The following is a 47,027-nucleotide window of genomic DNA, read 5'->3' as shown; positions in this document are numbered from 1 at the left end:
AAGGAATTCCTCCCGATCGTGTACGCGTTCGTGGAGGGTCCGGAAGGGGAGATCAACCGGGGCGGGCGTAGTGACGCGCCCCAGTCCGAGCAACGGCGCTACTTCACCCCGGGTGACTGGCGACTCGTGGTGCAGGGCGTCGAGTTCAGCGATACCAGCGCCAGCCCTGGCGGTACCCTCGTCGACGGGCCGCGCACCCTGGCGGCGGGCAAGTCCTACCGCATCGACTGGAACGCCGCGGTGATCGGCCCCTCCTTCACCGGCACGAACGGGCCGGGACACCCATGGGTGTCACAGAACAAGGACTACGCACTCGACGTCACGGTGCCGGTGTTCGGCGACGCGGCCGGGCACAGCGGCAGCGCGGACTACATCTACGGACTGGACCGGGGCACCACCTCGGCCTATCTGGACGGTCAACTGCTCGGCACCCAGAACTCGCCGGGACGCGGGGTGTTCCAGTCCTCGGCACACTTCGGCACCTTCCGGATTACCACGGAGGTGACCAGGGACCAGCCCTGGTGGCCCGTCTCCACCAAGTTCAGTGGTGAATGGACGGTCGCGCCGGCCCGGTATGCGGACGAGCCGCTGGGCATGCTCGCGGTCGGGTTCGCCCCACCGGCGGACCTGCGCAACCTCGTGCCGGGCGGCAAGGAGATCACCTTCCCCGTGACGGTGACCCGCCAGGACGCGCAGCCGAACGTCACCGCGTTGTCGGTGGAGATCTCCTACGACGACGGCGTCACCTGGCAACCGGTCGAGCTGACCCCGGACGGTCCACAGTGGACGGCCAAGGTCCGCCACCCGGCGAGCGGGTTCGCCTCGTTGCGGGCCAAGGCCACCGACGACAAGGGCAACGCGGTGAGCCAGACCATCACCCGCGCCTACCAGATCGGCTGAGCGGTGGGGACCCCCCACGGTCCCGGCAAAGTCGTGTGGTGGCTGTTCGGGCCGGTGTGTGGGCAGGCATGGCCCTCGTTGATCGTGTGATTGTTGAGGTCCCATGATCACGTGAGAGAGCCATGCCTGCCGTTGTATCTTCGCCGATCCTTGCTGCGCTGCGCCAACGGGCCCACTCTGACGACACGGCGGGTGTGGTGGCAGGCAGGTCGGAACAGTTGGTTGACCTGCGAGAACATCTCGCCACTGTGCCGCACTCCCCGTGCTCGACGCGGAGTGCGGCACACCTTCGTATCGATCGTGGCCGCGGCCGCGGTACTCGCCGGTGCCCGATCATTCACCGCGATCGGTGAATGGGCCGCCGATGCCCCGCAGCATGTCCTGGAGATGCTGCGGGGCATCGGCAGGATCGCCACCATGGTCGCTACCGGGCCCCGGACGAAGCCACGCTGCGGCGTGTCCTGCAAGCAGTCGATGGTGATCTGCTGGACACCGCGATCGGTGCCTGGCTCACCGGCCACACCGGTGCGGTGACGGTGATCGCGGTGGACGGCAAAACTTTACGCGGTACCTGCGACGAGACAGGCCAAGGTGGGGTACATCTGCTGGCCGCTATGACTCACGACAGCGGAATTGTTGTGTCGCAACGAGAAGTTGGTGAGAAGACCAACGAAATTACCTGTTTTCAGCCCTTGCTGGACACCGTCGACCTGACTGGCGCAGTGGTCACCGCAGATGCTATGCACACCCAGCGTGCACACGCATCCTACCTGGTGACCGAACACGGTGCCGACTACGTACTCATCGTGAAAGCGAACCAGCCGAACCTGTTCACCCAGCTCGATGCCCTGACCTGGGAACAGTTTCCGTTACACACCAATGAAAACATAAGCCATGGCAGGGTCGAAAGCCGCACGATCCGAGTGCAACCGGCACCGGAGAACATCGACTTCCCTCATGTCGCGCAGGTGTTCCTGATCGAACGCTACGTCACCGATGTCAGCAGTGGCAAGAAAAGTGCCATCGCGGTCCTCGGGATCACCAGCCGCGACACCACCCAAGCCGATGCCCCACAGATCGCCACCTGGGCACGCGACCACTGGAGCATCGAAAACAAACTGCACTACGTCCGCGACGTCACCTACGACGAAGACGCCTCCCGCACACGCACCGGCAACGGCCCCCGCATCACGGCTAGCATCCGCAACCTCGCCATCAGCACCCTGCGCCTGGCAGGAAAAACCAACATCGCCGCCGCACTCCGCCACAACGGACCCGACTTCACCCGACCACTTCAACTCCTTCAAATCCACCCCTGACCAGCATCAACAACTTTGCCGAGGCCGTGCCGGCAACCCGTGGACACCTCCCCGCGTCACGGCAACGTGATCAACTGGCGCTACCCCGTGAATGGACACGCACGAAAGGCCAAGGCTATACTCTTCGGTATGTGAGCATCTGCGAACTGTCGGAAGGTGTCAGTGCGTTCGCACCGCTGACTGCGGTGCTGCCGGGACGTACGAATTGTTGCGCGCCGGGGCGGACACCTTCTAGGTCCGACGCTTTCTTACGCTCAATGGAGAAGGATGAAGTCGATGAGAGCGGTCGTTCGCTTCGGATTCTTGGTCGCCACGCTGGCGATGGGGCTGTCCGGTTGCTCGACCCCTGACAGCCCGACGTCGGACCCGCCCGTGGACTCCTCACATCCGGAGGAAAACCGACCCAGTAGTGTGGCCCAGACCGCACCGGAAGGGCAATTCCCATCGGGCGCCCGCGTCGACTACCAGCTCGGCGGCGCTTATTCTCCGCCTGCCGGTGTTACGCTTGTGGTTCGTGACAGCACCGCCGCATCCGCTCCCGGCATGTACAACGTCTGTTATGTCAACGGTTTTCAGACTCAGCCCGCAGACCGCGGCCTGTGGCTCAAGGAGCGCCGTGACCTCATCCTCGTCGATGAAAACGGTAGCCCACGTATCGATCCGAACTGGCCGGACGAGCTGATGATCGACACCTCCACCGTGCCGAAACGCGTTCGCCTGCTTGAAATCATGGGAAACTCGGTGCGCCGGTGTGCCGAGTCGGGATTCCAGGCGGTGGAGATCGACAATCTCGACTCCTATACTCGTTCGGGTGGGACGTTGACCATCGAGAGCAATCTCGCGTTCGCCAAGCAGTTGGCCGATCTCGCGCATGGGCTCTCGATGGCCATGGGGCAGAAAAACGCGGCGGAACTCGGTGCTCGGGGTAAGCAGGAGGCCGGATTCAACTTCGCCGTCTCAGAGGAATGCCTGCGCTTCAAAGAGTGCGCGTCCTACATTGCGGTATACGAGCAGCGGGTCATCGACATCGAGTACACCGATGATCTGGGCGGCAGTGTCGAGGAGGTCTGCGCCGATCCGAGCCGCCTTGTATCGACCGTGATCCGCGACCGCAATCTCGTCGGACAAGGTGCCGCAGGGTACTTCTACCACCGGTGCGGATCTTGAATGCCGTTAACCCGGCTTGAGGGCTACTCCTAGCCGGGGTGTTTCATGGGGTGTGATGTAGGTCTTGCCCTGAAATGCGCGAAAGTACCTGTCCTGTAAGGGAAGCTACGGATTCCTTCTGTCGCAAGAAGCATGATCACCCAAGGGCTGCATCCATGATCAACTGGGGTCATCCCCACACCAGCACGGGGTTAAACGACAAGCTTAGAGCGTGTCTTACGTGGTGATTGCTTTCCCATGGGCGATGATTTTGGCTGTGGTTGATCGTTTGTCGTTGCGGTTGGTGCCGGATGAGTTGTGGGCGCTGGCGGAGCCGTTGATCCCGACGTTCGAGCCGCGTCCACAGGGCGGTGGGACAGCTCCGCTGGATGCTCGTGCGGTGTTCACGTCGATCGTGGACGTGCTGACCAGCGGGTGTGCGTGGCGGGATCTGCCGCCGTCGTTCGGGGTGCCGTTCCAGACCGCACACCGCCGCTTCGGCCAGTGGACCGACGCTGGGCTGTGGCGACGGCTGCATCACGCACTACTGGACGAACTCGGCAGCCAGGGCCTGCTCGACTGGAGCCGCGCGATCGTGGACGGAGCCTGCGTGCGGCCAAAAAAAGGGGGCCGTTGACCGGACCCAGCCCGGTAGACCGGGCAAGCCAGGCTCGAAGATCCATGTCCTGTCCGACCGTGCCGGGCCGCCACTCTCGGTCGCCGTCTCCGCCGCGAACACCAACGACTCTTACGCGCTCAAGCCGTTGGTGATGGCGATCCCCGCAATCAAGTCCCGCCGTGGCCCGCGGCGACGTAAGCCCGCCAAGCTGCACGGCCGACAAGGCCTACGACCAGGCCGACCTCCGGCGCTGGGTCCACGACCGCGGCATCAAGGTCCGCATCGCCCGCAAAGGCATCGATTCCCATGACAAACTCGGCAAACACCGCTGGGTGATCGAGCGAACCATGGCCTGGTTCACCGGATACCGCCGCCTCACCCTGCGCTAAGAACGCAAAGCCGAACACTTCCTATATCGACCTCGTGTGTCTTGGTGTCCACGAGCTCCAGCGTTCATGTCGTGCATATGACTGCTGATAGGTACGGCGTCGCACCTGAGCATGTGATGGGTAGATGAACGTGCAGTTTGGAGTAGGTAGTCTGCGCAGCCTGGACGCACTGTACTTTTGTGGCATGAAGTTACCAGCGGCTCGGTGGTGGAGTGGGGCGGCCACTCTTGGTGAAGAGAAACTGAAGAAGATGATATTTGCTCTGCCATTTCGAAGGCATGTCTATCGCCTTTCGGTTTGGGATAAAATCTATGAAGAAGATGTTGACAGGCTTCGCGATTATGGACTGTCGAGATTTGAGGTCGATGAAGTTCTGAGGCGAAAGTTCATTGACATGCTGCACCTGATTCCAGGTGTGCTCCTGGTGTCAAGTGTGCTCACCTGGTTGCTGGTGGCAATGTCGGATGTCCAATGTATTCCCGGCAGTTGCAATATAACCTCGCGACATCTGCAAGGGATAGGTGTAGCTATAGGCGTCATTATCCTCGGCCTCGTAGTGTTCCACTTGTCGGACCGAAAAGAGGTTGCCCCTTATCGTCTCATGCGGCATCTCGTGAAATGCTTCAGTCATCTCGAGGCTACGCAGCGGGAGCCAGAGTCTCATGGCATCATTTCCCAGGTGGAACGAGTTCGTGACCTTACGCGAGCTCGGTATACGGCTCGAAGTACGTTGCGCCAGAAATCAAGGCTAATTACATTGTGGTGGGCCCGCGTTAACGGGCAAAGAGACGTCAAAACGTGGGACAGGGGCGTGCTGCTGGAGCGCCATCTGGCGTGGGTTCTGGAGGACTTTGATGATGAGGAGCGGCGAAAACATGGTCTGCGGACCATGGTTATATCGATACGACATTCCGTCGGAGAGTCGATGCATTGTCCGCCTGATTTGCCGGAGGTTCCAAGTGGAGTTCTACCTGAAATGCCTTTGACTTGGACTCGAAGAAGCAAATTTAAGGTAGCGATTCAGAATTCTCTCTGGGCTACCTTGATCGGACTGGTCGCAGCTTTGGTGAGCCTTGCCTTGAAATTCCTCTGACATCAGAGTTATGGCAGTCGAGTTGGCTGCAATTCCGGTCGTCCTCCGTAAAACAACCGAGGCGGAATCCTCCTTCTTGTAGGGTCTCACCGCGCGTGACATGTTGATCTACTGCGACCTGCAATTTTGTTGGTTGTCTCACTGCGGCTTCATCAAGATCAGTCTCAGCTTCGTGGCATTCCTTCGGGTGGCACTGCTGGATCGCGTTGATGCTCCGTTAGCCGAGTCGATGTGTGAGTCGATCTCGCTGTTCGAGTCGACAGCCGCAGGCGGTTGTCGACCAGTTAGGATGGCGCCCGGGGTGGGGGAGCTCCGGTCCTTCGACCGGCGGGCGTGCACGATCTCCACCGCGCCGTGTTCGGCTGGACCGTCACCACCGTGCCTGCCGACGACGGCGAGTACACCGTCTTCACGCCGGTGCACGCCGGTGCACGGCGGTGACGACTCCTCGTTCGGCTGCGTGGCCGGCCTGCCCACCGCCGACCTCGCCGGTGTAGGCCGCATCGCGTGGCCTGAGGATCCGGTTCGGGGCGCGCTGTGAGCCGCTCACCAGCTCGGCCGACTGATCACCTCACCAGGTCGGCATCATCGCCTCGGGGTAGCGGGAACCGGCCGCGCCCTTGGGCAGGACCTGCTGCACTCGCGCCAGGTCGTCCGCCGTCAGCACCACGTGCGCTGCCGCCACGTTCTCGGCCAACCGGCCCGGGCTGCGCGTGCCCGGGATCGGCACGACGTCGTCGCCCTGCGCCAGCAGCCACGCCAGCGCAAGCTGCGTCACCGTCGCGTCCTTCTCCCGTGCCAGCGCGGTCAGCGCCTCGACCGCGGCGACGTTGCGCTCGTAGTTGCCCGACTGCCACCGGTCGTCCCAGCTGCGCATGTCGTCCGCCGGGTACTCGGCCGCCGGCTTCACTGCGGACGTGAGGAACCCGCGGCCCAGCGGCGAGTACGGAACGAACCCGATGCCCAGCTCCCGCACCACCGGCAGCACCTCGACCTCGACCGCGCGCTCGAACACCGAGTACTCGGTCTGCAGCACCGACACCGGGTGCACGGCGTGCGCGCGCCGCAGCACGTCCGGGCCCGCCTCGCTCAGCCCGAAGAAGCGGACCTTGCCCTCGGCGACCAGCTCGCCGACCATGCCTGCCACGTCCTCGATCGGCACGTCCGGGTCCACCCGGTGCTGGTAGAGGACGTCGACGTGGTCGGTACCCAGGTACCGGAGGCTGTTCTCGGTGACCTCGCGGATGTGCTCGGGCCTGCTGTCGAGCTTCGCACCCACGTTCGCCGGGTCGGTCAGGTCGAAGCCGAACTTCGTGGCGAGCATGACCTCGTTCCGGAACTCGGCCACCGCCCGCCCCAGCAGCCGCTCGTTGCTGCCAGTGCCCATGCCGTATAGCTCAGCGGTGTCGAACAGGGTGACGCCCAACTCGTGGGCGCGGCGGATAGTGGCGATACCGCCCGCCTCGTCGCCCGCGCCGTACGCCATCGTCATGCCCATCGTGCCGAGGCCGATCGCGCCGACCTCCAGGCCCTGCGTGCCGAGCACGCGCGTGGGCAGGTTCTGCAGCTGCTGTGTCATACCCTCGACGCTAGAGCGCACCCGGCGCGCCGGCATGAGCGGTGAACCGCATAGGATTGCCTGATCCTCTCACCCATCCTGTTCGGAGCAGCCCCGTGCTCGACCAGCTTGCGGCGGCCGTGGGCCGTCACCGCAACGGCCTGTGGTCCGGCACCACCGCCGTGCCCCGGCTCACCGTGGTCGCCCTCGACGAGGTGGTCAACCCTCTCGACATGCGCTACGAGCCGATGGTGTGCTTCATCGCCGAGGGCTCCAAGCGCACCATCACGGGGGAGCACAGCCGGTCGGCCCGCCGCGGCGACATGTTCCTCAACTCGCTCGACCTGCCGGTCACCGCCGTGTTCGAGGAGGTGCCGTACCGCTCGGCCGTGCTGCACCTGGACGGCCCCGCCTTGGCCGACCTGCTGCTCGAACTCGACGGCGAGGCCCCGGCCACCCCGGCCGCGGGCCAGGTCTCCGCCACGATGACCCCGGAACTGGTCGACGCCGTCACCCGCTGGGTGCGGCTGCTCGACACCCCCGACGACATCCGGCCGCTGGCCGCCCGCGTGGAGGCCGAGATCATCTACCGCCTGCTCGGCAGCACACTTGGCCCGACCCTGCGCCAGTTTGCGGCCACCGGCTCGGCCTTGACCAGGGTGCGCGCCGCAGCCGACTGGATCGCCGCCCACTTCACCGAGCCCATCACCGTGGAGCAGGTAGCGGCGGTCGCACACATGAGCCCGGCCACCCTGCATCGGCATTTCAAGGCCGCCACCGGCATGAGCCCGCTGCGGTTCCAGAAGCACCTGCGACTCCAGGAGGCGCGGCGCCTGCTGGTGGCAGGCGACACCACGGCCGCGCACACCGCCGATGCCGTCGGCTACGCCAGCGCCACCCAGTTCACCCGGGAATACCGCCGCGCCTACGGCCTGCCGCCGGTGCGCGACGCCGCCCGCCTGCGCGGCAGGCTCACCGACAGCCGCTCTTAGTGGTCCTTTCCGCGAAACGGTTCGTGGCCTTGGGCGACCGGGTGGGCGGTCGTGCTCGACGTTTAGGAGCACCAGCGGCGGCGGCGATCTTGCCGATCATCCAGGGGCAGAGGCTGACGTTGCGCAGTGCCTTGAAGGTGGCCTTGAGCAACGAGTTTTCCCGTTCGCCCACGGGGCCGCGAGGCGGCAGCGCGAGGACACCGGCGAAAATCCACACGCTGCACAGGTCAACGTAGGGCGAGTGCGAGTGGTCGCGCCGGACACGTTCGATGGCGTGTGAGGCGTGCAGGTGGATCACCGCGCACGCGGCGAGCCAGCCCGCGGTCACCCACTGTCCGGATGCCGGCGAGGTGCGCGCGGCGAGTATCGACACGATCGCCGCCGCGGCGGCGACACCGATGACGAAGGCCTGGGCCGGTTTCGGCAGGGACCACAGCAACGTCGCCAGCCGGCGGTCCCCGGCCACGATCACCGCTCCCGCGGCGACGTGGCGCCACGATCTGCGCCACCGCGACGTCGTCAGGTCGTTGGCCGCCGGAGCCGGTGGTGGGTACGGGCCGAGCGCGGTCCGGATCAGGATCCCGGACGCGGCGAAGGTGGCCGCGTCGATCGCCAGCGCGGTGTGGGCGCGGACGTCGGTGACGATGAGCGCCCCGACGGCGAAGCCCAGGACGAGGCACAGCTGGTTCGTGACCTGTTGCACGGTTTGGCCTGCTTCGTACCGGGTGCCGAGCGTCTCCGGCAGCACCGCGCCCTGCGCTGCGGAGAACGGTGCTTCCGCCAGTTGCACCAGCACCAGCAACCCCGCCAGCAGCGGTAGCGGAACCGCCGGTATCGCCATCAGCGTGACCAGCGCCGCTCGCAGTAGGTCGCACACCGCCATGACCCGGCGGCGTGGAAAACGATCGGCAAGCCACGACAGCGCGGCGCCCGATACCAGCGCCGGGAGCATCGACAACGCGTACGTCGCGGCACTCAACGCAGGGGACCCCGTCCGCTGGAACACCAGGATCGACAACGCGACCCGCGCGAGCTGGTCACCTATCGCCGACGCCAGGGCCGCGACCCACAACGCCCGGAACTCGGACACGGCGAACGCGCCCAACGTCCCGCTCAGCTGCCGGTCAGCCGTCCCTGCCCCAAGGCTGTCACTCAACGCACCTTCCGAAACGCCGAGCGTAGCGTCCTGGTGGTGATCCTGTTGCCATATCACGGGTTTTCGACGCCTGATCGGCAGAGCATCGCCGGAGTGGCCGACCTTCGATGGCAGGGAAAACTGGTGGAAACTACCCGGCTGGGTGAACCGCCTGGAGCACTTTTGGTGACCCCGTATCGAATGGGGTCACGCCCTGCTCCAGTTTTGCTCCACCTACTGAACGGTAACTGAAGCGCAATCCACTGTGGACGGTTTTTCGGTGCACCGAAAAAGACCCGCTGGCCTGGGATAAGTCCCAAACCAACGGGTCTGTCGTGTTGTGGAGGCTGGGGGACGGTACTACAACACAAAGGACCAGGTCAGCGAGCTGGAGTCGCTGCTCGGGAAGCTGCCCGACCCGGCCGCGCCGGTCCCACAGCGACCCAAGCGGCACATACCAGGCCGAGCCAGACAGCTCAACGCCGACCAGGTGAAGGAGCTGATCGCGGGCTACCAGGCCGGAGCAACGGTCTACGAGTTGGGCGATCGGTTCGGTATCGACCGGCGAACGGTCAGCGAGATCCTGCACCGCAACGAGGTGTTGATGCGTCGTCGTGGTCTCTCTACCGAGCAGGTCGATGAGGCGGCGCGGCTCTACGAAGGTGGTTGGTCGCTAGTGAGAATCGGGGAGCGGATGGCCGTCGATCCCACCACGGTGCTCAACCGACTACGGGAGTGCGGAGTGCGGACCCGGGATGTGCATGGCCGAAAGAGATAGCGCGGTCCTTGCCGCACAGTATCAAACCCGAATGCGAGAAGTCATCATTCGGTATCGCGCCTAGGCAAGCCACAGAGCTTGATCATCTCTTGTATCGTTATTAGGTCCGGCCGGACTCAGACTTTGTAATAGCTACCGCCTTGGTTGATCGATAGCCAATCTCACCTGGACAATCTAGCGTCGCCCCACACCGCATCGCCAATAGCGACGCATGAGTTGAGGTCACCGCTCGTAGGGAGCATCTCTAGTGCAAGGTACTGAGCGCCAGTCACATCGATCGTGGGGATATTCTGTCGTGCGGACGGTGTGACGATGTATCCGTTGCCGATCGGAGTTTTGTCGACGAACACGGTCATGCGGGCGACGGTGTTGGGTCGCGATGTCTGATCAAGCCCGACCGTGGCATCGAACTTTTTCCACGAACCTCCCAGCTTATATTCCACCGTCGACGCCGTTTTGCAACCGTTGAGGCCGCGATAGATGCTATGTGGGAAGTCGGTACCTGCAAGATTCTTCGTACCGGTCATGACGCTCTGCGCGCCAACTGGCTTCATGTCAGGGTCAGAGAGGTATTGGACATTGGCAACGTCAGGTGAGCTGCCATTTGACGACGCTGCCGACTTCTGGGACGAGGTAGGAGACGGGACAGAAGCGCTTGGCGATGCGATCGTCGCTCCAGAGGACTTCGATTCGGAAGGACCTTGGGACGCCTTATAAGCGAAGTATCCGCCGACGGCGGCACTGACCACTCCAAGAATAGCGACAATCACCACGCTCCAAAAGTTGAGTTTAATTCCGAGGATTTGAACATGAGTACTAGAGGAATTATTGCCGCTGGAAGGCATTTCCTGCGTCCCACCTTACGTCGGGTAATGGCACTGGCAAGTGCCAATTATACGGCCCCTGGGACCGGGTGGTCCCAGGGGCGACGTTGTTGTGATGCTTACGTGTTCTTGGCCTTCAGATAGGCGACGAGTACGGCAGCCATTAAAACCGTACCAACCAGATTGGTCACTAGCACAATAGCCAGTAGCGGAGCGATCTGACCAAAGTACAGACCGACCAGAGTAATCCCTATGCCGCCGCCCATCATCCAAGAGACAAGATAAAGGGTATTCGAAAGAAATCTCACAACGTCCACCTCCAACGAGGGAGCCCTATTCCGCAGGCGGCGGGTTCAACCTGAGTGTAGGTGAACGGTGTGAGTTCGAGAGACTATTGCTACTCTCAATCAATTTACATTAACAGAATGTGATGAAATTGTCAAGAGCTATGCTGTTGTATGCTTTCGTCCACTTCGGATCTAAGCTAAATTGACAACTATACGCGCGAGTGGGCCTCCTACTCATCTGCGTCACCCTCAGCAATACCGTGCCCACCTTAGTCACGCAGTAGCAGCGCACGTCCATTATTACTGAACGCTTTGCTCAATGCGCTCGAAGATGTCGGCATCCGTCTCCTGCTGCCACTTCGGCAAGTCGGGCCAGTCGGCGACGTAGGCTGGCTTGGGATCTGGGAAGTGCTTGAAGATTTGCCCGATCCAGCAGAGGGCAAGGAAGCGACTTTTCTGATCTCTGGTCAGCTTCGCAGTGTTGCCGTCCGTCGCCTGGATGAACGCCCGCACCTGGTCATAGACCGCCGCCGCACTCTCACGTTCCCAGTCTGGCGTCTCTTCCCATGGCGTGACGTAGCCGGACTTTGGCTCACCTGGGTAATACTTCCTTACGCCAGCGATCCACGCCTCGCGAAAGATGCGCCCCTGCTCAAACGACACGGTGTTTCTCCCTTGCATTCTTCAGCCGGACACTTTTGTGAGGGCGGTTATTTCTTGGTCCAGTTGGCGAACTCGACAGTCGGTAAGCAGTGGCGTTAGTTGGCCCTGAAGGCTCTGGAGCTTGCGGCAGACCACGCCCGAGCCAGTCTGTCGAGCAATATTCGCAGCAGCACCGGCATGGTTCACGAGCTGATCTACGTCACGACGTTGGAGACCGAGCGTTGCAAGATCGGTGAGCACGCTACCTCGGCGCCGGGCCGACAGGTCCACGCTGAGTGCATTGTTCAGAGCCTGTTCGGCCAGGTCTGGACGCCGAAGGGCTACGTAGCACGTGCCACGTTCCTCTGGGAGTCTGGAGCCGTCGAAGCGGAGCCAGCCATCTGTGTGGATCTTCCCGCTGAGCTGGTGGACGTCATCCGCGTCGTCAAGGGCTTGCTGACATGCGTCCAAGTCGCCGAGACCGGCGAATGTTTGCGCCTGAACGGTGCGCACCCAATAGCGTGTCGACAACGCCTGATCGCCGCGCCTTGCTAGACCGGCGGCAAGTTCGAGCAGCGGTCCGGCTTTGACGAACTGCTCTTCGTACACGCCAATGAATGCATGGCGGGTGAGCGCGCAAGCCCATAGGTCGAAGGCGTCACCTTCTTTGCTCGCGGTAGCGGCCAGCGTGTAGCAGTGTGCGGCCTCGGTGTAGTGGTTGCCGTCGAACAGGATCTCGCCTGCGAGCTGAAAGAGATCGGCAGTGAGGGCACACAGATCGCGGTGTACCGCTGCTCCCTGAGACCGCTGGAGTGCGCTAACCAAGACGGCGAGTTGTTCGCGAACAAGGGGATAGGTGTGACGTTTCGTCTTTGACAATGCAAAGACACGCCATAGATGGCCGTTCAGCGTGCCATACTCCGCGACGGCAGCAGCGTCGAGTTGATGCTGACCAGCAGCAAAGTAGGCGAGCCGTTCCCAGTCCACTCCGTCTTCGATTCCGGACATCGCGACGAGCGTGCCAGCCATGGTCATGAGTCGGAGTAGTTCGCGGCGGTTCATGTCGTCAAACTCCGAGCTTCCCTCCCGATCTGCCACCAGATCGTCGTGCGATACATTGTTCGTTGTAGGGGCGGGCCGTATAGCGACCAATGAGGTCGGGTACGTCTCGATCCCTAGCATCTCCGTGAGCTGGTCAAGTGAGATTTGCAACGCCTTCGCCAGCCTCGGCCTCGCCCAAGGCAGAGGCTCGTTGCCACCGCTTTCCCAGCGCACGACGGTCGAACGATCCACTTCGAGTCGTTCGGCAAGCTGCTCCTGACTGAAGCCCATCGCCTTGCGTCGTTGCGCGAGGTGATACCGCCTAGTAGCGGTCATTGCGCCGCCGCCCTGCGCTCGGCCAATGCCGGAATGGCGGCGATCTTCTCGGCGGTCAGGTCATCCCAGACGATCCCTGCGGGGCGTCGGCGGTTGGGGCAGGGGATCAGTTCGGTAGGCGTGACGATGTAGTCCACAGAAAAGTCGTGTGTCGTCTCTGGGATGTCGTCATCGACCACCTGGCGTGCGTGCACTGGTGCGACGATCGTCGTCGCTTCGGTGACCAGGCCGGCTTCGATGAGCAGCGCGACCTCAAGGTCGGAGTAGCCGGCGCCCTTGCCGATACGGGCACCCGAGCGGTTCACCGCGACACTGCCGCAGACCACGACGTCGATCGGACGCATGTCCTCGACCCCGACTCGCTGGGCGACCTGAGCGGCACCCTTCTTCTCTGCCGCGGCTTCGGGTGGAAGCTCGATCGTCCTGGGGTCGAGTAGGTAGAACGGCTGGACGCTCGCCATCTTCGGCACGGCCATGTAGAGCAGCTTGCCGTCGCTTAGCGCACGGACGCGGACAGGGAGCTGGGCGTAGTCCGGGTTGGCCTTGACCGTAGTAGCTCGCTGCCAGACCTCAAGCTCGGCCAGGCGCTCAGCCGTCACCTTCGCACCCTCAAATGAGGGAATCTTGCCGTACGAATCAGGCGGCACGACGCCCGCTTCGAGGAGCTGCCGCCACACCTTGTCACGGACGGTCGTCTTCGCTTGGTCGACGCTGGTCACCCCCTACTAGTACCCTAGATGGCTGCCATCAGGGCAAGCAGCCGGTCGTTGATGTCCTGCACCCACGGCTCGCCTCGCCACTCGCGTAGCTCTCTACCGGCAGCGAAGGCCAAGTTCAGGCCGCCGCCCCCTCTGGTCAGCTCGACGGCGTCGATCGTCCGGTGCATGGTGGAAGCGGCCTCGTCAAGCTTGCGCTGGCGGATCAGCGAGAGCGTCAGGTTCGCCAGGGCGATGGCCTGGCTCTTCTTCTTGGCAGCAAGCGCCCTGACGGTGGTGCGGAGGATCGGCTCAGCACGCTCGGGCAGGTCAAGGTAGAGGTAGCACGAGCCGGCCAGCCGGTTGAACTCGTTCATGGTGTAGTACTCCGCAGCCACGTCGTCGGCGTCTGCCCGGTCAAGCTGCCTTTCGGCCTGCGTCAACGTCTCCTCGCAGGACTTGGCGTCGCAGCTCATGGCGTAGCCCTCGGCGACGTGGAGCAGACTCAGCCCGGCCAGGGATGGACTGCACCCGGTGGCGACCTCGCTGGCCTGCTGGGCGAGCATCAAGCCCTTGACCGGTTCTTTCTCCCCGTAGAGGGCAACGAAGCTCTTGCGCAAGGTGGCGTACGCCTCGGTGCAGGGGTCGTGCGCTTGACGGGCGGCGTGCACCGCGTCGTCGAGGTAGCCGATCGGGGCGATGTGGTCGCGGCGCTGACTCACGTCCCATACGAGCTGCCCCATGAAGGTGGCCGACTCAGCTTCGACCTCGTAGAGCGCCTTGCGCACCCGTGGGTTCGTGGCGTGCTCCCGGAGGTATGTCACCTGGCCGTTCACCTGGCCTGCTGGCCCCAGTAGCGCCGTCGAGGGGGCGTGGTCATACCCCTCGTCAAGCTGCCGGATGCGCTCATGGAGGTAGGCGACGGCGACCAGGTCCACGCTGGACGGGTGCTCGAGCACGTAGCTCATGCGCTCGCTGGGCTCGGCCTGGACGAGGACAACGTCATCGAGGAGTTCTTGCAGCTCGTCGGCAGTGACCTGAAGGACGGCGGCGAGCTTGGGGCGTGCCCACGGCTGGGGTTCGGTCTCGGCGGTCTCCCAGCGCACGACAGTGGAGCGCTCGACACCCAGGCGCTCGGCAAGCTTCTCTTGGCTGTAGCCCGCTGCCTTGCGACGCTGGGCCAGCCGTACGCGCTTGGCCGCCATCGCTGGTTCCCTCCGGGGTAGGGGCCTGTCCACCATAGCCACCCGGTCGCCCATATGCCCAGGTCAGGGCCTCATTGCCTCTTTTTTGCGCCACTCCTACCCCTGGTCCGCTCTGGGTTTCCCCAGGTCACTGGGGCTTTCCTGGCTAGTAACCGGTCCAGCGGTGCCGGACCCCGAGCCCACCGCTGGACCGGTCTCCACAGGTTAGGAGGAATCTATGCGACCAGCTATTTACGGCTACATGCGCGTCGTGAGTGACGACGAGACAGACAACGAAGCCGAACGCATCAGACATGAATTGGCCGAATACGCCGCACGTGAAGGCTTTACCTTGGAAGACGTCTTCACCGAGAACGTCAGGTGCGCGGAGTCAGCTTTCTACACCATGCTTGACGCTCTCAAGCGCGGCGAGGTCAAGGACGTCATCGTGCCGTCGCTCTGGCACTTCGCGCGCCTGCCTGGCCTCCAGGAAGCAATGAAACAGCACATCGAGCTGGAGACCGGCGCCCGATTGTGGGTCGTCCAGGGGAAACGCCGATGATGACAGAACTGCGACCCCTCGCTTACGGGTATATGCGTGTGCCGTGTGACGTCGAGGATCGTGCCGTCCGTGACATGGAACGAAAACTCAGAGACCACGCCGAGAGGCACGGTTTCGAGTTCGCGACAATCTTCCACGAGTTCCAGTCCGGTATCACTGATGGATGGGACGAGCTGACAACTGAGCTCCAACGTTCCGACGCGCACCACGTCATTGTGCCGTCGCTCAGTCACATATCACTCCATCCGATTCTGCGGTCAATCAGGCTTGAACGACTTGAGGAAGACGCCAAGGCCGAGGTCTTCGAATTGAGTGATCGGTAATGGACGCCCACGACACCACCATGTCGATCCTGGATCAGCTCCAGAGCATCACGCGGGACGCTGGAGCGTTTGCTGCGGGCATCCTGTCCAACGACATCAGCAAGGACGACCAGATCGATTTCGCGATCCGGCTTGTCGATCTTGCGCTGGCCATTAAGCAACGTGCTGAGAGTACCGCTGGGTTGGTGGTCGAAGGGAGTGTCATCGATGACGGCAATACTCACGGCCGAGCGCTCCCATCCGCAGGACCGGGCCGATAGTCCCGTCGTGCCGGAAACGCCGCGTTTCGCTGACTCGCTGACGCTAGCCGCGACACGTGCCGCCATTGGCTGTGCGCAGATGTTCGTGTCGCACACGCTGTATCACTGGAACGCTCGCTTTATCGAGGACGACGCCCTCCTAGCGGTGACCGAGCTGGTCACCAATGCCGTGAAGGCTACTGGCGTCATGGATGAGCACCCGCGCTGGTGGGAACTGGATCACCTCAACCTCATCAGGGTACGGCTGCTCGGCATGGACGCCAGCATCGTTATTGAGGTGTGGGACAGCGATCCAGAACCGCCTGAATTGATGAATCCTCGGTGGCATTGTCTTCAGCCGCGTTCCGGCGGCAAAGTCGTCTGGGGCGAGCTGGAATTTCCTCAACGCGCCACTGCGCTCGATCAGGCGCAGGAGCAGCCGTTGCCTTTGCCGCGACGAAAGCCTCGGCCATCACCTGGCCCCAGGCGCCCGACGGCGATCGAGCGAGATCCCGAGGTATTACGGCGGGTCATCGATGGCCTGATGAAACTCGACGACGAGTCGGGAGGTGGGGGCATGGGATACTGACCACCACTTTCCCCGCCTGGCTGGTGGTAAGCGACCATCGGCGGGTATTCGCGTTGCCTGATGGTGGTGATGCCCTTCCAGCCGATTGACGTATTCGACCACGTCACCCCCTGCCCGTTCCCCTGTAAGGAGATGTGCCATGACGACAGACCTGCTGATCCCGACCCGCGCCAACGAGCCTGACCCGTTGTTCGATCCGGCGGCCGTCCTGCCGCTGGGTCGGCCGTTCCTGCACGACGTGAGCCCCGACAGCACGCCGAGCCGGAATCGACCGTTCGGGTTGCGTTATGCCGTCGTACCACCTCACCCGATCACAGTGGATCTGTCGCGGGTGCGCTACGACGCTGAGCGGCAGGTGTGCGTCGACCCGAGCGGCACACCGGTGTTCGGCCGACACACCGATGGCCAGACCAGTACGCAAACCTCGGACGGGCACAAGAGCATGGACTCCGATACCGATCACCGAGAGGACTGACCCGGCGATGGGCGGCGCGCGAACCGTGCTGGTACTGACCGACCCGTACGACACCACTGCCGATTACGTGGTCGAGGAGCTGAACCAGCGCGGGCATCCGGTGTTCCGATGTAACCCCGGCAACTTCCCGGCTCGGTTGTCGCTTGCCGCGCGCTTGGGTGGAGGCTGGACCGGCAGCCTGCGCCTGCCCGAACGAAGCGTCGCGCTCGATGACATCGGCTGCGCCTACTACCGGCGTCCCAGCGCGTTCGAGCTGCCGGATCACCTGAACGACGAGGAACGCCGCTGGGCACGACGCGAGGCAAGCCGGGGCCTGGGCGGCGTGCTGGCCACGCTGCCGCGTTGGCTCAACCATCCCGCCGACATGGCGCACGCCGAGTACAAGCCAGTACAGCTCGCCCTCGCCGAAGCGGTCGGGCTGTCGGTACCGCCCACGCTCATCACCAACGACCCGGACGAGGCCCGGTCCTTCGTCGTTGAAGTCGGCTCTGCGGTGTACAAGCCGCTGGCCGGTGGCACGATCGCCGAGGAGGGTGTGCACAAGCTGACCTACGCCAACCGGATCGCCGCGGCGGACATTGATGACAGCGTGCGTGGCACCGCGCACCTGTTCCAAGCCTGGGCGCCGAAAGCCTACGAGGTCCGGCTGACCGTGGTCGACCACCAGTGTTTCGCCGTACGCATCGACGGTGACTCCGAGGCCGCGCACCTGGATTGGCGCACCGATTATCCGAACCTGCGTTACGCGGTGACCGACGTGCCGGAACCGGTGCGGCTGGCCGTATTTCGGCTGCTCGACCGACTACGGCTGCGGTTCGGTGCCCTCGACTTCGTCGTTGGCCCGGACGGCTCGTGGATGTTCCTGGAGATCAACCCCAACGGGCAATGGGCCTGGCTGCAAGACGCCACCGGTCTGCCTATCGCCGCTGCCATCGCCGACGCCCTGATGAAGGATGAAGCATGACCACAGACCGCACCGTCCAGGCCCGCACCAACATGGTGGAAGAGCTGACCCGCGACGGCTGGCTACAGACTCCGGCCTGGCAGGACGCCTTCCGGGCGGTTCCACGGCACTTGTTCCTGCCGCGCTTCTTCCGCCTCGCCCCGGACCAACAGCGGCACGAGGCCATCGACCAGGAGCACCTGGACTGGCCGGCGCTCATCTATGCCAACACCGTGCTGGCCACCCAGCTCGACAGCGACGACGCCCGCTGGCAATCGGCCCGGGAAGATGGACCGGTCGAGGGCACCGCCACCTCATCCAGCACGCAGCCCAGCCTCATGGCCTCCATGCTCGAAGCCCTCGACATCCACGCCGGCCAACGAGTGTTGGAAGTCGGCACGGGTACCGGCTACAACGCCGCGCTGCTGTGCCACCGGCTCGGTGACGAGCAGGTCACCAGCGTCGAGTACGACCCGACCGTGGCCGAACACGCCCGCCACGCCCTCGATGAGGCCGGCTACCACCCGACGCTCGTCACCGGCGACGGCGCTGACGGCCATCCGACCGGCGCACCGTACGACCGGCTCATCGCGACCTACTCTGTTTCCGCCATCCCGCCCGCCTGGCTGAACCAGGTACGACCCAGCGGTGTGCTCGTGGCCAGCTTGTACAGCGATCTCGGCGTCGGGCTCATGGTCCGGCTCGTCGTCGATGACAGCGGCGCGCACGGACACCTGCTGCCAGACAGCGCCTACTTCATGCCCACCCGCACCCACGCGAGAGCCGATACCGACGCGCTTGTCAAGACCGCCAGCAAACAACCCACCGAAACCGCCCGGTCGTCCACACTGCCAGAACCCATCTCCGACACTGCACCCGGCTGGACCGCGCTGGCCGGACTGCTCATGCCCAAGGTGGCCCGACTCGACATTCTCCGCGAGGACGGTGCCGTCCAGTGGCTCGTCCATCCTGATGGTTCCTGGGCGTACTACCAGGCCACCGACCGCCAGGTCGAGCAGGGCGGATCACGAAGACTATGGAACGAAGTGGAAGCGGCCCACGACCGCTGGCAGCAGCTCGACCACCCAGCCAGAGAGCGCTTCGGGCTCACTGTGCTCCCAGATGGGACGCAGCGGGTATGGCTCGACCACGAGGCAAACGTCGTCCATAGCTGATGACGCCGCCCGAGGATGAAGTATTCGGCCTCTGTATATCGAAGTAGTATTTACAACGAGAGCGAACATAGCAGCGAACATCGGATTGACCGATAGAATCGGCTCTCCTATAACTAGTGGTGCCAAGAGGCAACACCCGTGAATTTGTGCGAGTGAAGCAGCTCGTCGGTGTTCTGCGGCTTATCAGATGAATCCATTCAGGGTTTGTCGGCCGCAATTCACCGAGGAGGTGACTCGCGATGAGCGAGCCAACAACCGGTGCGACTGGTCAGCTTCGAACGTTGGCGGTTCGCATCACCGAAGACCTGCGGGCGCAACTGGACGTCGTCGCCCAGATCACCGGCCGCAGCGCCACCGAGGAGATCCGCCTGGCCTTGGAGTACTGGGTTCAGAAGATCAAGTCTGACCCGGCTACCCTCCAGAGGGCCGAGGCGATCCGTGCCGAGATCGAGCGCGAAGCGCAGACCCGGCGCAATGCCATTGCCGCCATCTTCGGCAGCGGTGACACCACCACGGACGAAGCGAAGGAGACCCCTCCTACCCGTCCAGCTCCCCGCCGAGGCAAGACCTCCGGCGAGTAGCACCCGCGTCGCCTTCGAGCCCTTCGGGCTCGGGCGACGCAAGAAGGCGGGAGCCCACCTGGACACGACTTACGTCGTTGTCTGGTGGGGCTCCCGCCTGTTTTCATGTTAAGGGGTACTGTCTCGATCCTGTCGACCGCAGACTCAACCGCTCTATTCCAGGTCGAATCCTTCACGATACTTCTTAATCCAAGAAAGCTCTGTATCGAGTACGCGAGGATCTCTTGTGATTTCTTCGAAGTGCCGACGCAGGAAGTCTGCATATTCGGTAATATCATAGAACGAAATGTCTTGAGTGGTGTCAGTTGACGTTTGCCAATTATGTACCATGAGTTCATGGGCACGTGCGTCCGCCTGGTTCAATTCATCGATGTCACCCGATACAATCGAATGGTCAATGTGACTCAGTAAATTGCGAGCCGTCTCTTGTTGTTGGCGGTATTTTTCATTCATATAAGTTGAATCATTTCGGTAGTTAGTGAGCCAGTTTTTCGACATGGCTCGGGTCGTGGTGATGCGATGGTTGTCAGTCGGACTGACCGCGATCACCGTAAGGCTCACCATCGGGGCCAAAGTGGTCATGCCCCTTCTGGCCCGACGATCCGTAGAACCCACCCATGCTGTCGGCATGGCCGCGAGCGATCAGGGCTTCCCCATCACGACCGTCCGTACCGAACGAGGCGGTGACGTCCTGACCGTCTGCGGTGGTGCCGTGGACGGGTGCTGTCCAGTGGTTGTCGCCGCCGACTTCACCGTTGCCGAACTGGCTCATCTCCTCGTTGTGCCGTTGCTCAGCGCGGTCACGGGTGTTCTTGCACCGCCGGCAGTCGCACCAGCGACTGTAGCTGTGGCGTCCTCGACCCATTGGGTCACCATCCGTTTCTGCGCAGAAAAGGTATCTGCGCAAGAGAAGGGATTGAACGTGCGAGATTCATACGCGCTCATTATCCCGACATCTAGTCGAAATGAGTTATGTATTACAGGTGCGGCCAGGTTCTGCACCTGTTCTCACTGGTGGAGGATTATGAGACATGCGTGATGTTATTGCAAGCACGAGCACATTTCAGGGACGCTGGATTAGCCGCGAAGGCGTGGCATTTATAAGCTCCACTAAGTGGCGCACCGATCTACTATGCGTCGTACGCCTTTACGTGCTCAAGGTAGAAGAGGATCATTGCGACGCGATCAGCGCCTTGCATTCTTTCGGCATGCTGGTCCGCTAATGTACGCTTGTCATATTTAGTCCGTGGATCGATCTCCTCGCGCATGTACAGTGCGCCTTCTCTGGTAGCGTAGTCGCCCCCCAGTTCTCTGAACATCTCCCATACCTTGCTGGCAAGCTCGCGGTCGCGTGACGCGATGTAGAGGATTGCGAGCGGAGCATTTGTCCACAAAGGGAAACTGCCATCGGAAGGGTCCTCACGCCGTAGGATCTCGGCTACGAGCTCGGCGGCACGACGTGGATGCGCCTTCGCCAATTTTGGAAACTCTTCGGCTAGTATTGCGCCGACATCCTCGGCATCGTGAAAGTCAATCGTGCTTTCGATCTCCTCATCGTTATCGGGTTCGGCATCAATTCGATCGTTATACATCTTCCACATATCAACGATGGCAGCCGGATCGGTATTCAAGAGATATCCGAAGCGCGCCGAAGTCTCGCCTTCACTGCGAGGTTGATTGTCAGGAACTGGTAGACGCGTTTCATGGTTCATCTATGTTGTTACTTATGACACACGCTGATCCATAATGCAATAGCAACGCTCACATGCGGGCCACCAGGCACATCGAGAGCATCTTTCAGGTCAATCGCCTTCCTTGTTCAGCGCTTCATGTCCCTCGGCCAGTACACGGAAGTACTGTCGAGCTGCCGCCGCGAGGGGATGTGAATGTATGTCCGGGGTCGTGGCGAGGCTTTCCTTGAGAACTGTTTCCCACGACGCCGAGTAAGGGCTGAGGAATTGGATAGCTCCGGGTGTGGCGCGGTAGATGCCTGCCCGTCGGCGACCCTGCTCGTCCGTAAAGAACAGTGCGCAGTCGCGCATGTCAAGGAAGAAGAACACTGGTTCCACGATGTACCGACTGTCCATCCCCTCCGCCCAGGTGGGGTGCACTGGTCTTGCGAGATGGTAGTTGTAGCGTCGGCGACTCAAGAGGTCCGTATCGGGTGAGTCAGTGGGTGGTACGGACACCAACCGTTCGTAGGCAAGCAGGACCGGTTCGCAGGTCTCGATCCGGATATCGCGAAGGATTTGGCACGTCAACCGCGACATACCTACCGAGCTTGCCGTGTACCCAATGAGCCCCAGCCGTTCAAGTTGCCTGAGCGCCATATCCGTCGCGAGCGGTGAGAGGTGTTCGCCTCGGAGCTCCGTGACCAACTCTAACAAGAAAGACCGTGGCTGCTGACCCGTATCGTTCGACCACATCAGACAGACGAGGAGCGCATAAGCAAGCGAGGTGCGATCAACCTGTTCGACAAGCCGTTCGATAACCATCGGGCCACAGCTCGGCACGCCTAGGTGTTCCGTCAGACCGATCAGCGTCTGCCGGGGTTGCTGGCTAAGTTCCTCAAGCAGCTCTGTTGCGGGCACAGCATCAGCTTGGCGCAGGTAATGGGACACATGCGCAAGGCTCTCGGGATGACCACCTACGGCGTACGCCAGCTTCTCCGCTGCGTCGATGTCGAGGTTTTTTGCTTGGGAACGCAGCAGTTCGACGGATTGCGCACTCGTGAGACTGCGGACTCGCCACGCTGGGGGCTTCCGCGGTGGCTCGTCAACCTCACTCGAAAAGCGCAGGCGTTCTCGACCAGTGATGAGAGCAGGAACGCAGACGTCACTAGGAATTAGTGCGGTCACATCGTTCGGGTCGCTCACGTCGTCCAGGACAAGGAGCCGAACATGACGCAGGCTGCGGGCCGCTTGCCGGAAAACGGTCCGGCAGTGCTCATCTGTCCAGGCGCTCGACTCGCGCCCTTCAAGATGAAGCACGCGACGGATATCGTCCTCGAACAGACCCGGTCGTCCCATTCGTATAGAGCCGATGATCTTATCGGGGCCGATCTGCGAGGCGAAGTGTCTCGCGAGCGTCGTCTTGCCTATCCCGGCGACGCCCCACAGTTGAAACAGGCCGCCACCTCGCTGCACGAGTTCTTTGTAGATCGAGCGGAGCCAGGCTAGGTCGGCGTCTCGTACCACTGGAGCAGTCGGACCGGCGTGGTACCCATGCGCAGCGCCCGGCCGATCATCACCGAAGTACGACCTGATCCAGGTAGCGAGTTGCTCCACGTACTGCCGGATGTCTTGGCGGATCGTGTGTGGGCTGTGGTCTAGCCCCTCGGCCTCGCCAGCGTTAACATGCCGATCCTCGACGTTGGCGTTCTTCGATCGAGCGGTCAGCCCGAAGACCTCCCGAATGACGGCAGGGTTGCTGATTCGGCCCGTGCTTCCCGCCGGAACATCCGCTGGCTGAGCGTCGGCGGCGGCTGCCACGGCCCGGATGAGCAGTGAGCGGACGTCCTCGAGCCCAACTGGCTTCTGCTCTTCCAGACGGCTGCGCCTGACACACGCAGTGAGTGCGGAGAACTCATCGCGCCGCTTGATCAGTTGGTCGAACGTCGCCCCCCGCCAGATGTTCAGCTCGGCTTCGAGCGAGTCCAGCAGGTCGTTCTCGGCCTGATCCACGTCGTCGTCCGTCCGCTCCCTCACCCCTCACAAGCCCATCACTTTGCCGTCATTCTACGGCGTGCCTCTGAGGAAGGGTCGAGTTCAGAGCCAGCACCACACCCCCGGCTCTGTCACTACTCGTCAACGAAGGAGGCCCTCCCATGTCCAGGAACCGTTACACCCGAACTATTCATACCATTGAAAGCCGTCAACGTGCTCGGCACGAGAAGGAGCTGCGCCAGGTCGCCCGTGAGCTGCGCGGGGTGATCACCACCCTGCCAATCGTGCACGTCGTCAACGAGGTCAAGCAGCACCGGGACGCCCGTCTGGCGAGCAAGCGACGTTGCAAGCCGGCCGTGGCCGTGGTCGCAGCCTTGGTGGCCGTGCTCGCGGCGTGCGGTGTCGGCTCGCCGCGTGGCGAGCTGGGCGAGAACCAGCAGATCTTGAAGACCTGTGATGCGGCCACGCCGCCTGCCTCACTGGTTGAGGTGGACGGCACTGGCTCCAGCGCCTCGGACCAGATCACAGCCGAGCGGATGACGGCCATTGAGTCGGTCGTGCGCCGCACGGCAGTCTGCTCGGGTGTGCTGCGGGTGCTGGTCTTCTCCTCATCCAGCGCCGCCACCGTCCCGCTGTTCGACGGGCCGCTGCACCCGGACGGGGCAACCGACAACGCCCGGCTCAAGCGGGTGCCGAAGCTGGTCGAGGACGTCATGACCCAGATCAAGAAGACGTACAGCCCGGCCGTTGCTGGGCTGGATCAGGGTGGCAGTGACATCACGGCGCAGTACCGACTGGCGAGTGAGTGGATCGCCCAGGTCGGCGCCCCGGCTCGGCTGCACCTGTATGTACTGACGGACGGCTTCCAGAACATCGGGGTTGACCTGAGCGCTGGCCCGCTGAGCAAGGCAGAGGCCATGGCGCTCGCCAGTCAGGCCGTCATGCCGAAGCTGCCTGGTGCATCGATCATCGTCGCCGGGCTCGGCAAGGTCGCCGGTGCCCCGCCTCGGTCGGATGTGGTGGAGGGGCTGGTCGCGTACTACGACACGCTATGCAAGCGCAGCGGCGCGGCGACGTGCGTCTCGGTCACTGACTACAGCACCGAGGGTCGGTGACGACCATGGAGCTGCTGAGCAGGATTCGCCGTAGCCCGGCCGACGCCGCCGAGGCGTGGATCGCAGAAGCCGACGCCATCTCCATCCCGCGCATCGATGAGGCCAGCGCCCAGCCCAGGCCATCGAACCTCGGCGTGAGCTACGTCGAGCAGGAGTACCGCGCCCGCGCCGAGGAGCAGGAGGTGGCGTGGCCTGCTCGCGGCGAGGCCGCCGCCCGTCCGTTTCAGACCCGGGCGCAGGGTCTCGACCGCCAGACCAAAGCGATCGAGAGCTTGCTCACCGAGAAGGAGACCGAGGTTCGCGAGACGCGTGCCGATTACCGGCATGCGGCGCACGTCCTCGGGTCCTTCGTCCGGCGGGAACCCGGCGGGAAGCTGCGCTACTGGTTGTGCTGGCCGGTGCTGTGGTTCGGGGACACCGCGGGCATCTGGTCGGCCGCTATCACCAACGGCGACGTGCCGTACGTCGCCTTCGGTCAGGCGTTCTCGGCAGGACTGGCGGCAGCCTGCGCCGGGCTGGTCGGTTCGGAGTTGAGGGACATCCGCATGGCTCGGGCACGGCAGTGTGACTCGGAGAGCCTGTCCAAGGACGAGCAGCCCTATCGGCACCTGTTCACCGCAGGCGCCGGCGGGCTGAGGATCGTCAAGCTGATCGGCTGCCTATCCCTGCTGGTGGTCGCGTTGCTGGCGGTCGGCATTAGCGCGCTGCGCAGCAGCATTGAAGGCGACGCGTCCGGGCTCACGTTCGGGCTACTGGCCGGGGCGACCGCGATCGGCTCGGGGCTTCTCGGGTACGCAGCCAGCGACCAGGTGGCCGATCTGCTCGCCCACTACCGCAAGTGCGCGCGGCGAGCGGAGAAGGAGTTCCTGACACTCGCAGGGTCGAAGCCGCTTCGCCGGCGGGCCGCGGCCGAGGAGACCGCCCGTTCCCTGCACGCCGAACACAAGCTGCTCGGTCAGGCCGCTGGGCGGTTCATGGAGTTCCTGGCCGCTCGGGTGCAGCGTCGCAACTCGCAGGTCTTCGGGCACGGCGTCCCGGCTGGCGAGCAGAACGGTCTCATCGGCCGGAAGGCACGTCGGGGCGGTGCCGCGTGATCGCCCCACCGCGTGTCGCGCCGTCCAGGCTGGTGCCTCCCCGCCTCCTGGGTGCGCCCGCATCACGACGGCGGTCGACGCCGGCCGTCACCCGGTACAAGCTGGGCGATCCTGGTCGGCCCGCGTCCGTGCCCACACTGCTCATCGCCGTATTCGACAATTCCGGCTCAGTCACCAGTCCGGCGGGCAGCGACCCGCTGTCGAACCGGTTCGCCGAGGTCGCCGAGGCGTTCCGGGTCGTGGCCCGCAAGGGCTCGCGTCATGAGCAGGGGGTGGTGCTGCACTTCGACACGCCGACGAGCGGCGACGTCGGTCCGGTGCCGATCACCCGGCGCGGGTTGCTGGCATTGCGGGCGGGATTGCGAGTGCCACCGGACGGGGCCGGATCGAGCGAGCTTGCCCCGAGCCTGCGGCGTGCGGTCGAGATCGCCGAGGCGTACCCGGATCACGTGGTGACGCTGGTGGTGCTGTCCGATTTCCAACTCTTCGACCCCGAGCTCGACCAGGTGCTCGGGGAGCTGGGATCGTTCCCCGGCGATGTCCATGCCGTCATCCTGGGCACCCTGATGCCCGCGGGCGTGCTCGATCAGCGCATCACGGTGACGCACATCGGCCACGACGATCCGCCCGGTGCGGTGGCGCGTGCCTTGTTCGCCAGCCTGACCACGCACCGCCCCGGTAGCCGCCCGTCGTCGATTCCACAACGCACATCTCACGCCGCACAAAGACCTGACCAAGGTAACTCCTAACAGATATCCCAGTGGTCGACGGGATCGAATCATCGCCCGAATATTCACCCGACCCCACGGCTTTACGTACTGACGTTCCCGCCGCATACCTGAGAGTGCTTACAGCTCCAAGGGGCACGAGCGTCACAACCAACCATCAATCGTCGCCCCGGCCTCGTGCGCTCTGGTTTCGAGGCCAAGAAAGGAGGACTCACATGAATACCAACACTAATTCGGCCACTCCGCGTCCCGCACCAGTTCCGCCGTTTCGGACTATTCTGGCCGACCCGCCATGGAAAACCCACCAAGAGCGCGGCGCGGGCAACCACTACAACCTCATGTCGCTGGAGCGGATTAAGGCGATGCCAGTCAACGCCCTGGCCGCCGAGAACGCGCATCTGTGGCTGTGGGTCACCAACGCCACGCTGCGCGAGGGCTACGACGTAGCCGAAGCCTGGGGCTTCACCGTCCGCTCACCGCTAACCTGGATCAAGTTCCGGCTTGGTATGGGGCACTGGCTGCGTAATTCGACCGAGCACCTGCTGTTCGCCACCAGAGGCAAAGCACCGGTCAATTTCCGCTCTCAGCCGACGTGGATCAACGCACCGGTGCAGGACCACTCGCACAAGCCCGAGGAGCAGTACGCCCTCATCGAGCGCGTGTCGCCCGGCCCGTACCTGGAGTTGTTCGCGCGTCGTCGCCCGTCTAGCCGCGCGGCCTGGTCGGTGTGGGGTAACCAGATCGACTCGGACATCAACCTGCCGGGGTATCCGGTTCCGAGCGACCGCACGCGCGACGAGCGGGCGGGCTGAATCATGGGCGACAAGAAACCCGAATCCCCGATGCGCAGCCCATTCGAGTGGGCTTTCCGCGCAAGCCTGCTGCTGCTCGGCGCGGTCATTGCGCTCAACCTCGCCGTGGCATATCTGCGACCTATTCTGCCGTGGCTTATTGGCGGGATCGCGCTGGTCGCGACCGTGTGGATTGTCGTCGCGGTACTGCGCTGGAGACGATCCCGTTGGTAGCGCCTACCCCTGTTATGTGTATTCAGGGGTCGGGTGTTGTGGAATTAACAAACATACTTGACGTGCTGCACGAAATCAGTAATAACCAGAGGACACGAGCGCTGTTTTTCGACAGCACCCAAGCAAACACAGTAGGAAAGGAGGTGACCCATGGTTTCGAGAAAGAAAAGGAATAGGAATCCACATCATGAGGAGCGCCGGTTGACGGTGCGTGGAGTTCGCCGCGACCCGCCAGATATCCGCAAGCTCAGCAAGGCACTCATCGGCCTGGCGATGGCCGAGGCCGAGCGGCAAGCCCAAGCCGAGCAGGCCAAACGAGCCACGAAGCCGGAGGCCACCTCCGACACGCAGACAGGAGGGGACGCCCATGAGTAGGCCTGAGCTGGTGTTCTCCGGGCTGCATCTGCCCCGCCCGCTCGACCCTGGCGTGGTCATACGCTTCCTTACCCGCTTGGCGTCAGATCGCGGTGCGCCACGCGTCGTTCTGGAAGTCCGCGCCGACGAGCATGGCGTCCGGCATCTACTCGGCGCACGGGCTACCGAAGTGCAGACGCTACGGCACCTACTCGGTGACCTGATCCCCGGCAGCCTGCTCACCAGCCCGAACCAGGGCACCCAGCTGCCACGCCCAGCCATGACGGCCGTTGGGCGACTGCGCGTCGGACCGGTGGGACTCCCCCTACGCACCGACACGGCCGAGGCGACGACCAGAGCGCTGCTGTCCGCCTTTGCCACGCGTCTGCGTTCCGGTGAGGCGATGGCGCTCCAAGTTGTCCTCGGACCACGTCGCTCCCCTCGCACCGTGCCAGCGAACGCCCCGGATCCGGACACGACGCTGGTCGAGGTCTTGACCCGCGGCGAGCAACCAGCCAGCACGGAGAACCGTACCCGCCTGAAGGAGCGTGCCTCCCAAGGCGGCTTCGCGGCCACCGTCCGGCTCGGTGCTGCAAGTCCCGATCCAGACCGGCGACGACGGTTCATGGTGAGCCTGCTCAGTAGCCTTGCCACGGCACAGAGCCCAGGTGTCCGGATCGATCTCGTTCACCAGTCAGCCGCCCATCTGAATGAGGTGCGGGTGCCGTGGCGCTGGCCGCTACACCTCGGTGTGAGCGAACTGGTTGGGTTGCTGGCCTGGCCGCTTGGCGAGGACGAGCTGCCGGGTCTGCCACCCATGCACCCGAAACCCGTACGTGCCGCGCGAGCCGTCCACGCCGGCCCACGGGTCTTCGCCGCCAGCGCCACGCCCGGCGACGACCGACTCCTCGGGATCGCCCCGAAGGACCAGACGTACCACGCTGTGGCCTATGGGCCGAGCGGCTCCGGTAAGACCAACGCCCTGCTGCACCTGATCCTGGCCGATATCGAGGCTGGACGACCGGTTATCGTGCTCGATCCGAAAAAACAACTTATCGACGATATCGCCATGCGCATTCCCGCACACAGGCTCAATGACGTCGTGATCTTGGACGCAAGTGATGAAATACCGACAGGCTTTAACCCGCTCGACGTCACCGGTCGAGACCCCGACGTGGTGGTCGACGGGATTCTGGCGGTGTTCCAGGCCGTGTTCAGTGACGGCTGGGGACCACGCACTGCCGATTTGTTCTCGGCGGGGCTACGGACCCTCGCCAGAGCAAGCACACCGAAACATCCTGCCACACTATTGGATCTGCCGAACCTGTGGATTGACCCGAAGTTCCGCCACCAACGAGTAGGGAAAATACAGAAAGACGTCGCCTTGGCTGGCTTCTGGGCAGCATTCGAAGCGCAGTCCCCGCAGGCACAAGCCGCCGTCATAGCTGCACCCATGAACAAACTTCGACAGTTTTTGCTCCGGCCCGCTCTTATCCGCATGCTGGATCAGCGAGAGAGTAAATTCCGACTGCGCGATATGTTCCGCGAGAACAAGATCGTCCTCGTGCCGCTCAACGAAGGGCTCATAGGAAACGGCACCGCGTCTCTTTTGGGTAGTCTGATCATCGCCGACGTCTGGCAAGCCACCCAAGAACGCGCCGACGACCCAATGGCTACGGGTCGGCCTGGGATGGTCTACGTCGACGAGGCTCCCAGATTCCTCAATTTGCCCCTGTCATTGGCCGACGCGCTGGCAGTTTCGCGATCTTTGTCAGTCGGGTGGTTTTTAGCCGCACAATTTCGGAGCCAATTTTCAGCTTCACTCAAAAGCGCGATCGATATGAATGCGAGAAGTAAGATTCAGTTCGCCACCGAGTACGACGACGCCCGCGACACCGCGAAGCTCACCCGCGACCTGGTCGCGGAGGACTTCATGGCGCTGCCGCGCTTCCACGCCTACGCCAACCTCGTCGCGGACGGCCACCCCTCCGGCTGGGCACTGATCAGGACGCTGCCGCCACCACCGGCCACCAGCGACCCGGAGGCGGTTCGGGCTATCGCTAGCGCCAACTACGCGCCCACTCCACCCACGATCAAGGACGACATCACGCCGGACGCCGACGAGACCGATCCTGGTCCAGCAACTCCGGTCACCGCCGAGCGCATCGGACGAAAACGGAGGCAGCGATGACCGAGCTTCACATCGACAGAACATGCGTGTCCGCCCGTGTCTTCGCTCCTATCTTCGCGACCCTGCCATCTCCGCATTCCGGCAGGTCATCCCGCCTACCTACCGCCCGGCGGGATGGGACTGACCCCCTGATCGGGGGTCACGCGGCCGCGCCTGGTGAGGGCTGTCGCCCAGCTCGCCCATGGGTAGGAGGCCGGTCATGAACCCGACCGACACCGCCTCCCTGCTGATGCGTCTCTCCGAGCGCGACGTCGCGATTCTGGAATCCCTGCGCGCCCATCGGCTGCTGACCACCGTGCACATCCGGCGACTGCACTTCGCGATCGGCCACGCCACCATCCCGGCCGCGTCCGGCGCCACGCTGCGAGTGCTGGTGCGGCTCGAGTCCCACAACCTCGTCACCCGGCTGGCCAGACGTATCGGTGGCGTCCGCGCCGGCTCGTCCGGAATCTGCTGGCAGCTCGGCGCCACCGGCGAACGGCTACTGCGCACCATGCACGGGCAGAAGCAGCGTCGCCGCTACATCGAACCGTCGCTCGCCTTCACCGCCCACACCCTGGCCGTGGCGGAGCTCGCGGTCCGGCTCGCTGAACTCCGAGACCGGCAGACGATCGAAGTCATCAGTATCCAGACCGAGCCGTCCTGCTGGCGCTCGTTCGTCGGGCCGCACGGAAGCCTCGAATGGCTCAAACCCGACCTCTACGCCGTCACCGCCAGCGGCGACTACGAAGATCACTGGTTCCTCGAAGCCGACCTCGCCACCGAACACCCACCAGTCGTCGTCCGCAAGGCGAAGATCTACCAACGCTACGCCGCCACCGGCGCCCACCAAGCCCGCCACGGCCTGTTCCCCGCCGTCGTCTGGATCGTGCCGGACACGGCCCGACAGGAGACGCTACAGGCAGCCCTGTCCGCCGACTCAGCGATCCAACACGAGCTGTTCCGAGTCGTGACCGTCGAGGAGTTCGACCAGCTCATCGCCAGCGGCGGCCCCGACCCGCCGACAGCGAGGGGCTGAGACGCCCTGCACCACATCACCCATAACCGAAAGGAGGTACATCTATGGAACACCCACCAGCCCACAGGCCAGGCGACGAGCAGCCCGAGCACCACCGCGATCAAGAGCCTCAGCAACCGAGCCGTCAGGCCGAGCAGGAAGTGCCGTTCGACGGCACCGCGCTAGAGAAGGTCAGCGCGTTCCTGCGCATCGCGTTCGCGGAGGCCGACGCTCGCGGCGAGGCCATCAGCACCGAGGATGCGACAACGGTCGCGACCCTGCTGGCGCCGCTGCTGCCACCGGACTCGCAGATGAGCCGCTTCGCCGCGACCGGCGACGCCCACCCCGTTCTCATCCACGAGGAGTGCCAGCTCATCGCGGGACGCACCGGGCAGACACCCGACGTCGCTCCCTGGGTGTGGCACTTCGAGCAGTACCTCGCCGCGCAGACGGACCTCGGTCGGCGCACCGAGTCAGCACCGCCAGCCGACGACGACACGTCCGACTATCCGCAGGTTGCAGAGGGAGTTCGTGAGCACGGCGACGCCTTCCGCGCCTACCTCCAGCTCCCCGATATCGACCCGAGTCGCGACGACCTGCTCCAGACCTTCCACGAGTTCTACGTCGGCCGGTTCGCCTCGATGGATGCGCTGCTGGACGAGCTGACCGAGATCCGCGACTGGCAACACGCTGTCGATGAAGTAGCCGATCGACTGGGCTTCGATGGGCTCGTCACCCTCAACCATGCCAAGCTCGAAGCGGTTGCCCGTGAGACCTGGGACATTGTCGAAATCGGCGAGGTCTTCTACGCGTTCACCAAGTAAAGGATTCGGGATAGGTGAAACGCTGAAATCTACCTACACATTATCGGGGTAGGGCCAATAATAGTGTTGCGGAATGGTCAACAACTGCTGTTTTCCGACAGCGCCGGAGGTAAAATAGAAAGAGAAAAAGGAGAAACAGAGGAACATGAACCAAGAAGCAGCGCAGCGATTCGGGCAATACATCAAGCGGTTGCGCGAGAACCGGAAGCTCACCATTCGCGGGCTGGCCAGTGATGCTGGCATCGACAGTGGCAATTTAACCCGTCTGGAGCACGGCAGAATGGCGAGGCCAGCACCGGACACTCTCGCCGCTCTCGCTACTGCGCTACACGTACCGCTGGCGGACATGTTCGCGATGGTCGGCTACGTCGTTCCCTACGATTTGCCCAGCATCACCCCCTACCTGCACGCACGCTACGGCCAGCTTCCAGAAGGCGCACGCACATCACTTGACAACTATTTGAAGCAGCTCATCAACGACTACGAACTCGATCTTAACGGACCGGCCGACTTCGAGGATGAAACAAGCGAACCAATGCAACGCTAAACCACGGGTGGGAGAAAGGAGGGACACTATGACGACAACCATCGATACAGTCACACCACTTTCCAGCCTGTCGGTGCTCACCCACTTGCGCGCCCTTGCAGCCGAACCGTCAGGCTCTGCGACCGACGACTGGATCACTACTGCCGACAAACAGGCCGCCTACCTGAACCAACTACTAGCAGACAGCTCCGAAGCAATCTCGGCGGCTCTCAGTCGCCTCATTCCCAATCTTGCGGTGACGCAGGTCGACAACCTGCCGGTTCCCGGCACGTCATTCTGGGCAAGGTGCCAATGGCACATACACATCCGCGCTAACGACCCGACCGATATCCAAGCGGTTACAGTGTTCCATCATCTTAAACACATCATCGATCATCCGCTTCGCCGAGAAGAGAATGCATCTATTGGCGGCGATCACTGGGAAGCAATCGCCGACTATTTCGCCTCCTGTGTGACTGAGCTTCACGACGTGGCGCGTCGCTACGAGGAGGCCGCCCATGACTGAACCCTCGAAACGTGAAGTCGACAGCGCGCCACTATTGCTCAGCGTTGTCGAGGCGGCCGATGCCCTGCGGATTAGTCGATGGGCGCTGTACCAGCTCATCAACAAACGACGTTTAAAGACCGTGCGCATCCGGAGTAGACGCCTGGTCGCACCGGCTGACCTGGCAGCACTGGTCGAAGAATTACGAAAGGAAGGAGGTGAATAATGACAAGCAGACGCGCAAACGGCGAAGGATCAATCTACAAGCGCGCGGATGGAAGGTGGGGTGCTTCGGTCTATGTCGAAACGTCTAGCGGACAACGCAAGCGTATTCATATCTACGCTGGCACCCGCCAGGAAGTACACGACCGACTGGCCGACAAGCTCGCCGAGGCACGCAAAGGGATCCGCACCCCCGACAAGGAATGGACGGTCGGCGGCTACCTGGACTACTGGCTGCGCGAGGTCGTCACCGCTAACGACCGGCCGCGCACCGTCGAGCTGTACGAGTCGGTCATACGACTCCACCTCAAGCCGAAAATCGGATCCATCCGTCTGACCAAGCTGAGCGTCCGCGACGTACAGAGCATGCTCAACCAGCAGCTCGAACAGGGCCGGTCACTTCGGTCGGCGCATCTGGCGCGAGGCGTTCTGCGCGCCGCCCTGTCTCGGGCCGAGCGGGAAGAACTGATCATCCGCAATGTCGCCAAGCTCGTTACCATCCGCGCCTGGAAGCGCAAGCCGATCCAACCGTGGTCGGCCGACGAGGCCGCGCGGTTCCTCAAAGCCGCTCAACCGCACCGCTGGTATGGCGCCTACGCCATGCTGTTGATCTACGGCATGCGACGTGGCGAGGTGCTCGGCCTCCGCTGGTGCGATGTCGACCTTGCCCGCAATCAGCTCCACGTCCGGCAACAGCTCCAACGCATCGGCAAGACCCTGGAACAAGGGCCGGTCAAGACCGACGCTGGACAGCGCGACCTCTCACTTACGCCTTCTCTTCGCGCGACGCTCGTTGACCTCTACGTCAGCCGGTACTCGACCGACATCGATATCGCGGCGATGCCAGCCCGGATGACAGAAGATCACAGGCTGGTCAGCCTCAGCACAACGGGCACGCCCGTCGACCCCAAGAACTTTGTGCGTGACTTCCATCAGATCCGCACAACGGCCGGACTGCCACACATCACGGTCCATCACACTCGGCACACCGAAGCCACCTTGCTCAAGAACTTCAAGGTACCAGCGCGGGATGCGCAGCTCATCCTCGGCCACGCACACGTCACAACCACCCAGCAGCTCTACCAACACGCCGACCATGAAGGCCAGGCAGAGGCGCTCGAACAGATCGAACGACGATTGCTAACACCGGTAGCTGCTGCAAAAACTGCTGCAAATGATGAGTTTTCCACAGGTGACGGCACGATATTTCATGCATTCACCTCTGGAGGGCCAGGAGGGGCTCGAACCCTCGACACCCTGCTTAAGAGCTTGACGCTGTCATCTGACAGCACCGGCTCGACCCCTGTTCTCACACACCTACGCACCCATGCATACGCGCACATGCTCGCGTGGGTTGCTGTCAAAAACTGCTGCAAATTCACCCCCTGCGAAGAGACTAGGGAGTCAAACCTTGCCGACTGGATCAAGATCATTCGCGCCCTTGAACACTTCGAAACACAATCTTTAGCGCAGCAACGCTTCCCGCTTAACCTACTCCCAACATCACGACTTCCCTTACCCCAATCTCCGCTTAACGAACGAGCTCGCAAGACAGTCGGAGATCAGGAAAAGGGGAGAGCAGCATGACACGCACTGCAAGCGAAATTTATACCGAATGGTGTTCCAGTTTACGTAGGCGGTGCTCGTGGTCTTGGAGAGTAGTATCTGTAGTTCCGGCAGTATACGTGAACGTGTCGGCAATAGCAGCTTGGATGATGTCGACCTTCTCGTCGAGCACCTTGATTTCCGCACGAAGACCATCGATGTCGTCCTTCGTTGTCATATTGGCAATGTCGTCCTTGGTGGCAAGGCCAGCAGTCTGCTGCGACACGGTCGCAGTGATGAATTGTTTGAGGTCGGTGAATAATTCTTCGTTTGTCATAGCTGCTTCTAGTATGCGCCAGGCGCGCGATTCGATCAATCCCAAAATCATGATACGCCGTCCCGTACCGCACACGCAAAGCGAAAGGAGGTCAGCATGAGCGCTCATACCCTCAACAGCAACGTAGCAACGCTCGCGACAGGCGGTAAGCGGCGCAAGCGAGCCGTTCTCTACCTGCGCGTGTCCACACCAGGCCAGGTCAACACCGACTACAACCCCGAAGGCATTTCCATCCCAGCACAGCGCGTTGCCGGACAAGGTAAGACCGAGTCGCTCAACGCAGACATCGTGAGAGAGTTCATCGAACCAGGCAAGACAGCCACCAGCATCAAGAAGCGACCGGTATTTCAAGAGATGATCACTTGGGTTAAAGCACAGAAAGACATCGACTACGTCATCGTCTACCACTTCAACCGAGTCTTCCGCGACGCCGTCGATGCCGGCATGGTCAAACGCGACCTCAAGAAATACGGTACCCGCATCGTCTCCACCATCCTGGACATGGGCGAAAACCCTGAAGCCGCGATGGTGGAGACCATCATTCACGCTGTCGACCAGTACCAGTCTCAAGCCAGTGGAGCCGACATCAAATACAAAATGGGCCAGAAGGTGAAAAACGGCGGTAGCGTCGGCCAAGCCAAACTCGGCTACCGCAACGTCCGCGAAGCCAAGCCCGAAGGCGGTGAGATCCGCACCATCGCCATAGACGAGCAACGGGCACCGTTCGTCCGGCTCGCCTTCGAGCTGTACGCCACCGGCGACTATACGCTGGCCGACCTATCCGACGAGCTGTACGAGCGCGGCCTCCGCACCCGAACCACCGCGCTCTACCCTGCCCAGCAGGTCTCGATCAACAAACTGTCGCAGATGCTCCACGACCGCTACTACCTCGGCTACGTCGCCTACGACGGCGAGGAATACCAAGGACGCCACGAAGCCCTCATCGGCCCTGACCTGTTCGACAACGTCCAAGACATCCTCGACTCCCGCTCCACCGCTGGAGAACATCGGCGCGTCCACCACCACTACCTCAAGGGTTCTTTGTTCTGCGGCCACTGCAAGCGAGCCGGCATCACCCAACGCATGATCATCCAGCACACCGTCAACAGCAGGGGCAGCGAATACACCTACTTCTTCTGCCGCAACAAACAAGACGGCACCTGTCCCACCCCGCATATCAACGTCATCCGGATCGAGGACGCCGTCGAGGCTCACTACGCTACCGTCCGCTTCCAGCCCGACTTCATCACCGAAGTCCGCAGCCACGTCGGCGCCGCCATCGCCGACGAAGAAGCCGCTGCCCGCCTCCTGTACCGCCAACTCAAGACCGAGCTGCGTGCGCTCGATATCAAGGAGGACAACCTCATCGACCTCGTCTCCACAGCCGACGCCACAGTGCCGCAGGCCAAAGCCAAGATCCACGCCAAGCTGCGCGACATCGAGGCCCAGCGCCAGCGGCTGACCGATCGACTCGGCGAAACTGCCAATGATCTGTCAGAGAGTGCTCGCCTGATCGACCTGAGTCTGACCCTGCTGGAAAACCCGCAAGAGCTCTACCGCCGCTGCGACGACGAACAGCGTCGCCTCCTCAATCAAGCCCTGTTCGAAGCGCTCTACGTCGAGGACGAAGAGATCACCGGCCACGACCTACATGAGCCGTTCGCCCACCTGCATGCCATCCAGTCAGGTCGTCACGCCCAACCAGATGAGCCGGAACCACCACCAGGCGCAAACAGCGACAACAGCCAAGACAGCAGAAGGGCCGTCTCCCGATCGGGAGACGGCCCTTCTGCGTCGAACGGTGTGGAAGCCCTACTAGCCCGCATGGACAAGGTCCATTGTTCTAGTAAGCCCTCCAGGGTGGAGCTAAGGGGATTCGAACCCCTGACCCCCTCACTGCCAGTGAGGATCGGCGATCCCTCTGACCTGCGGTCATAGCCAACCTGCAGGTCAACCAGTGCAGGTTGGTGCACTTGGATGCCGTTCGGTGCAGTTGAGTGCGGCTAAGTGCGGGGCTGTGCTCCAGATTTGCTCCAGGGAAATTAGCGTGAAACGGATCGGGGTCGGTTTGGTGGACCATGCATTTGCTGGTACTGGGCCGTGGGGGGAGTCGATCGTCCGGACCGGGTTGTTCGGTGAAGTAGGTTTGCGGACGTTGGCTGACCAAGGGATTAAAAGTCCCTAGCTGTGGGTGTCGTTCACTGCCGCCCATTGCCGGTTAGTGCCGGTTTATGCACGTCAGAACGAGAGTACCCGCCTCTTGAGTGCTGTCCAGTGTCATATGATGTCGGGCAATGTTTCGGCACAGGAGCCCGGGAGGAGACCGGAAACCCGATCCACCGCGTCCTATGTGGATGGTTGAGTTTGGTTTCCTTAGGTCGTTGGTTGTGTCTTGTTAGGAGGTTTGGCCGGGTCGGAGGTTGGTGCGGCGGGGTGCGGTGAGGTTCATCGCGATGACCGGGTCGACCCGCTGCTGGGCATAGGTGGTCAGCTGGCTGGAGGGGTGCAACCAGAGCGGGAGTACGACGAGCCGGACGTCGTCGGGCAGGAAGTCGACAAGCGCTTCGAGGAATCCGAAATTGGCGTGGCCGGCGCCCGTGCGGCACCCGTACCAGCCGTCGTGCAGGGCGACGGCGATCGTCGGACGTCCGTTCACGGCGCGCCGATGGGGGCGTTCGGGAGCTGAGCCGTGAGATCCGGCGGCAGGGCGGTCTGCTGATCGGTCTTCGCCTGTGCGAGCTGTTCGGCGGTGAGCCCGCGGCTCTCGCTGAGGTCCGTGCCGCGAAGATCTGTGCCGGTCAGGTTCGCGCCGCCGAAGTCCGTGCCGGCGAGATCGGCGCCGCGGAGGTCGACGCCGGTCAGGTCGGCCCTGGACAGGTGTGCGTCGCGCAGGTCTGCGCCGGCGAGGACGGCATGGGTGAGGTTGGTGCCGATCAGGGTCGCTTGGCGCAGCTGTGCTCCGGTGAGGTCGGCCTCGGCGAGTACCGCGCTGGTGAACTCGGTGTCGGTGAGGTCGGCCTTGGCGAGGGAAAGGCCACTTTTCACGTGCTCTACCGGGGACGCCGCCCGGAGCTGGTCATCGGCGACGTGGTCGACTTCTGGACGGTCCTGGACTGCGACGACGAACGGCGCAGGCTGGTGCTGCGCGCCGATATGAAGATGCCCGGCACCACCGTGCTGGAGATGAGCGTCGCCGAAAACCCCACCGGCGCCCGCCCGTGGTGCCTGGGCGATGGCGGTGACGTCCGCGTCGGCACGAAGCCGGATGCCAGGAGGCGTCCAGGGTGATCGCACAGGTTCTTCAGCCCAGTTCCGCGAGCATCTTGAGCACCGGCGCGGCACCGTCCTCTCGGGACAGGGCGGTGGCCAGGCATCGGACCCGATCTCGCATCCCCGGGTCGGTGGTGGCCTCGCGGACCGCCGCGGCGAGCCGGTCGACGGTCAGCTGCTGGTAGCGCACCGGGCGCGGGGCCACCCCGAGCGCGTGCAGGCGGGCGGCCCAGAAGGGCTGGTCGAATTGGACGGGTATTGGGACGGTCGGCACCCCGGCGCGCAGTCCGGCTGCGGTGATGCCCGCGCCCGCGTGGTGGATCACAGCGGCGACACGCGGGAAGAGCCAGTCGTGCGGGACCTCGCCGACGCTGATCAGGTCGTCTCCCTCCGTGCTTAGCCCGCTCCAGCCGGCCTGGATGATCCCGCGCACCTTCGCCTTGCGCAGGGCGGCGGCCAGCAGTTCGCCGAGGCGTTCCGCGTCACCGGCGACGAGGCTGCCGAACCCGGCGAAGACGGGGGGCGGACCCGCGGCGAGGAAGTCGAGCAGGCGCCGGTCCGGCTGCCAGCCGGGGGGCCGCTCGGGCCACCAGTAGCCGCCGACCTGGTAGCCGGGCGGCCAGTCGGCGGGTCGTGGGACGACGAGCGGGCTGAAGCCGTGGTGGACCTGCCGGTCCCGGTCTAGGCCGAGGGGGCCGCTGAACCGGCGCGGGGGTAGGCCCAGTTTGCGGCGCAGCGCGCGTACGCCGGGGGCGAAGGCCCGGTCGCCGCTGGCCCAGACGGCGCGCGCGGTCAGCCTGTTGAGGTACGGGCCGAAGGAACGGCCGCCGGCGGCGAGCGGTGGGAACGCACGGGTGGGGGTGGCAGGAAGCAGGTGGACGCCGACGCACGGCAGCCCGTACCCCTCGGCGAGGGTGGCGCACAGGGGTTCGGTGAGGGTGGAAGCGAGGACGACGTCGGCGCCCGCACCCACCGCGGCCGCTACCCCGTCGGTCAGCGACGGGATGAACTCACGAGCCAGGCGGATCACCCGGGCCATGGCGAGGGGGGCGCTGACCGTGTGCAGCAGGCTCTGGCTGGTCGGCGAGGCTAGCTCCACCCTGGGATCCGCGGGCAGCGGCCGGAAGCCGAGGCCGAGGGCAGTGACCGCTCCCTCATACCGGCTGTGGGTGGCGAGCACCACCTCGTGACCGGCGGCGCGCAGCCGCGTCCCGAGTCCGGTATAAGGGGCGACGTCGCCCCAGGTGCCCGCTGTCACCATCAGTACAAGCATGCATTCAATTGTGTCAGAAAGGCCTCGGCTCGCACCAGTTCGCAGATCATGGTGCATACGGGTGGTGGCCACTCTGCTCGTCGGCGTCCGCAGTGCCGGCCACTGCTTCGTGAACATGAACACCCTCTACGGGGTGACCGGAGTCTCGGTGACCGGCGTGTGCACCGCGCCGTCGCTGCACCGCGGACGCCGCTGTCGCCTGCGGTGCCGGTGACGCTGATCCTCGCACTCGCCTGCATCCTCGCCCAGCAGGAGACCCAGTACTTGCTCTGGACTGGCGGCATCACAGGCGTCACCACCCTGCGCTGGACTCTGTACCTGCGCCCGCCCCAGGACTTCCGTTGGCTGGTCATCGTTGCGGAGGCCGAGGACGTCCCGACGCCCTGAGCCCGGCTCCCCCGCTCCCTGCCCGGCTTCCCCCTGCACCGCGCCCGTCCGGGTCATCGGCGGGGCGGTGCACCCGTGCGGGCGTGCCAACACTTTTCGCCGCTGGGGAGGGTCCGTATATTGAGCCTTGTCTTTTTGTTATTCCGGCGCCTCTTGGAGCGATCAATGACAGTCAAGCCGAGTTCCGTCACGGTCCAGGACCGGGGATCGCCCAAGCACCGGGCCCCAGCCGTCCCCGCCTCCGGACCCGTTCCCTTCTCCGCTGAGGGAGGAAGCCCGGACGCGGCGGGCACGCGGGTGCAGGAGCGGGAGCTGGTCTTCGACGGGCTCACGTACACCTGCCGGATCGCCCAGGCGGGCGGCTCGGGTACGCCCATGCTTATCCTCGGCGGCTCTGAACAGAACCGGCTGTCGTGGACGCGCCACGAGAAGCGGATCGTCCTCGACAGCCCGGTGGTGACGGTCGATCTGCCCGGCTACGGCACTGCGGACTTCCTCCCGGCCCGCTACGGCATCGACTACCTGGCTGCTGCCGCCCGCCATCTCGTGGACGAACTGGGGATGGAACGGGTCGCCCTGTTCGGCGCCTGCTTCGGCGGGGCAATCGCACTGCGCTTCGCCCAGCACTACCCGTCCCTCGTCGAGCGGCTGATGCTAAGCGGGATGTCCACGGCCATCACCGCCGACTACACGGCGGCCATGGAACGCTGGGAAAGCATGATCGCGCTCGGCGACACCCAGGACATAGCCCGCGAGCTGACCGAACGGTTCATGTCGCCGCCCGGGACCGGAACCGTCCGCAAGTACGCGGCGGTCGGTCGGCTCGTCTACCAGCAGGTCGCCGGGCAGAGCCCCGATTCGCTGCGCAAGTCCGCCGAGCACAACCGACGGCTGATGCGGCACGAATGGTACCGACCCGAACCCTGCCCGCAGGTGCCAGCGCTGGTCGTCACCGGCGAGCACGACACGCTCACCACTCCCGATATGGGACGGCGTGTGGCGTCAGTACTGCCCGCCGCGCAGTTCCTGACCGTCCTGGAGACCGATCACCTCGCCCCGCTGGAGCGCAGCGCCGACTTCGCGGACCTGATGGTCCGCTTCCTCACCGACCAGCCACTCGCAGGACTGTCCTACGCCACCGCGCCAGAGCCCTTCATCGGCGGGCAGGCCGTGCATAGCCCGGTATCCCAGTCCCGCACGACAGCGTCTCTGCCTGGCGCCGCCCCGCTTTGATGGACACGTGAGCTTGATCCAATGCCGGGACGCGGGACCGGGCTTCGGAGCGGCCGTGCTCACCGCCGGAGATCGCGCGGATCCCGGTGTTGGTGCCGTGGGTGTACACCGGGAGCAGTAGCCGCTCGGCCAGGTCGCGGCCACGATCGAGCGCAGCACCTGCTCGTCGTCGACGAGCCGCTGCACCGCGGCCCGCTGACACCACTCGCATTCCCCGTTCCTGATGTTCCCAGTGCTCGTAGAACTCGCACCTGCCCTCGATCCGCAGCACATTCACGCACAACGCCGACGGAACCCTCGCCGGTTTGGCCACCTCCAGCCTCAGCGAGATCGGAACTGTGCGGGCTGCTGCGGTCGTGATCTGGTTGAACGAGGCATGGAGGCTCTACGATTTGCGCTGCACGCGCTGGCCCGCTCGGGCGATAGCCGACGTCATCCGCGAGAGAACAGGGCCTGACAGTGAAACCAGTATCATGCTCGCCGAAGCTGCTCGGGTCTGGTCGGTGGCCGATGACAAGCCCGATGGCACCGAACCACAAGAGGCTGTAAGCAACGTCGAGCACGCCGACGACAATGACACTGTCACGCTGCCGGAGAACCCCGGAGCGCTGTTGGCGCAGCTGCGGCGTGCCGCGGACCACCCGCCGTGTAGCGGCAAATACTGGAACGATGCTGTCGCCCGAGCGGCGACAGGAACGGTTTCGCCCTCGATTGCGCGCGCTGCTGGAACAGGCGGACCTCAGACGGCTTAGAGGTCTCGCGTTGGGCGGGATCGTCGCACTCGCAGCCCGATCCGATGAAGCCGACCGTGCAGTTCGTGTGCTCACGGACGCACTTGCACATCTGCCGGGCTACGGGTGGTTCCGCTACTACGACGGAGGGACTCAAGGTCGGCATAGACTTCAACTGGCGTCACAAGTCACATTACAAGAGGTGGTGAGTACATGACATCCGGAGCGGGACACCGGCTCCTCGAGTTCCTCGGCGAGCTTCAGATGACCACCACGTGGACAGTAGAGGTGACCGATGAGAACGACACCTTGTCGAGGTGGCAGCTAAGCGGATCGACGTGGCAGGCCAGCGTGGTCGTCGAGCCGCAGCGCTGGCTCGGGTTGGATTTCGAGGCACGGGATCCGGTGACAGGCAGGCGCACCACCTACGACATTGACACTGACCTGTACGACATCTCGCGGGACGAGCAGCGTGAATTCGCGGAGGAGATCGAACGCGACATCATCGAATTCCTCGACAACCTGAGAAAAGGAGTCGTTCTGCGCGGGAACAACGGGGCGAAATTCGTGCTCGTAGTTCCTCTGAACGGTTCCTATATCCGCGTCACCCAAGGTCGTCTCGCGGCCAGTTCGTCCACGCACGCCGATCTCACCGCCGCTCGAATCGGCGGTGACTACGTCCCGGTGAAATGACGCGTTCTCATTGTGACATTCATGCTCTTCGGCTTCACGCTGTCCGGATTTGACGTGTGCGGCGAAATAGGTTGGAGAGTGCCTGGACTTGGGCCGTTTACAGTGGCGGCATCAGGATCAGTCGAACGCAGGTGGCATTACCGGCGGGCGGACGCGAGGAGGTCGACTGGAGGGAATGCGCCAGCGGCGAGGTGGCGTTGTTCGGCTAGGTGGATGGCGTTGAAGGCGTCGGCAGCGCGGGTGGCCGGCTCGGTCCAGACACCGCCGCGGCTGTCGACCAAGCGCCACAGCGTGGGCGTGACCACTGTGGTCAGATCGGAGCCGACGCGGCTCAGGGCGGCGAGCATGGCGGAGCCTTGGTGGAGGGTGTCGTGGCCGCTTACCCAGGCGTCGAGCAAGGGCGCCGGAGGGGAGCTCGGCGTCGAGCATGCCGGTCGCGACCAGCAGTGCGCGGTTGTCGTAGAGGAAGCGGGCGGCGGCGTGGTTCACCTGCTCCCGGGCGAACTCTTCGATGATGACCTGGCCAGCCGGGGCGAGCAATGTGGCGGCATGCGCCAGGATGTCGTCCAGGTTCTCGGCGTGGTGCAGGGAACGGGTGAACAGCACGACGTCGTACTCGCCAGAGACGTCGTGGAAATCGGCCTGGATGACAGGCACGCCGCGTTCGCCGGCCGCGGCAGCCATCTCGGCGTTGCGGTTGGTGCCGGATGAGTTGTGGGCGCTGGCGGGGCCGTTGATCCTGACGTTCGAGCCGCGTCCACAGGGCGGTGGGACAGCTCCGCTGGATGCTCGTGCGGTGTTCACGTCGATCGTGGACGTGCTGACCAGCGGGTGTGCGTGGCGGGATCTGCCGCCGTCGTCCGGGGTGCCGTTCCAGACCGCACACCGCCGCACCGGATGTATTCGCTGTCCTCGCAGGCGTCTCGGCCTGGCCGGGCGGGGAGCGGGTCACGGGCGTGGCCGAGTAGCTGGAAGGGTTTCTCGTCCATGCACACGACCGGGCGGGCGGGATTGTGCGGCCGGGCGTAGACCGCCGGCACATCCTCCATACGGGCGGCGAACTCCGCGTTCGCCCGTGGCGGGATGTTCCAGCATTTCCTCAGATGAGGACGCAGTTCCGTTTTTTTAGGACCCGGCCGATGGTGGAGTGGTCCAGGTTCGGGATGTCCTCGGTGAGTTCGACGTGTTTTCCAGCAACCGCAGGGACCATCGGGCATGCCCGCAGGTGGCTGTGAGCAGGCCAGCGCGATCAGCCGGGCCTCGACCTCCCGGTGACCGGGGACGGCACCGGCGGAAGATCACGCTTCTTGCGCGAGATCGTGGCATGGATATCACCACCGGTCTCAGTGAATCGCTTGGCAACCAGCCGCAGCATCTCACCCGAGACCCCGAGCCGGGCCGCGATCACTTCCTTCGGGGCCACCTCGCCCACCGAGATGTCCAACGCCAGCAGCACCCGCGCCCGCCGGATCGACGACGTCGGACGCACACCCGTGACGGTCAGCCGAAGCAGCTCTTCACGATCCCTCGCGGTCAAGGTGACCGGCCGCTTCAACTCCGAGCGCACGACAACCATCCCCTGTCCGGCAGGAGAAGGACCTGCCGGACAACAGCCTCCCAACAGCAACCACCACAACTAAGCAGCGACACACTACTGGCTCTGGTCGCGCTCATGCTGGTCGATATCGACGTGGAGGAACGTGAAGGCGCGACCGGTGTTCGGTGTTCGACGGAGTTCCGGGGTCCAGTTGTCGCCGACGACGTCGGTTGCCACCTGCCTCCAGAATCTCGCCGCTGGTTCGTTCTGCTCCACGAAGGCGATGGCCCAACGGCCGCGGCGTGACCGCAGCAGACCGGTGGCAGCCGCCAGTCCGACACCCTGCTGCCGCAGGGCGCGGACGATGAAGAAGGCGTGGATGAAGCTGCTCCCACCGTCGAGGGGCCGGATCAAGCAGAAGCCCGCGAGCTGGTTGTCGGAGTGGATCAGATAGGCATGGTGGTCGGCGTCGGTGAAGAACCGTGACAGCCGAGGGAAGTAGAACTGACCGTCCGGTCCCGGCAAGTCTCCCGTGAACTGTGACAATTCGTGCCGTTCCAACTGGCCCAGCCGTTCAACCACCGGACGCATGCTGGTGTCAGCCAACTGGAGGGTGACGCTGCCAGACCGACGCCCGCTGTCCTTATTCTGCATGGTGCAACGTTGTCAGCTCGAAGCGATCACTGCCACCGCTTTCCGTACCACGGGCATCCGCACATGTCACTGAGAGTGGCTCTCCCGTCTCGTCAGCCACGTGTCGTGCCAGCCTGCCGGGCCGCGCCCAGGTAGTCCGTTTCCCCGTAGGACTTGGATTTCACTCACTGACCCACGTCGGGCGCGTCGATCATGAGGCCGCCACCGATGTAGAGCCCGGTGTGACGAACGTTGGACGGGATGCGTTGTAGGCGGCTCGGGAGACCTTCAACAGTGCGCACGCACGCGTGATGTTGCCGTTGGTGGCGTTCTCGGCCTCGGTGAACGGGTACACGTTCACAGGAGCCTGAAGTGCGGGTGGTAGGCGGCGCTTGGTAGCCTGTCTGTGACGGTAGCGGTCGTCAGCGAGGCTCCTCCCTATCCCGGCTGGGAGCGTGTGCCTACCAAGCCACTTTTCGTGGCCCGTTTGTTAGAAGAGTTGAACCTATTTGTCGTTGAGGAATGACTCAGCGGTGTTGGCCGGGCAACGCCAGCGGAGGCCACTATGTCAACTGAGATCCATTTCATCGACGCACTGATCGAGTTTCGACGTCTGTGTACCGGTGAACAGCGGCGCGAAATCGGCGACGAGTTGAAGAAGCTGGGTGGCGAGCTCATCCCGTTGGCGAGTTCGCGACCGCAACGACGTTTGGAAGCGGGACTGCTGCTGGCGGCAGGGGCGGCTGTGGACTGGGTCCACAGCGAACGCAATACCGCCGAACCCTCTCGCGCAGGATGATGTGAGACACCCCGAGTGAGTGCGGGGTCCCTGATCGGGAGGGCAGGACCGGAGATCCTTGTGCACGTGCCCACACCATCTGACAAGCAGTCCGGCGTCCCGGCGGGCGGGAGCGATCCGGCTCCTCGCCCGACCCGGCGGGTGTTCACCCCGGCGTACAAGCTGGCCACGGTCGCCGAGTACGAGAACGCCCCCAACGGAGAGAAAGGCGCGGTCCTTCGTCGTGAAGGCCTGTACTCCTCGCACATCATCGAATGGACGCGGGCCCGTGACACCGGGGTCTTATCCGGCGACCCGGCGGAGTCAGTGGCCCCGGCGAAACGCGGAAAGAAATCGGCTGAGCTGATCGAGTTGGAGAAACTTCGCCGGCGGAACGAGAAATTGGAATCCGACCTGACGAAAACCCGATTGGCGTTGTCGATCATGGGAAAAGGTGTGCCACGAGCACGGGAGGCTGCGTGAGGTAGTGACGTAGTCGATCGTGGTGCTGCACGGAAGATGAAGGATGTTGGCCCTTCGGAGTCGCCCTGCGGGGGTGATTTCAAACCGCCTACTGCTGCCCTGGCTGAAGACCGTGGTGGTGAGCGATGTGGGAAAAGGCGCACATGATGCGTCAGGTGGGGATCGTGGAAGACGGAGCGCAGCCCCTGGTGATGCTGGGGGTCGCTGTTGACGCGTCGTTACATATTCAGGTGACATCAGAACTGGGCACTACTTTTCGGCCCGGGATAAGTCTGGCGGGTGTCCGCTTATTGGCCAGGCGGTGTCCGGCGTGGAGGCGACGTGAGCCCGATCTGCTGCTTCCGTGTGGAACGTGGGAAGGCGCACCCCGATACTGCCGGCGGGCTCGTCCTTGGACGGGTTCGTTGATGAGAGGGAGTGTCCCAAGCAGAGATCCTGCGAGGGATTGAGTACCGATTCGGGGTGCGCCGGCGGACCGGTTCGTAGTAGTGGTGAAGCTCTTGCTGGGCGCGGTGGGGGTGGAGCGAAGGGGCCGGATTGTCCGTGGTTCGTGTGTTCGGTCAACCAGGCAACCTGGGAGGAGCTGTATGGACGAGCTGAAGTCATCGGTGAAACCGTTCGATATTTCGAAGCGGGAAGTATGGGAAGCATACTTGAAGGTGAAGGCCAACAAGGGCGCTCCGGGAGTGGATGGGTGCACGATCGAGGAGTTCGAGAAGGATCTGAAGGGTAACCTCGCGAAGATCTGGAATCGGATGTCGTCGGGCAGCTATTTTCCGCCTCCGGTGCTGGCGGTGGAGATACCGAAACCGGGCGGCACAAGAACGCTTGGCGTGCCTACTGTGGCTGACAGAATCGCTCAAACGGTGGTGGCCAGGCATCTGGAACAGCGGGTTGAACCGTTGTTCCATCAGGATTCCTACGGCTATGTGTGTCCTGAACAGGAAGGAAGCTTGATGTAGGTATAGCTTCGGACCTGGTGCTGTGCGGACGATGGAGGTAGGCCCTCCGGAACCTCCCTGTGGGGGGCGGTTCCAAACCGCCCACTGCTGCGTT

General features: G+C 63.5%; 52 protein-coding genes, 1 tRNA gene and 6 pseudogenes. 37 read left to right on the top strand and 22 right to left on the bottom strand.

Annotated features, from left to right (window positions below):
• The 5 genes and pseudogenes from QMK34_RS30880 to QMK34_RS30860 form a co-directional block, all read left to right on the top strand.
• Positions 1-900, top strand: a pseudogene (locus QMK34_RS30880) (hypothetical protein); the annotation flags it as partial.
• 353 nt (positions 901-1,253) lie between these two features.
• Positions 1,254-2,219: an ISAs1 family transposase gene (locus QMK34_RS30875; RefSeq protein WP_326418053.1), complete on the top strand. Its 966-nt coding sequence runs from the start codon at positions 1,254-1,256 to the stop codon at positions 2,217-2,219.
• A gap of 276 nt (positions 2,220-2,495) precedes the next feature.
• On the top strand, positions 2,496-3,386 hold the full coding sequence (locus QMK34_RS30870) for an endo alpha-1,4 polygalactosaminidase (RefSeq protein ID WP_326418051.1): 891 nt from the start codon (positions 2,496-2,498) through the stop codon (positions 3,384-3,386).
• A gap of 256 nt (positions 3,387-3,642) precedes the next feature.
• Positions 3,643-4,370: pseudogene (locus tag QMK34_RS30865) on the top strand (IS5 family transposase); the annotation flags it as partial.
• A 127-nt stretch (positions 4,371-4,497) separates the two neighbouring features.
• Positions 4,498-5,466, top strand: coding sequence for a hypothetical protein (locus tag QMK34_RS30860; RefSeq protein ID WP_326418049.1), 969 nt, complete (start codon positions 4,498-4,500; stop codon positions 5,464-5,466).
• Between the two features lie 571 nt (positions 5,467-6,037).
• On the opposite strand, the gene QMK34_RS30855 is transcribed toward QMK34_RS30860, so the two are convergent.
• Entirely contained in the window at positions 6,038-7,045 is a 1,008-nt protein-coding gene (locus QMK34_RS30855) for an aldo/keto reductase (RefSeq protein ID WP_326418047.1), read from the bottom strand.
• A gap of 95 nt (positions 7,046-7,140) precedes the next feature.
• On the opposite strand from QMK34_RS30855, the gene QMK34_RS30850 reads away from it, so the two are divergent.
• Positions 7,141-8,016: an AraC family transcriptional regulator gene (locus tag QMK34_RS30850; RefSeq protein ID WP_326418045.1), complete on the top strand. Its 876-nt coding sequence runs from the start codon at positions 7,141-7,143 to the stop codon at positions 8,014-8,016.
• Between the two features lie 45 nt (positions 8,017-8,061).
• Here the strand turns inward: QMK34_RS30850 and QMK34_RS30845 are convergent.
• Both QMK34_RS30845 and QMK34_RS30840 read right to left on the bottom strand, forming a co-directional pair.
• Positions 8,062-8,188 (bottom strand): annotated as a pseudogene (locus QMK34_RS30845) (IS5/IS1182 family transposase); the annotation flags it as partial.
• A gap of 201 nt (positions 8,189-8,389) precedes the next feature.
• A pseudogene (locus tag QMK34_RS30840) lies at positions 8,390-9,106 on the bottom strand (MFS transporter); the annotation flags it as partial.
• A gap of 535 nt (positions 9,107-9,641) precedes the next feature.
• On the opposite strand from QMK34_RS30840, the gene QMK34_RS30835 reads away from it, so the two are divergent.
• Positions 9,642-9,929, top strand: a complete 288-nt coding sequence (locus QMK34_RS30835) for a helix-turn-helix domain-containing protein (protein ID WP_326418043.1) — start codon at positions 9,642-9,644, stop codon at positions 9,927-9,929.
• A gap of 161 nt (positions 9,930-10,090) precedes the next feature.
• Here the strand turns inward: QMK34_RS30835 and QMK34_RS30830 are convergent, their stop codons facing one another.
• The 6 genes from QMK34_RS30830 to QMK34_RS30805 form a co-directional block, all read right to left on the bottom strand.
• Positions 10,091-10,774: an NPCBM/NEW2 domain-containing protein gene (locus QMK34_RS30830; RefSeq protein WP_326418042.1), complete on the bottom strand. Its 684-nt coding sequence runs from the start codon at positions 10,772-10,774 to the stop codon at positions 10,091-10,093.
• Positions 10,775-10,872: 98 nt separating this feature from the next.
• Positions 10,873-11,061, bottom strand: a complete 189-nt coding sequence (locus QMK34_RS30825) for a hypothetical protein (RefSeq protein WP_326418041.1) — start codon at positions 11,059-11,061, stop codon at positions 10,873-10,875.
• 279 nt (positions 11,062-11,340) lie between these two features.
• Positions 11,341-11,721 (bottom strand): hypothetical protein, encoded by a 381-nt coding sequence (locus tag QMK34_RS30820; RefSeq protein ID WP_442785248.1) that lies wholly within the window; start codon positions 11,719-11,721, stop codon positions 11,341-11,343.
• 3 nt (positions 11,722-11,724) lie between these two features.
• Positions 11,725-13,059: a helix-turn-helix transcriptional regulator gene (locus QMK34_RS30815; RefSeq protein ID WP_326418039.1), complete on the bottom strand. Its 1,335-nt coding sequence runs from the start codon at positions 13,057-13,059 to the stop codon at positions 11,725-11,727.
• Positions 13,056-13,736, bottom strand: a complete 681-nt coding sequence (locus QMK34_RS30810) for a 5-formyltetrahydrofolate cyclo-ligase (protein WP_326418038.1) — start codon at positions 13,734-13,736, stop codon at positions 13,056-13,058. The genes QMK34_RS30815 and QMK34_RS30810 overlap by 4 nt, the downstream gene beginning before the upstream one ends.
• 56 nt (positions 13,737-13,792) lie before the next feature.
• On the bottom strand, positions 13,793-14,959 hold the full coding sequence (locus QMK34_RS30805; RefSeq protein ID WP_326418036.1) for a helix-turn-helix transcriptional regulator: 1,167 nt from the start codon (positions 14,957-14,959) through the stop codon (positions 13,793-13,795).
• 217 nt (positions 14,960-15,176) lie between these two features.
• On the opposite strand from QMK34_RS30805, the gene QMK34_RS30800 reads away from it, so the two are divergent.
• Positions 15,177-15,500 carry a recombinase family protein gene (locus QMK34_RS30800; RefSeq protein ID WP_326418035.1) on the top strand — a complete coding sequence of 108 codons (324 nt, stop codon included), beginning with the start codon at positions 15,177-15,179 and terminating at the stop codon, positions 15,498-15,500.
• Between the two features lie 229 nt (positions 15,501-15,729).
• On the opposite strand, the gene QMK34_RS30795 is transcribed toward QMK34_RS30800, so the two are convergent.
• Positions 15,730-16,047: a hypothetical protein gene (locus tag QMK34_RS30795; RefSeq protein WP_326418034.1), complete on the bottom strand. Its 318-nt coding sequence runs from the start codon at positions 16,045-16,047 to the stop codon at positions 15,730-15,732.
• Between QMK34_RS30795 and QMK34_RS30790 the strand changes: the two genes are divergently transcribed.
• The 5 genes from QMK34_RS30790 to QMK34_RS30770 all read left to right on the top strand — a co-directional run bounded on the left by QMK34_RS30790 (position 16,031) and on the right by QMK34_RS30770 (position 19,825).
• Complete coding sequence (locus QMK34_RS30790) at positions 16,031-16,651, top strand: ATP-binding protein (protein ID WP_326418033.1); 621 nt, start codon at positions 16,031-16,033, stop codon at positions 16,649-16,651. The two genes, QMK34_RS30795 and QMK34_RS30790, sit on opposite strands and share 17 nt — an antisense overlap.
• Before the next feature lie 139 nt (positions 16,652-16,790).
• Positions 16,791-17,126, top strand: a complete 336-nt coding sequence (gene tgmA, locus QMK34_RS30785) for a putative ATP-grasp-modified RiPP (RefSeq protein WP_326418032.1) — start codon at positions 16,791-16,793, stop codon at positions 17,124-17,126.
• Between the two features lie 7 nt (positions 17,127-17,133).
• The gene (tgmB, locus tag QMK34_RS30780) at positions 17,134-18,090 is read left to right on the top strand and encodes an ATP-grasp ribosomal peptide maturase (RefSeq protein ID WP_326418031.1); all 957 of its coding nucleotides are present in this window, start codon (positions 17,134-17,136) and stop codon (positions 18,088-18,090) included.
• Positions 18,087-19,244, top strand: a complete 1,158-nt coding sequence (tgmC, locus tag QMK34_RS30775; protein ID WP_326418030.1) for an ATP-grasp peptide maturase system methyltransferase — start codon at positions 18,087-18,089, stop codon at positions 19,242-19,244. The genes tgmB and tgmC overlap by 4 nt, the downstream gene beginning before the upstream one ends.
• A gap of 239 nt (positions 19,245-19,483) precedes the next feature.
• A complete protein-coding gene (locus QMK34_RS30770; protein WP_326418029.1) occupies positions 19,484-19,825 on the top strand; it encodes a hypothetical protein in 342 nt (113 codons plus the stop codon).
• 153 nt (positions 19,826-19,978) lie between these two features.
• Here the strand turns inward: QMK34_RS30770 and QMK34_RS30765 are convergent, their stop codons facing one another.
• The 4 genes from QMK34_RS30765 to QMK34_RS30750 form a co-directional block, all read right to left on the bottom strand.
• Positions 19,979-20,374, bottom strand: a complete 396-nt coding sequence (locus tag QMK34_RS30765) for a hypothetical protein (RefSeq protein ID WP_326418028.1) — start codon at positions 20,372-20,374, stop codon at positions 19,979-19,981.
• Positions 20,352-20,597 carry a hypothetical protein gene (locus QMK34_RS30760; RefSeq protein ID WP_326418027.1) on the bottom strand — a complete coding sequence of 82 codons (246 nt, stop codon included), beginning with the start codon at positions 20,595-20,597 and terminating at the stop codon, positions 20,352-20,354. The genes QMK34_RS30765 and QMK34_RS30760 overlap by 23 nt, the downstream gene beginning before the upstream one ends.
• A gap of 358 nt (positions 20,598-20,955) precedes the next feature.
• Complete coding sequence (locus tag QMK34_RS30755) at positions 20,956-21,537, bottom strand: hypothetical protein (RefSeq protein ID WP_326418026.1); 582 nt, start codon at positions 21,535-21,537, stop codon at positions 20,956-20,958.
• 90 nt (positions 21,538-21,627) lie between these two features.
• Positions 21,628-23,508 (bottom strand): hypothetical protein, encoded by a 1,881-nt coding sequence (locus tag QMK34_RS30750; protein ID WP_326418024.1) that lies wholly within the window; start codon positions 23,506-23,508, stop codon positions 21,628-21,630.
• A 245-nt stretch (positions 23,509-23,753) separates the two neighbouring features.
• Between QMK34_RS30750 and QMK34_RS30745 the strand changes: the two genes are divergently transcribed.
• The 14 genes and pseudogenes from QMK34_RS30745 to QMK34_RS47975 form a co-directional block, all read left to right on the top strand.
• A complete protein-coding gene (locus QMK34_RS30745; RefSeq protein ID WP_326418023.1) occupies positions 23,754-24,605 on the top strand; it encodes a hypothetical protein in 852 nt (283 codons plus the stop codon).
• Entirely contained in the window at positions 24,602-25,699 is a 1,098-nt protein-coding gene (locus QMK34_RS30740) for a hypothetical protein (protein WP_326418022.1), read from the top strand. Before QMK34_RS30745 ends, QMK34_RS30740 begins: the two co-directional genes overlap by 4 nt.
• A 128-nt stretch (positions 25,700-25,827) precedes the next feature.
• Positions 25,828-26,448 (top strand): hypothetical protein, encoded by a 621-nt coding sequence (locus QMK34_RS30735; RefSeq protein ID WP_326418021.1) that lies wholly within the window; start codon positions 25,828-25,830, stop codon positions 26,446-26,448.
• A gap of 194 nt (positions 26,449-26,642) precedes the next feature.
• On the top strand, positions 26,643-27,239 hold the full coding sequence (locus QMK34_RS30730) for an MT-A70 family methyltransferase (RefSeq protein ID WP_326418020.1): 597 nt from the start codon (positions 26,643-26,645) through the stop codon (positions 27,237-27,239).
• 3 nt (positions 27,240-27,242) lie between these two features.
• Entirely contained in the window at positions 27,243-27,452 is a 210-nt protein-coding gene (locus tag QMK34_RS30725) for a hypothetical protein (RefSeq protein ID WP_326418019.1), read from the top strand.
• A gap of 201 nt (positions 27,453-27,653) precedes the next feature.
• Positions 27,654-27,827: a hypothetical protein gene (locus QMK34_RS30720; RefSeq protein WP_326418018.1), complete on the top strand. Its 174-nt coding sequence runs from the start codon at positions 27,654-27,656 to the stop codon at positions 27,825-27,827.
• Complete coding sequence (locus QMK34_RS30715) at positions 27,820-29,997, top strand: type IV secretory system conjugative DNA transfer family protein (protein WP_326418017.1); 2,178 nt, start codon at positions 27,820-27,822, stop codon at positions 29,995-29,997. The genes QMK34_RS30720 and QMK34_RS30715 overlap by 8 nt, the downstream gene beginning before the upstream one ends.
• Before the next feature lie 199 nt (positions 29,998-30,196).
• Positions 30,197-31,015: a replication-relaxation family protein gene (locus QMK34_RS30710; protein ID WP_326418016.1), complete on the top strand. Its 819-nt coding sequence runs from the start codon at positions 30,197-30,199 to the stop codon at positions 31,013-31,015.
• 44 nt (positions 31,016-31,059) lie between these two features.
• Positions 31,060-31,818, top strand: coding sequence for a hypothetical protein (locus QMK34_RS30705; protein ID WP_326418015.1), 759 nt, complete (start codon positions 31,060-31,062; stop codon positions 31,816-31,818).
• A 145-nt stretch (positions 31,819-31,963) separates the two neighbouring features.
• On the top strand, positions 31,964-32,365 hold the full coding sequence (locus QMK34_RS30700; protein ID WP_326418014.1) for a helix-turn-helix domain-containing protein: 402 nt from the start codon (positions 31,964-31,966) through the stop codon (positions 32,363-32,365).
• A gap of 28 nt (positions 32,366-32,393) precedes the next feature.
• Entirely contained in the window at positions 32,394-32,870 is a 477-nt protein-coding gene (locus QMK34_RS30695) for an ImmA/IrrE family metallo-endopeptidase (RefSeq protein ID WP_326418013.1), read from the top strand.
• Complete coding sequence (locus QMK34_RS30690) at positions 32,863-33,075, top strand: helix-turn-helix domain-containing protein (protein WP_326418012.1); 213 nt, start codon at positions 32,863-32,865, stop codon at positions 33,073-33,075. Before QMK34_RS30695 ends, QMK34_RS30690 begins: the two co-directional genes overlap by 8 nt.
• A complete protein-coding gene (locus QMK34_RS30685; protein WP_326418011.1) occupies positions 33,075-34,658 on the top strand; it encodes a tyrosine-type recombinase/integrase in 1,584 nt (527 codons plus the stop codon). Before QMK34_RS30690 ends, QMK34_RS30685 begins: the two co-directional genes overlap by 1 nt.
• A 391-nt stretch (positions 34,659-35,049) precedes the next feature.
• Positions 35,050-36,111: pseudogene (locus QMK34_RS47975) on the top strand (recombinase family protein); the annotation flags it as partial.
• A gap of 336 nt (positions 36,112-36,447) precedes the next feature.
• On the opposite strand, the gene QMK34_RS30670 reads toward QMK34_RS47975, so the two are convergent.
• The 4 genes from QMK34_RS30670 to QMK34_RS30655 all read right to left on the bottom strand — a co-directional run bounded on the left by QMK34_RS30670 (position 36,448) and on the right by QMK34_RS30655 (position 37,998).
• The gene (locus QMK34_RS30670) at positions 36,448-36,597 is read right to left on the bottom strand and encodes a hypothetical protein (RefSeq protein ID WP_326418007.1); all 150 of its coding nucleotides are present in this window, start codon (positions 36,595-36,597) and stop codon (positions 36,448-36,450) included.
• Positions 36,598-36,814: 217 nt separating this feature from the next.
• Positions 36,815-36,893, bottom strand: a tRNA-Ala gene (locus tag QMK34_RS30665).
• Between the two features lie 455 nt (positions 36,894-37,348).
• The gene (locus tag QMK34_RS30660) at positions 37,349-37,609 is read right to left on the bottom strand and encodes a hypothetical protein (RefSeq protein WP_326418006.1); all 261 of its coding nucleotides are present in this window, start codon (positions 37,607-37,609) and stop codon (positions 37,349-37,351) included.
• The gene (locus QMK34_RS30655) at positions 37,606-37,998 is read right to left on the bottom strand and encodes a pentapeptide repeat-containing protein (RefSeq protein ID WP_326418005.1); all 393 of its coding nucleotides are present in this window, start codon (positions 37,996-37,998) and stop codon (positions 37,606-37,608) included. The genes QMK34_RS30660 and QMK34_RS30655 overlap by 4 nt, the downstream gene beginning before the upstream one ends.
• On the opposite strand from QMK34_RS30655, the gene QMK34_RS30650 reads away from it, so the two are divergent.
• A complete protein-coding gene (locus tag QMK34_RS30650) occupies positions 37,999-38,241 on the top strand; it encodes a hypothetical protein (protein ID WP_326418004.1) in 243 nt (80 codons plus the stop codon).
• A gap of 13 nt (positions 38,242-38,254) precedes the next feature.
• Here the strand turns inward: QMK34_RS30650 and QMK34_RS30645 are convergent, their stop codons facing one another.
• Entirely contained in the window at positions 38,255-39,496 is a 1,242-nt protein-coding gene (locus tag QMK34_RS30645) for a glycosyltransferase (RefSeq protein ID WP_326418003.1), read from the bottom strand.
• Between the two features lie 61 nt (positions 39,497-39,557).
• Here QMK34_RS30645 and QMK34_RS30640 point away from each other — a divergent pair, with 61 nt between their 5' ends.
• The 5 genes from QMK34_RS30640 to QMK34_RS30620 all read left to right on the top strand — a co-directional run bounded on the left by QMK34_RS30640 (position 39,558) and on the right by QMK34_RS30620 (position 42,540).
• On the top strand, positions 39,558-39,710 hold the full coding sequence (locus QMK34_RS30640) for a hypothetical protein (protein WP_326418001.1): 153 nt from the start codon (positions 39,558-39,560) through the stop codon (positions 39,708-39,710).
• Positions 39,707-39,883: a hypothetical protein gene (locus QMK34_RS30635; RefSeq protein WP_326418000.1), complete on the top strand. Its 177-nt coding sequence runs from the start codon at positions 39,707-39,709 to the stop codon at positions 39,881-39,883. The genes QMK34_RS30640 and QMK34_RS30635 overlap by 4 nt, the downstream gene beginning before the upstream one ends.
• A 165-nt stretch (positions 39,884-40,048) precedes the next feature.
• Entirely contained in the window at positions 40,049-41,116 is a 1,068-nt protein-coding gene (locus QMK34_RS30630) for an alpha/beta fold hydrolase (protein WP_326417999.1), read from the top strand.
• 305 nt (positions 41,117-41,421) lie between these two features.
• A complete protein-coding gene (locus tag QMK34_RS30625; RefSeq protein ID WP_326417998.1) occupies positions 41,422-41,868 on the top strand; it encodes a hypothetical protein in 447 nt (148 codons plus the stop codon).
• Positions 41,869-42,111: 243 nt separating this feature from the next.
• The gene (locus QMK34_RS30620) at positions 42,112-42,540 is read left to right on the top strand and encodes a hypothetical protein (protein ID WP_326417997.1); all 429 of its coding nucleotides are present in this window, start codon (positions 42,112-42,114) and stop codon (positions 42,538-42,540) included.
• 117 nt (positions 42,541-42,657) lie between these two features.
• Here QMK34_RS30620 and QMK34_RS47970 read toward each other — a convergent pair whose 3' ends face one another.
• The gene (locus tag QMK34_RS47970) at positions 42,658-43,278 is read right to left on the bottom strand and encodes a methyltransferase domain-containing protein (protein WP_442785249.1); all 621 of its coding nucleotides are present in this window, start codon (positions 43,276-43,278) and stop codon (positions 42,658-42,660) included.
• Between QMK34_RS47970 and QMK34_RS30610 the strand changes: the two are divergent.
• Positions 43,187-43,429: pseudogene (locus QMK34_RS30610) on the top strand (transposase); the annotation flags it as partial. The gene QMK34_RS47970 and the pseudogene QMK34_RS30610 overlap by 92 nt on opposite strands.
• Positions 43,430-43,789: 360 nt before the next feature.
• Here the strand turns inward: QMK34_RS30610 and QMK34_RS30605 are convergent.
• Positions 43,790-44,107 carry a hypothetical protein gene (locus QMK34_RS30605; RefSeq protein ID WP_326417995.1) on the bottom strand — a complete coding sequence of 106 codons (318 nt, stop codon included), beginning with the start codon at positions 44,105-44,107 and terminating at the stop codon, positions 43,790-43,792.
• 84 nt (positions 44,108-44,191) lie between these two features.
• Positions 44,192-44,731, bottom strand: a complete 540-nt coding sequence (locus QMK34_RS30600; RefSeq protein ID WP_326417994.1) for a GNAT family N-acetyltransferase — start codon at positions 44,729-44,731, stop codon at positions 44,192-44,194.
• A gap of 544 nt (positions 44,732-45,275) precedes the next feature.
• Here QMK34_RS30600 and QMK34_RS30595 point away from each other — a divergent pair.
• The 3 genes from QMK34_RS30595 (at position 45,276) to QMK34_RS30585 (ending at position 46,933) form a co-directional block, all read left to right on the top strand.
• Positions 45,276-45,509 carry a hypothetical protein gene (locus QMK34_RS30595; protein WP_326417993.1) on the top strand — a complete coding sequence of 78 codons (234 nt, stop codon included), beginning with the start codon at positions 45,276-45,278 and terminating at the stop codon, positions 45,507-45,509.
• A gap of 66 nt (positions 45,510-45,575) precedes the next feature.
• Positions 45,576-45,971 (top strand): hypothetical protein, encoded by a 396-nt coding sequence (locus tag QMK34_RS30590; protein WP_326417992.1) that lies wholly within the window; start codon positions 45,576-45,578, stop codon positions 45,969-45,971.
• Positions 45,972-46,558: 587 nt separating this feature from the next.
• Complete coding sequence (locus QMK34_RS30585) at positions 46,559-46,933, top strand: reverse transcriptase (RefSeq protein WP_326417991.1); 375 nt, start codon at positions 46,559-46,561, stop codon at positions 46,931-46,933.
• Positions 46,934-47,027 lie beyond the last annotated feature (94 nt).

It is taken from the genome of Amycolatopsis sp. H20-H5 (genome assembly GCF_035828755.1).
Lineage (GTDB): Bacteria > Actinomycetota > Actinomycetes > Mycobacteriales > Pseudonocardiaceae > Amycolatopsis.
This window is presented reverse-complemented; position numbering and strand designations above follow the sequence as displayed.

Bases quoted from the DNA above. Each gene is read 5' to 3' on its own strand.
- QMK34_RS30875 (WP_326418053.1), top strand. From the start codon at position 1,254: ATGGGCCGCCGATGCCCCGCAGCATGTCCTGGAGATGCTGCGGGGCAT.
- QMK34_RS30870 (WP_326418051.1), top strand. From the start codon at position 2,496: ATGAGAGCGGTCGTTCGCTTCGGATTCTTGGTCGCCACGCTGGCGATG.
- QMK34_RS30860 (WP_326418049.1), top strand. From the start codon at position 4,498: ATGAACGTGCAGTTTGGAGTAGGTAGTCTGCGCAGCCTGGACGCACTG.
- QMK34_RS30855 (WP_326418047.1), bottom strand. From the start codon at position 7,045: ATGACACAGCAGCTGCAGAACCTGCCCACGCGCGTGCTCGGCACGCAG.
- QMK34_RS30830 (WP_326418042.1), bottom strand. From the start codon at position 10,774: ATGCCTTCCAGCGGCAATAATTCCTCTAGTACTCATGTTCAAATCCTC.
- QMK34_RS30820 (WP_442785248.1), bottom strand. From the start codon at position 11,721: ATGCAAGGGAGAAACACCGTGTCGTTTGAGCAGGGGCGCATCTTTCGC.
- QMK34_RS30815 (WP_326418039.1), bottom strand. From the start codon at position 13,059: ATGACCGCTACTAGGCGGTATCACCTCGCGCAACGACGCAAGGCGATG.
- QMK34_RS30805 (WP_326418036.1), bottom strand. From the start codon at position 14,959: ATGGCGGCCAAGCGCGTACGGCTGGCCCAGCGTCGCAAGGCAGCGGGC.
- QMK34_RS30800 (WP_326418035.1), top strand. From the start codon at position 15,177: ATGCGACCAGCTATTTACGGCTACATGCGCGTCGTGAGTGACGACGAG.
- QMK34_RS30790 (WP_326418033.1), top strand. From the start codon at position 16,031: ATGACGGCAATACTCACGGCCGAGCGCTCCCATCCGCAGGACCGGGCC.
- tgmA (WP_326418032.1), top strand. From the start codon at position 16,791: ATGACGACAGACCTGCTGATCCCGACCCGCGCCAACGAGCCTGACCCG.
- tgmB (WP_326418031.1), top strand. From the start codon at position 17,134: ATGGGCGGCGCGCGAACCGTGCTGGTACTGACCGACCCGTACGACACC.
- tgmC (WP_326418030.1), top strand. From the start codon at position 18,087: ATGACCACAGACCGCACCGTCCAGGCCCGCACCAACATGGTGGAAGAG.
- QMK34_RS30770 (WP_326418029.1), top strand. From the start codon at position 19,484: ATGAGCGAGCCAACAACCGGTGCGACTGGTCAGCTTCGAACGTTGGCG.
- QMK34_RS30760 (WP_326418027.1), bottom strand. From the start codon at position 20,597: ATGAGCCAGTTCGGCAACGGTGAAGTCGGCGGCGACAACCACTGGACA.
- QMK34_RS30755 (WP_326418026.1), bottom strand. From the start codon at position 21,537: ATGAACCATGAAACGCGTCTACCAGTTCCTGACAATCAACCTCGCAGT.
- QMK34_RS30730 (WP_326418020.1), top strand. From the start codon at position 26,643: ATGAATACCAACACTAATTCGGCCACTCCGCGTCCCGCACCAGTTCCG.
- QMK34_RS30725 (WP_326418019.1), top strand. From the start codon at position 27,243: ATGGGCGACAAGAAACCCGAATCCCCGATGCGCAGCCCATTCGAGTGG.
- QMK34_RS30715 (WP_326418017.1), top strand. From the start codon at position 27,820: ATGAGTAGGCCTGAGCTGGTGTTCTCCGGGCTGCATCTGCCCCGCCCG.
- QMK34_RS30710 (WP_326418016.1), top strand. From the start codon at position 30,197: ATGAACCCGACCGACACCGCCTCCCTGCTGATGCGTCTCTCCGAGCGC.
- QMK34_RS30705 (WP_326418015.1), top strand. From the start codon at position 31,060: ATGGAACACCCACCAGCCCACAGGCCAGGCGACGAGCAGCCCGAGCAC.
- QMK34_RS30700 (WP_326418014.1), top strand. From the start codon at position 31,964: ATGAACCAAGAAGCAGCGCAGCGATTCGGGCAATACATCAAGCGGTTG.
- QMK34_RS30695 (WP_326418013.1), top strand. From the start codon at position 32,394: ATGACGACAACCATCGATACAGTCACACCACTTTCCAGCCTGTCGGTG.
- QMK34_RS30690 (WP_326418012.1), top strand. From the start codon at position 32,863: ATGACTGAACCCTCGAAACGTGAAGTCGACAGCGCGCCACTATTGCTC.
- QMK34_RS30685 (WP_326418011.1), top strand. From the start codon at position 33,075: ATGACAAGCAGACGCGCAAACGGCGAAGGATCAATCTACAAGCGCGCG.
- QMK34_RS30645 (WP_326418003.1), bottom strand. From the start codon at position 39,496: ATGCTTGTACTGATGGTGACAGCGGGCACCTGGGGCGACGTCGCCCCT.
- QMK34_RS30630 (WP_326417999.1), top strand. From the start codon at position 40,049: ATGACAGTCAAGCCGAGTTCCGTCACGGTCCAGGACCGGGGATCGCCC.
- QMK34_RS30620 (WP_326417997.1), top strand. From the start codon at position 42,112: ATGACCACCACGTGGACAGTAGAGGTGACCGATGAGAACGACACCTTG.
- QMK34_RS30600 (WP_326417994.1), bottom strand. From the start codon at position 44,731: ATGCAGAATAAGGACAGCGGGCGTCGGTCTGGCAGCGTCACCCTCCAG.
- QMK34_RS30595 (WP_326417993.1), top strand. From the start codon at position 45,276: ATGTCAACTGAGATCCATTTCATCGACGCACTGATCGAGTTTCGACGT.
- QMK34_RS30585 (WP_326417991.1), top strand. From the start codon at position 46,559: ATGGACGAGCTGAAGTCATCGGTGAAACCGTTCGATATTTCGAAGCGG.